At 61.6% G+C, this 42,195-nt stretch carries 37 protein-coding genes and 1 pseudogene; 19 read left to right on the top strand and 19 right to left on the bottom strand.

The features are described 5' to 3' along the window. Positions 1–205: 205 nt before the first annotated feature. The 3 genes from pflB to ycaO all read right to left on the bottom strand — a co-directional run bounded on the left by pflB (position 206) and on the right by ycaO (position 5,520). On the bottom strand, positions 206–2,488 hold the full coding sequence (gene pflB, locus BN1120_RS12190) for a formate C-acetyltransferase (protein WP_010674504.1): 2,283 nt from the start codon (positions 2,486–2,488) through the stop codon (positions 206–208). 41 nt (positions 2,489–2,529) lie between these two features. Beyond that, positions 2,530–3,378, bottom strand: a complete 849-nt coding sequence (focA, locus tag BN1120_RS12185; protein WP_010674505.1) for a formate transporter FocA — start codon at positions 3,376–3,378, stop codon at positions 2,530–2,532. A 381-nt stretch (positions 3,379–3,759) separates the two neighbouring features. Further along, the gene (ycaO, locus tag BN1120_RS12180; protein ID WP_042016285.1) at positions 3,760–5,520 is read right to left on the bottom strand and encodes a 30S ribosomal protein S12 methylthiotransferase accessory factor YcaO; all 1,761 of its coding nucleotides are present in this window, start codon (positions 5,518–5,520) and stop codon (positions 3,760–3,762) included. A 329-nt stretch (positions 5,521–5,849) separates the two neighbouring features. Between ycaO and BN1120_RS12175 the strand changes: the two genes are divergently transcribed. After that, positions 5,850–6,533, top strand: a complete 684-nt coding sequence (locus tag BN1120_RS12175; RefSeq protein ID WP_039039002.1) for a B3/B4 domain-containing protein — start codon at positions 5,850–5,852, stop codon at positions 6,531–6,533. 216 nt (positions 6,534–6,749) lie between these two features. Here the strand turns inward: BN1120_RS12175 and sugE are convergent, their stop codons facing one another. Further along, complete coding sequence (gene sugE, locus BN1120_RS12170; protein WP_042016284.1) at positions 6,750–7,064, bottom strand: quaternary ammonium compound efflux SMR transporter SugE; 315 nt, start codon at positions 7,062–7,064, stop codon at positions 6,750–6,752. Between the two features lie 339 nt (positions 7,065–7,403). On the opposite strand from sugE, the gene asd reads away from it, so the two are divergent. Beyond that, a complete protein-coding gene (gene asd / locus BN1120_RS12165; protein ID WP_042016283.1) occupies positions 7,404–8,516 on the top strand; it encodes an aspartate-semialdehyde dehydrogenase in 1,113 nt (370 codons plus the stop codon). A gap of 116 nt (positions 8,517–8,632) precedes the next feature. On the opposite strand, the gene cspD is transcribed toward asd, so the two are convergent. Beyond that, a complete protein-coding gene (cspD, locus tag BN1120_RS12160) occupies positions 8,633–8,851 on the bottom strand; it encodes a cold shock-like protein CspD (protein ID WP_010674510.1) in 219 nt (72 codons plus the stop codon). 228 nt (positions 8,852–9,079) lie between these two features. On the opposite strand from cspD, the gene clpS reads away from it, so the two are divergent. Together clpS and clpA are read left to right on the top strand one after the other, a co-directional pair. Next, entirely contained in the window at positions 9,080–9,397 is a 318-nt protein-coding gene (clpS, locus tag BN1120_RS12155; RefSeq protein WP_005325410.1) for an ATP-dependent Clp protease adapter ClpS, read from the top strand. Positions 9,398–9,457: 60 nt separating this feature from the next. Further along, on the top strand, positions 9,458–11,710 hold the full coding sequence (gene clpA, locus BN1120_RS12150; protein WP_041215291.1) for an ATP-dependent Clp protease ATP-binding subunit ClpA: 2,253 nt from the start codon (positions 9,458–9,460) through the stop codon (positions 11,708–11,710). Positions 11,711–11,779: 69 nt separating this feature from the next. On the opposite strand, the gene infA is transcribed toward clpA, so the two are convergent. The 3 genes from infA to aat all read right to left on the bottom strand — a co-directional run bounded on the left by infA (position 11,780) and on the right by aat (position 13,487). Further along, positions 11,780–11,998: a translation initiation factor IF-1 gene (gene infA, locus BN1120_RS12145; protein WP_005300033.1), complete on the bottom strand. Its 219-nt coding sequence runs from the start codon at positions 11,996–11,998 to the stop codon at positions 11,780–11,782. Between the two features lie 68 nt (positions 11,999–12,066). After that, positions 12,067–12,783, bottom strand: coding sequence for an arginyltransferase (locus BN1120_RS12140; RefSeq protein WP_042016282.1), 717 nt, complete (start codon positions 12,781–12,783; stop codon positions 12,067–12,069). Then, positions 12,780–13,487, bottom strand: coding sequence for a leucyl/phenylalanyl-tRNA--protein transferase (gene aat / locus BN1120_RS12135; protein ID WP_039039162.1), 708 nt, complete (start codon positions 13,485–13,487; stop codon positions 12,780–12,782). Before aat ends, BN1120_RS12140 begins: the two co-directional genes overlap by 4 nt. 17 nt (positions 13,488–13,504) lie before the next feature. Between aat and BN1120_RS12130 the strand changes: the two genes are divergently transcribed. Then, on the top strand, positions 13,505–13,975 hold the full coding sequence (locus BN1120_RS12130; RefSeq protein WP_041211363.1) for an outer membrane lipoprotein: 471 nt from the start codon (positions 13,505–13,507) through the stop codon (positions 13,973–13,975). Between the two features lie 83 nt (positions 13,976–14,058). Here the strand turns inward: BN1120_RS12130 and BN1120_RS12125 are convergent, their stop codons facing one another. The 3 genes from BN1120_RS12125 to ald all read right to left on the bottom strand — a co-directional run bounded on the left by BN1120_RS12125 (position 14,059) and on the right by ald (position 17,608). Beyond that, the gene (locus BN1120_RS12125; RefSeq protein ID WP_029314438.1) at positions 14,059–15,300 is read right to left on the bottom strand and encodes a diguanylate cyclase; all 1,242 of its coding nucleotides are present in this window, start codon (positions 15,298–15,300) and stop codon (positions 14,059–14,061) included. A gap of 58 nt (positions 15,301–15,358) precedes the next feature. Next, complete coding sequence (trxB, locus tag BN1120_RS12120) at positions 15,359–16,309, bottom strand: thioredoxin-disulfide reductase (protein WP_010674516.1); 951 nt, start codon at positions 16,307–16,309, stop codon at positions 15,359–15,361. Between the two features lie 183 nt (positions 16,310–16,492). After that, entirely contained in the window at positions 16,493–17,608 is a 1,116-nt protein-coding gene (ald, locus tag BN1120_RS12115; protein ID WP_010674517.1) for an alanine dehydrogenase, read from the bottom strand. 150 nt (positions 17,609–17,758) lie between these two features. On the opposite strand from ald, the gene lrp reads away from it, so the two are divergent. From lrp to purF, 7 genes are all read left to right on the top strand, one after another. Then, a complete protein-coding gene (gene lrp, locus BN1120_RS12110) occupies positions 17,759–18,250 on the top strand; it encodes a leucine-responsive transcriptional regulator Lrp (protein WP_005300047.1) in 492 nt (163 codons plus the stop codon). Between the two features lie 189 nt (positions 18,251–18,439). Continuing rightward, complete coding sequence (locus tag BN1120_RS12105) at positions 18,440–20,944, top strand: DNA translocase FtsK (protein WP_041211364.1); 2,505 nt, start codon at positions 18,440–18,442, stop codon at positions 20,942–20,944. 71 nt (positions 20,945–21,015) lie between these two features. Next, positions 21,016–21,624: an outer membrane lipoprotein periplasmic chaperone LolA gene (gene lolA, locus BN1120_RS12100; protein ID WP_041215917.1), complete on the top strand. Its 609-nt coding sequence runs from the start codon at positions 21,016–21,018 to the stop codon at positions 21,622–21,624. A 67-nt stretch (positions 21,625–21,691) separates the two neighbouring features. Beyond that, positions 21,692–23,029 (top strand): replication-associated recombination protein A, encoded by a 1,338-nt coding sequence (locus tag BN1120_RS12095; protein WP_042016281.1) that lies wholly within the window; start codon positions 21,692–21,694, stop codon positions 23,027–23,029. 282 nt (positions 23,030–23,311) lie between these two features. Further along, entirely contained in the window at positions 23,312–24,607 is a 1,296-nt protein-coding gene (gene serS, locus BN1120_RS12090; protein ID WP_039039009.1) for a serine--tRNA ligase, read from the top strand. 175 nt (positions 24,608–24,782) lie between these two features. Then, the gene (locus BN1120_RS12085; protein WP_010674522.1) at positions 24,783–25,274 is read left to right on the top strand and encodes a CvpA family protein; all 492 of its coding nucleotides are present in this window, start codon (positions 24,783–24,785) and stop codon (positions 25,272–25,274) included. Between the two features lie 18 nt (positions 25,275–25,292). Then, positions 25,293–26,813, top strand: coding sequence for an amidophosphoribosyltransferase (gene purF / locus BN1120_RS12080; RefSeq protein WP_010674523.1), 1,521 nt, complete (start codon positions 25,293–25,295; stop codon positions 26,811–26,813). A 90-nt stretch (positions 26,814–26,903) separates the two neighbouring features. Here the strand turns inward: purF and BN1120_RS12075 are convergent, their stop codons facing one another. Then, positions 26,904–28,334, bottom strand: coding sequence for a 6-phospho-beta-glucosidase (locus BN1120_RS12075; protein ID WP_042016280.1), 1,431 nt, complete (start codon positions 28,332–28,334; stop codon positions 26,904–26,906). A 31-nt stretch (positions 28,335–28,365) separates the two neighbouring features. Continuing rightward, positions 28,366–29,820 carry a PTS cellobiose/arbutin/salicin transporter subunit IIBC gene (gene ascF / locus BN1120_RS12070; protein ID WP_042016279.1) on the bottom strand — a complete coding sequence of 485 codons (1,455 nt, stop codon included), beginning with the start codon at positions 29,818–29,820 and terminating at the stop codon, positions 28,366–28,368. 253 nt (positions 29,821–30,073) lie between these two features. Here ascF and BN1120_RS12065 point away from each other — a divergent pair, with 253 nt between their 5' ends. After that, positions 30,074–31,084, top strand: coding sequence for a LacI family DNA-binding transcriptional regulator (locus BN1120_RS12065; protein WP_042016278.1), 1,011 nt, complete (start codon positions 30,074–30,076; stop codon positions 31,082–31,084). A 93-nt stretch (positions 31,085–31,177) separates the two neighbouring features. After that, positions 31,178–31,936: a tRNA isopentenyl-2-thiomethyl-A-37 hydroxylase MiaE gene (miaE, locus tag BN1120_RS12060; protein WP_042016277.1), complete on the top strand. Its 759-nt coding sequence runs from the start codon at positions 31,178–31,180 to the stop codon at positions 31,934–31,936. A 138-nt stretch (positions 31,937–32,074) separates the two neighbouring features. On the opposite strand, the gene BN1120_RS12055 is transcribed toward miaE, so the two are convergent. The 6 genes from BN1120_RS12055 to pspF form a co-directional block, all read right to left on the bottom strand. Continuing rightward, positions 32,075–32,860, bottom strand: a complete 786-nt coding sequence (locus tag BN1120_RS12055; protein ID WP_039039015.1) for a peptide ABC transporter ATP-binding protein — start codon at positions 32,858–32,860, stop codon at positions 32,075–32,077. Between the two features lie 82 nt (positions 32,861–32,942). After that, positions 32,943–33,941, bottom strand: coding sequence for a peptide ABC transporter ATP-binding protein (locus BN1120_RS12050; RefSeq protein WP_010674529.1), 999 nt, complete (start codon positions 33,939–33,941; stop codon positions 32,943–32,945). Positions 33,942–34,020: 79 nt separating this feature from the next. Next, positions 34,021–34,914: an ABC transporter permease subunit gene (locus BN1120_RS12045; protein WP_042016276.1), complete on the bottom strand. Its 894-nt coding sequence runs from the start codon at positions 34,912–34,914 to the stop codon at positions 34,021–34,023. 89 nt (positions 34,915–35,003) lie between these two features. Next, a complete protein-coding gene (locus tag BN1120_RS12040; RefSeq protein WP_010674531.1) occupies positions 35,004–35,963 on the bottom strand; it encodes an ABC transporter permease in 960 nt (319 codons plus the stop codon). Positions 35,964–36,024: 61 nt separating this feature from the next. Then, on the bottom strand, positions 36,025–37,620 hold the full coding sequence (sapA, locus tag BN1120_RS12035; protein ID WP_010674532.1) for an ABC transporter substrate-binding protein SapA: 1,596 nt from the start codon (positions 37,618–37,620) through the stop codon (positions 36,025–36,027). A gap of 136 nt (positions 37,621–37,756) precedes the next feature. Beyond that, positions 37,757–38,803 carry a phage shock protein operon transcriptional activator gene (gene pspF / locus BN1120_RS12030; protein WP_042016274.1) on the bottom strand — a complete coding sequence of 349 codons (1,047 nt, stop codon included), beginning with the start codon at positions 38,801–38,803 and terminating at the stop codon, positions 37,757–37,759. Between the two features lie 196 nt (positions 38,804–38,999). Here pspF and pspA point away from each other — a divergent pair, with 196 nt between their 5' ends. The 5 genes and pseudogenes from pspA to BN1120_RS12005 all read left to right on the top strand — a co-directional run. Beyond that, complete coding sequence (gene pspA / locus BN1120_RS12025; RefSeq protein ID WP_042016273.1) at positions 39,000–39,680, top strand: phage shock protein PspA; 681 nt, start codon at positions 39,000–39,002, stop codon at positions 39,678–39,680. Positions 39,681–39,683: 3 nt separating this feature from the next. Next, positions 39,684–39,920 carry an envelope stress response membrane protein PspB gene (gene pspB, locus BN1120_RS12020; protein WP_005300084.1) on the top strand — a complete coding sequence of 79 codons (237 nt, stop codon included), beginning with the start codon at positions 39,684–39,686 and terminating at the stop codon, positions 39,918–39,920. 106 nt (positions 39,921–40,026) lie between these two features. Beyond that, positions 40,027–40,431, top strand: a complete 405-nt coding sequence (pspC, locus tag BN1120_RS12015; RefSeq protein WP_039039018.1) for an envelope stress response membrane protein PspC — start codon at positions 40,027–40,029, stop codon at positions 40,429–40,431. A gap of 72 nt (positions 40,432–40,503) precedes the next feature. Next, positions 40,504–41,910: a YcjX family GTP-binding protein gene (locus tag BN1120_RS12010; RefSeq protein WP_042016272.1), complete on the top strand. Its 1,407-nt coding sequence runs from the start codon at positions 40,504–40,506 to the stop codon at positions 41,908–41,910. A gap of 49 nt (positions 41,911–41,959) precedes the next feature. Further along, positions 41,960–42,195, top strand: a pseudogene (locus BN1120_RS12005) (TIGR01620 family protein); the annotation flags it as partial.

Raw genomic sequence — 42,195 nt, 5'->3', positions numbered from 1 at the left:
GGGAACTGGGAGCGATTCAGGGAGTGGAGAAGGGGCATAGAGAGGGGCGTTAGGAGACCAATGTCTGCCCGAGCCTGCGGGTCAAAGCCAGTGAATCAGCGGGCCAACGCCAGTAGAAACTGTGAGGTAGGAACTGGTTGCACACCGGCTAACGGCCATAAAAAAACCGGCGCCTTGGCGCCGGTTTTTGGTCACCGAGACGCTATTACAGAGAAGCGGTGAAGGTACGGGTGATGACGTCTTGCTGTTGCTCCTTGGTCAAGGAGTTGAAGCGAACGGCATAACCGGATACGCGGATGGTCAACTGCGGGTATTTCTCCGGGTTTTCCATGGCGTCCAGCAGCATTTCACGGTTCATCACGTTGACGTTCAGGTGCTGACCACCTTCCAGGTTGGCTTCATGGTGGAAGTAACCATCCATCAGGCCGGCCAGGTTGGCTTTCTGGGCTTCCATGTCTTTGCCCAGCGCGTTCGGCACGATGGAGAAGGTATAGGAGATACCATCTTTGGCGTAGGCGAACGGCAGCTTGGCAACGGACGTCAGGGAAGCAACGGCACCCTTCTGATCACGACCGTGCATCGGGTTGGCACCCGGGCCGAACGGCGCACCGGCGCGACGACCATCCGGGGTGTTACCGGTCTTCTTGCCGTACACCACGTTGGAGGTGATGGTCAGCACGGACTGGGTAGCCACGGCACCACGGTAGGTGTTGAGCTTCTGAATCTTCTTCATGAAGCGCTCGACCAGGTCGCAGGCGATGTCATCGACGCGAGCGTCGTTGTTGCCGAACTGCGGGTACTCGCCTTCGATCTCGAAGTCGATGGAGACGCCATCGGCATCACGTACCGGCTTGACCTTGGCGTACTTGATGGCAGACAGGGAGTCAGCGGCGACGGACAGACCGGCGATACCACAGGCCATGGTGCGATAGACGTCACGGTCGTGCAGCGCCATCAGGGAGGCTTCGTAGCTGTACTTGTCGTGCATGTAGTGGATGATGTTCAGGGCGGCGACATACTGCTTTGCCAGCCAGTCCATGAAGTGATCCAGCCTGTCCATCACGTCGTTGTAGTCGAGGTACTCGGAGGTGACCATTTCGGTCTTCGGACCGACCTGGATCTTGAGCTTCTCGTCCATACCGCCGTTGATTGCATACAGCATGGTCTTGGCCAGGTTGGCACGGGCACCGAAGAACTGCATCTGTTTGCCGACGATCATCGGGGACACACAGCAAGCGATGGCGTAGTCATCGTTGTTGAAGTCCGGACGCATCAGGTCGTCGTTCTCGTACTGAACGGAAGAGGTCTCGATGGATACCTTGGCGCAGTACTTCTTGAAACCGACCGGCAGCTTCTCGGACCACAGGATGGTCAGGTTCGGCTCAGGGGACGGGCCCATGGTGTACAGGGTGTTCAGCATACGGAAGCTGTTCTTGGTGACCAGGGTACGGCCGTCAACGCCCATACCGGCCAGGGTCTCGGTGGCCCACATCGGGTCGCCGGAGAACAGTGAATCGTATTCCGGGGTACGCAGGAAGCGAACCATACGCAGCTTCATGACCATGTGGTCCATCAGCTCCTGGGCTTCTTGCTCGGTGATCAGGCCTTTTTGCAGGTCACGCTCGATGTAGATGTCCAGGAAGCTGGAGGTACGACCGAAGGACATGGCCGCGCCGTTCTGGGACTTGACTGCCGCCAGGTAGGCGAAGTAGGTCCACTGGACGGCTTCTTTGGCGGTCTTGGCCGGTACGGAGATGTCGCAGCCATATTTGGCAGCCATCACCTTCATCTGGGCCAGGGCACGGTGCTGCTCGGAGATCTCTTCGCGCAGACGGATGGTGGCTTCCAGGTTGACACCGTTTTCCAGGTCAGCCTGCAGGGACTTGAACTGAGCCAGTTTGTCGGCCATCAGGAAGTCGATACCGTACAGGGCAACACGGCGGTAGTCACCGATGATGCGGCCACGGCCGTAGGCATCCGGCAGACCGGTGATGACGCCGGACTTGCGGCAGTTCAGGATGTCTTTGGTGTAGACGTCGAACACGCCCTGGTTGTGAGTCTTGCGGTACTCGGTGAAGATCTTCTCGACCATGGGGTCCAGCTGGCGACCGTACACTTCGCAAGAGGTCTTGACCATCTTGATACCGCCGTTGGCGATGATGGCGCGCTTGAGCGGCTTGTCGGTCTGCAGACCAACGATTTGCTCCAGGCTCTGATCGATATAGCCGGCATCGTGAGCGGTAATGGTGGAGGGCAGGTCGGTATCAAAATCGACCGGCGCGTGAGTGCGGTTCTCGATCTTGATGCCTTCCATGACCTTGTCCCACAGCTTGGTGGTCGCTTCGGTCGCGCCAGCCAGGAAGGACTCGTCACCTTCATACGGGGTGTAGTTCTTCTGGATGAAGTCACGGGTGTTGACAGAGGTCTGCCATTCACCGGCTGCGAAGCCTTCCCATGCTTTTTGGAACTGTTCGTTAAGTTCTGCCATTTTCATTACCTCTCAAGGTATTTATGTGTCTGCCGCCATCCTTAATGATGGCGACGGAAGATAAACCAGTAAGTCAGCCCAACCATGACGCCACCACCAATGATATTACCGATGGTGACAGGGATGAGGTTGTGCAGGACGAAGTTGGACACGGTCAGGTCGGCAAAGGTCGCCGGATCCTGGCCGATGGCCTGCCAGAATTCCGGGCTCGCGACGCTGTGGATGGCGATACCGACCGGGATCATAAACATGTTTGCGATACTGTGCTCAAAACCGGAGGCCACGAACATGGCGACGGGGAGCAGCATCACCATCACCTTGTCGGTGGCGCTGCGGGCGCCGAAGGCCATCCACACGGCGAGACACACCATGAGGTTGCAGAGGATGCCAAGGGCCACGGCCTCGAAGAAGGTGTGATGGATCTTGTGCTGGGCCACTTTCATGGCGTTCAGCCCCCACTGACCATCCGCTGCCGTGTATTCCGCCGACATGATGATGAGGCCGACGATGATGAGACCGCCGATGAGGTTGCCGAAGTAGACCAGTCCCCAGTTCTTGAGCAGCTGGGCCCAGCTGATGCGATTCGCCGCCTTGGCTACCAGGGTGAGGGTAGTGGAGGTGAACAGCTCGGCGCCGAGCAGGACGCAGAGGATGAGACCGAGGGAGAAGCAGATGCCGCCCACCAGCTTGGACATGCCCCAGGCCATGCCGCTTGAGCCCGTGGTGACGGTGATATAGAAGACGAAGGCGATGGCGATGAAGGCGCCAGCGGTGATGGCCAGGGGAATGACCTTGTATGCGGGCTTGGTGGCCTTGGCATAGGTAATGTCTTCGGCCAGGGCGGCGATGGCTTCGGGCTTCAGACAATCAAAGGGAGATTCTGCTTTCAATTCTCAGTACCTGCATATTTTGCCTGTGGAAATCATAACAAAGGGGCTGATCCCCAAAATTGACTCCGATCAAGAATTACAGATTGTGAATGTAATTTTACTACAGGATTTTTCGCCATCCGGAAGCGTTTCTTTACACCAGGTTTCAGGTGAAACAGAAACGAGTCTGTTATTAATTTTATGATTTTTAAGAACTTATAAAGGGCGCCCTGAAAAACGTACCGGCAAGGCACCTGTGCAGCCGCACTGCACCATGAGTGCCAAATTAACAACCCCCTAAGAGGTATTTTTTGTCTTTTATTTCATCTTTGTGGCACGGCCAGCCAAAGCGTAGACCATAAAACAGAAGGGGCCATAAGGCCCCTTCGTCACGCTAGCATATCAGTTCCAGGTATGGATTCGTTTGGCTTTTTGCAATTTCTCGTAAGCGGCCAGCAGTTTCTGGTGCAGCGGGAACTGGGAGAGGGAGAGATCGGCGGCTTCCAGACCGTGGAAGCGCGCCTCGCCGCGGGCGTTGGCCCACGCCTGCGCCAGGGTCTCTTCCCCGAACATGCGGGCGAACACCGGGCGGTACTGCTCGGGGTCGCGATCCTCGTCGAGGAAAAGCTCGACGCAGGCGCGCAGGGCGCGGTAGTAAGCGGCGCGATCCGCCGGGAACACCGACTGGTTGAACTCCATGGTCCAGTCGATGAGGTCGAGGGCGCTCTCCAGGTCGCCTGCGGCCAGCGCCAGCATGGCTTTGAGCTCACCGACGCGCAGGGTGTGCAGGGCAGTGCCCTTGGCGGCGGCGATGCCGAGCAGCTCGCGCACCCGGGTCCGCTCGTCGTGACCCTCTTCATCCAGCTGGTCGAACAGGGCCATGTACTGCTCTGCGTCCCACTCGAGCGCCGGCAGCGCCAGGATGGTTTCCCGCAGGTGGGCCCCCATGGTGTTGTTGGCCAGCAGCAGATCTTCCACCGGATAGATGTCGGACATACCGGGCACCAGGATACGGCAGGCGTAGACACCCAGGTGCTCGTAGTCGGCGATGTAGACCGGCTGCTCCAGCTCGTGGAAGATGCCGATCAGGTGGTCGAACTCCTCTTGCGAGGTGCCACGGAAGTCCCAGTCGGCAAACTCGAAGTCGGACTCTTCCTTGAACAGATCCCAGCTGATGAGGCCGGAGGAGTCGATGAAGTGGGTCTCCAGGTTGTGGTGATCCGCCACCTGCTCGTTGTCGAACGACGGCGGCACGAAGACGTCCAGATCCTTGAGGCTGCGCCCTTGCAGCAGTTCGGTGACGGTACGCTCGAAGGCGACCTCGAAGCGCGGGTGGGCGCCGAAGGAGGCAAAGCAGGTGCCGTTGCTCGGGTTGAGCAGCACCACGCAGATGACCGGATAACGGCCGCCGAGGGAGGCATCGAAGCTGTAGATGGGGAAGCCTTCGGCCTCCAGTGCATCGATGGACGCCTTGATGCCGGGGTAACGGGCGATGACCTCGCCCGGGATCTGGGGCAGGCTGATGGCCTCGGCGATGATCTTGTTCTTCACGTGGCGCTCGAACACCTCCGACAGCCCCTGGGTGCGGGCTTCGGTGCGGGTGTTGCCGGCGCTCATGCCGTTGGAAACATACAGGTTGCCGACGATGTTCATCGGGATGTAGACGGTCTGGTGATCAGATTGGCGCTCGAAGGGCAGGGCGACGATGCCGCGTTCCTCGTTGCCGGATTGCAGGTCCACCAGCATGTCGGCGGTCACTTCACCGTCCGGGTTGTAGAACTTGCGGGTGAAGGGGTCGAGCAGACCAGTGGGAAGCTGATCCCCCTCGATGGGGAACCACTTCTCGTTCGGGTAGTGGACGAAGTCGCCATTGGCTACCTGCTCGCCCAGGTAGAAATCGGCGAAGAAGTAGTTGGTGGAGAGACGCTCGAAATACTCGCCAAGGGCGGAGGCGAGCGCCGCCTTCTTGCTGGCACCCTTGCCGTTGGTGAAGCAGAGGGCGCACTCCTTGTCCCGGATGTGCACGGACCAGACGTTGGGCACGGGGTTGAGCCAGGAGGCCTCTTCGATATCAAACCCCAGGGCTTGCAGCTTGGTCTGGAAGCGTTCGATGGAGTCTTCCAGCGCTGCGTCCTTGCCGGGAATAAAAGTGTGGTCGGTCATCACAATGTCCTGATTTTATGGGCTCATGTTTGGACGCAGATAATAGCATGAGTGACGGGGAAAGCGGCCAGGGCAATGGTGTGGGCTTGCCCAGGTCTGCATTGGAGGGGCGGGGTGTGGTAGTGGGGCCGGGCGGTGCGCTGCGGGGCGGTGATTTTTCATGGGAAAGAGGGTTGGGTCATCAGTTTTACTTAACATAATTAAGATAAAGTAAATTTTATTATGACCCTGTGCCCTTCATCATGGCGTCAACCGTTGGCGGGGGAAGGAAAAGAGGAGAACGCCCGTTCCGCCACCCCGTCTTGATGAGCCTTGACCAGGAGTGCTGAATGTTCCCGATGATCCCCCGTATAGACCCCGAGATAGCCAGGTTGGCGCCGGGCTTTTGTGCCCTCAGCATCGTGGTGGAAGCCGCCCCCGTGATTGACACTCTGGTGGGGGAGCGGGCCCTGGCTCGGGCATGTGCGGCCCTTGGCACCGACGAGGCCCCCTGGGCCCTTGAACATCTGGCCGCTTGGGATCAGGTGTTCAAGGGGTTTGGCGCCAAGCCTGCCCGCACGCCCTGCTCGGCCCAGGCACTGCGCAAGCGGGTGCTGCGCGATGGCGTCTTGCCCGCCATCGACCCCGTGGTCGATCTCTACAACGCCATCAGCATCGAGTATGCCATTCCCGTGGGCGGGGAGGATCTGGCGGCCTATGTGGGAGCGCCGCGCCTGGTGATTGCCGATGGCAGCGAATGCTTTGACACCCTCAAAGAAGGGCTGCCAACCCAGGAGGCACCGGCTCCCGGAGAGGTGGTGTGGCGGGACGATCTCGGCGTCACCTGTCGCCGCTGGAACTGGCGCCAGGGGATCCGCACTCGCCTGAGCCTCTCTTCCCCCCGGATGTGGTTCATTCTGGAGTGTCTGCCGCCGATGCCGCGCACGGCCTTGTGGGAGGCCGGTGACAGGCTGATTGCCGGTCTCACGCAGATGATGCCTGGGGCCCGCATCGAGCAGACGTTGGTGGAGTGATTGAAGGAGCAGACGAAAAGATAAAAGGAGGCGCCCCATGCTCGCCCGGGCGGTCATGGGGCGGATCTTGCTCGCTATGCCACGTCTGTGCCGCCCGCCTTTACCCACCGCCTGCGAACACATCAGCAAGCAGAGGAACACAGCAACACGCCGGGCTGACATCGCCCCCTGGAGCTTGCCACGTCGGGGCCGGTGTACCCGGCCCTTTCAGCGCGCCTAACCGATGAATTTCAGACCCAGAATGCCGACGATGATGAGCAGCAGGCAGAGCACCCGGGCCAGGGTGGCCGGTTCGTTGAACAGCCAGATCCCCATCAGCACGGTGCCGACCGCGCCGATACCGGTCCAGACCGCGTAGGCGGTGCCAAGGGGCAATTGCTTGACCGCCATGGCGAGCAGCAGCACGCTCACCCCCATGGCACTCAGGGTCAGCAGGGTGGGGAGGGGACGGCTGAAACCGTCGGTGTATTTGAGGCCGATGGCCCAGGCGACCTCGAACAGGCCGGCCAACAGCAGGAGCAACCACGACATAAGGCAGATTCCGCAGGAAGCAGGGTCGTCCCTGCGTATCAGGAGGCCTCGGGGCCGTCCCCGAGGGGCAGCGGGGCTGCCGGTCGGTCTCAATGATGCCCCAACTGGAGGCAGGATGCCAACCGGCTGCCCGCAGGTCGGCCAGGCCGACGGATATTGCAGCGAATGGCACAGAATATTGCGCAATTCGACTTGCGCCCGCCGTCACAATCCGTAATGTGGACAGACGCATTTTTTGCAACTCATATATTGTGAATCCCTTGTAAACGGCTGGCGCCAAGGCAGGGGTCACGGGTACCACACACGATTTCTATAAGCAGCTATCCAGGGTAGGACATTATGAAAAAAGTAGGTTTGGTCGGTTGGCGTGGCATGGTGGGTTCGGTCTTGATGAGCCGGATGCAGGAAGAGAAGGATTTTGCCCGCATTCAACCCACCTTCTTCACCACCTCCCAGGCCGGTGAGGCCGCCCCCAATTTTGGCGTCGATGCCGGCACCCTGCAGGACGCCTTCGATCTCGAGGCGCTGGCCGCGCAGGACGTCATCATCACCGCCCAGGGCGGCGACTACACCAAGGATGTCTATCCGCGCCTGAAAGCCGCCGGCTGGCAGGGCTACTGGATTGATGCCGCCTCCTCCCTGCGCATGGAGAAGGACGCCGTTATCATCCTGGATCCGGTCAACGGCGACGTCATTGAAGATGCCCTGAACAACGGCATCAAGACTTTCGTTGGCGGCAACTGCACCGTCAGCCTGATGCTGCTGGCCCTGGGTGGCCTGTTCAAGGCCGATCTGGTGGAGTGGGTGAGCGTGGCCACCTATCAGGCGGCCTCCGGTGGTGGTGCCCGCCACATGCGCGAGCTGGTCACCCAGATGGGCATGCTGCGGGATGAAGTGGCGGTGGAGCTGGCGGATCCCGCCTCCGCCATCCTCGACATCGAGCGCAAGATCACCGAGAAGACCCGCTCCGGCACCCTGCCGGTGGACAACTTCGGCGTACCGCTGGCCGGTGGCCTCATTCCCTGGATCGACACCAAGCTCGACAACGGCCAGAGCCGTGAAGAGTGGAAGGGCCAGGCCGAGACCAACAAGATCCTGGGTATCGAAAACGCCGCTATCCCGGTGGATGGTCTGTGCGTGCGGATCGGGGCCCTGCGCTGCCACAGCCAGGCCTTCACCATCAAGCTGAAAAAAGATGTGCCCTTGGCCGAGATCGAAGCCCTGCTGGCCGCCCACAACGACTGGGTCAAGGTTATCCCCAACGATCGCGACATCACCGCCCGCGAGCTGACCCCGGCTGCCGTCACCGGCACCCTCAGCATCCCGGTGGGTCGTCTGCGCAAGCTCAACATGGGTCCGGAGTACCTGGCCGCCTTTACCGTGGGTGACCAGCTGCTGTGGGGCGCCGCCGAGCCGCTGCGCCGCATGCTGAACATCCTGCTGGCCCGCTGAGGTAGCGGCAGCAGGGAACAAGGAAGGCCTGGCCTTTCTTGTTCCCCTCTTCGTGCCTGTCCATAAAAAAGCGGCATCCCTTGGGATGCCGCTTTTTAATTTATCCAGTTTGACTCTTAGATGTTCTGTGCTTCGTTTGGCACGATGACAGAGGCATGATTTCCTTTCGGCCCCTGCTGCAGTTCAAAGTTGACTGCCTGACCTGCTTTCAAGGTCTTGTAACCTTCCATTTGAATCGTGGAGTAGTGAGCGAAGATATCTTCACCACCGCCTTCCGGACAGATAAACCCAAATCCTTTTGCGTTGTTGAACCACTTGACTGTTCCGGTTGCCATACATCTACATCCTTTTATTGATTACCCTGAAGTCGTTGAGTAACCTGCGCCAGCCTTATATAACTAGGGCATGACCCCGTAGCAGACGGGCGCCGATTAGCAAGTAACCAATCTAGTCCAACTTTTAAGCGAGTCAAGAAGTTGTTAACAACCGATGTGATCTGGTTAACAAGTCTATTGACAATCTTGAGCGACACGGTAGTAATCTAGAGGTACCAAAGCGCAACTATGAGCAAGCAGAAAGAACTCTTTGCTAATGAAGAGATTGCAGAGGCAGAGAAAACGAAGCTGCAACCGCCACCCATGTACAAGGTCGTCCTGAACAACGACGACTACACACCGATGGAGTTCGTGGTGGAGGTGCTGCAAAGGTTCTTTGGTATGGATCTGGAGAAGGCCACTCAGGTGATGCTGAGCGTGCATTATAGTGGTAAGGGAGTCTGCGGCACATTTACCGCCGAGATTGCCGAGACCAAAGTGGTCCAGGTCAACACCTATTCACGTAACAACGAACATCCACTGCTATGTACCATGGAAAAGGCTTGAATCTGATGACTTGATGGCGATAACGACACCGCATTGTTGCTGTACTGAGGGGAGGTGCCTATGTTGAACAAAGATCTAGAAAAGACGCTGAACGAGGCTTTCAAGCTGGCCCGTGACGAGCGCCACGAATTCATGACCGTCGAGCACCTGTTGTTGGCCCTGCTGGATAACAGCTCAGCCCATGAGGCGCTGAGTTCATGTGGTGCGGATGTGGAACAGATGCGCAAAGAGATCCGCGCCTTCATCAATCAAACGACCCCGCTCATCCCCCGTGACGACGAAGACAGGGAAACCCAGCCGACGCTGGGCTTCCAGCGCGTGCTGCAACGTGCCGTCTTCCATGTCCAGTCGTCCGGCAATACCGAGGTGAGCGGTGCCAATGTCCTGGTCGCCATCTTCAGCGAACAAGAGTCCCAGGCCGCCTACTTCCTGAAAAAAGCCGAAATAAGCCGCCTGGATGTGGTGAACTTCCTGTCCCACGGGGTGCGCAAGGACAACAAGCCCGAGAGTGGTGGCAACAATGCGGAATCTGATGACGAGGTATCCTCTGCCCAGATAGAAAGCTTTGCCACCAACCTCAACCAGCTGGTGCTGGAGGGGCGTATCGATCCGCTCATCGGCCGTGATCAGGAGCTCAATCGCACCATTCAGGTATTGTGCCGCCGCCGCAAGAACAACCCCTTGCTGGTCGGGGAAGCCGGCGTGGGCAAGACCGCCATCGCCGAAGGGCTTGCCTACCGTATCGTCAAGGGGGATGTGCCCGAGGTGATTGCGGGTAGCACCATCTACTCCCTGGACATGGGCTCTCTGCTGGCGGGCACCAAGTATCGTGGTGACTTCGAGAAGCGCCTCAAGGTGCTGCTCAAGCAGATCGAACGTCAGGAGGGGGCCATCCTCTTCATCGACGAGATCCACACCATCATTGGGGCCGGTGCGGCTTCCGGTGGCCAGCTGGATGCGGCCAACCTCATCAAGCCGCTGCTCTCCAATGGTTTGCTGCGCTGCGTGGGCTCCACCACCTACCAGGAATATGCCCAGATCTTCGAGAAGGACAGGGCTCTGGCTCGTCGCTTCCAGAAGATCGACATCGTCGAACCCACAGTAGACGACACCACTCGCATTCTGATGGGACTCAAGAGCCGTTATGAGTCTCACCATGGCGTGCGTTACACCGTCAAGGCGATCCGGGCGGCGGTGGAGCTCTCCGCCAAGTACATCAATGATCGCCATCTGCCTGACAAGGCCATCGACGTCATCGACGAAGCGGGTGCAGGGCAACGCCTCTTGCCCGTCAGCAAGCGCAAGAAGGTGATCAATGTGCCGGAAATCGAGGCCATTGTTGCCAAGATTGCCCGTATACCAGAGAAATCTGTCTCCTCCTCCGACAAGGAGGTGCTGAAGAATCTGGAGCGCAATCTCAAGATGGTGGTGTTCGGGCAAGACAGGGCCATCGAGGTGCTGACCGATGCCATTCGGTTGTCACGTTCAGGGCTTGGCAACGAACGCCGACCTGTGGGCTGCTTCCTGTTTGCCGGCCCGACCGGGGTGGGCAAGACCGAAGTGACCCAGCAACTGGGCAAGGCGCTCGGGGTCGAGGTATTGCGATTTGACATGTCGGAATACATGGAACGCCATACCGTGTCCCGGTTGATCGGGGCTCCTCCCGGTTACGTGGGATTCGAGCAGGGAGGGCTGTTGACCGACTCCGTCCTCAAGCATCCGCACTCCGTCGTGCTGCTTGACGAGATCGAGAAGGCGCACCCGGATGTCTTCAACCTGCTGCTGCAGGTGATGGACAACGGTACCCTGACGGACAACAACGGGCGCAAGGCAGATTTTCGCAATGTGATCCTGGTGATGACCACCAACGCAGGGGTTCAGGAAACCCAGCGCAAGTCCATCGGCTTCCAGCAGCAGGACATGAGCCACGATGCCATGGCGGTGATCAACAAGACGTTCAGTCCGGAGTTCCGCAACCGGCTCGATCACACCATCTGGTTCAACCATCTCGACATGGGAGTGATCCATCAGGTGGTCGACAAGTTCATCGTCGAGCTGCAGGTTCAGCTGGATGCCAAGGGCGTTTCACTGGAGGTGTCTGAAGAGGCGCGCCACTGGTTGGCAGAGAAAGGGTATGACAGGGCAATGGGAGCAAGACCCATGGGCCGGGTCATTCAGGAGCACCTCAAGAAGCCCCTGGCCAACGAGATCCTGTTCGGTTCCCTGGTCGATGGCGGTATTGTGAAGGTTGAGCTGGTGAACAACAGCCTCAGCTTTGATTTTCAGGTCAACGTTGAAGCTGTCTCTCACTGACTGTGAGCAAGGCCGGAAATGACAAAAAACCCCAACCGAGAGGCTGGGGTTTTTTGCTGAATTCCTGGCTTAGCGAGAGCGGAAAACAATACGTCCCTTGGAGAGATCGTACGGAGTCAGAGCCACCGTTACTTTGTCCCCAGTCAGGATACGGATGTAGTTTTTGCGCATCTTGCCGGAAATATGAGCGATAACCACGTGACCATTTTCCAGTTCCACACGGAACATGGTATTGGGCAAGGTTTCGAGAATGGTACCCTGCATCTCAATACTGTCTTCTTTAGCCATTGAATCCTCTTGATAAGCCACAACAAAAAACCGCTGGATCATGCCGGATTTAAGGCTATGTGTAAAGTTTACTCGGGCTTGGTGTCGATTTTTTTCCATTCGCCCTGTACCAGCAGCTCATGGGGCAGGTATTGGCGCTTGTAATTCATCTTGCGGCACTCCTCCACCAGATACCCCAGATAGAGCCACTGGCGACCGGTACGTCTGGCCAGTTCCAACTGGCTCAGGATGGCGAAGGTGCCGAGCGACCGATCGGCATAGTCGGGGTCGAAGAAGGTGTACATGGCGCTCAGAGAGTGGGGAAGCAGGTCCGTGGTGGCCACGCCGATGAGGCGTCCCTCCTTGCGTATCTCCAGATAGAGGGGGGGCATCCAGTCGCAGTGCAGGAACCCCTTGTATTGGGTCCGGCTCGGTGGATACATGCTGCCATCCCGATGACGCTCACGGATATAGCGTTCATAGAGCTGGTAATACTCGGGCTTGTCGTCATAGCTCAGTACGAGTTCGAGATCCCGGTTCAACTGGCGGATGCGTTTCTGCCCACGGCTCGGGGTGAAGCGTTCACTGTGTATGCGCAAGGATTGACAGGCGCTGCAGGCGGGGCAGTGAGGACGATAGATGTCGTTGCCACTGCGCCGGAATCCTGCCGTCAGCAGCCGTTCGTACCCGGCGGCGTTGAGCAGTTCATGGTCCATCAGGACCAGCAACTGCTCCTGCTCGTGACCGAGGTAGCTGCACGGGTGCCTGGGGGTCAGCCCGACCTTGAGGATCACTTCTTCACTCATAGGCTGATTCTCCTCGGTTGCCAGCATCCCTCTTGCAACGGTTGCCGGGTCAGGGTGGCCAGGGTGGTCAGAAAGCGCTGCCTTGGCCACTCCTGGACGCCTAGCGTGGCCAGAAAGTCGTTTTGCATCTGGCAGTCGATGAGGGCACCGCCGTGCCCTGCAAAGTGGCGACAGAGGGCCACCATGGCCAGTTTGGCGCCATTGTCGATGCGGCTGAACATGGATTCACCACAAAAGAGTCGGCCCAGGGAGAGGCCATAGAGGCCTGCCTGCAGCTGATCATCCTGCCAGATTTCGATGGAGTGGGCATGACCGAGGCGATGAAGGCGCCGATAGGCGTCGATCATGGGGGCACTTATCCAGGTGCCGCTGGCGGTGCGACGAGGGGCGGCGCAGGCTGCAATGACGTCATCAAAGGCGCGATTGATGTAAATCTCGAAGGGGGTGCGGCGCAAACACTTCTGCAGGCTGCGGCCGATGTGGAGTTCCTCGGGCACGATGACTCCCCTGGGGTCCGGTGACCACCACAGCAGTGGCTGATGGGGTTCATTCCACGGAAAGATCCCGCTGTGGTAAGCTGCCAGCAATCGAGCGGGGGAGAGATCTCCCCCAATCGCGAGCAGCCCGTTGGGCTCTTCCAGCGCATGGCTGGGGGAGGGAAACCAGCACAGCTCATCATCCAGTTCGGTAAGATAGCGAGACATAAGGCAGAGGTTCATAGATGAAGGCCATTATCCTGATAGTATCCAGCTTGCTTGGCTTTGTCACGGCGCCGGCCTGGAGTGCTGTGTATGAACGCAACACGGCGCGTCCGGTGGAGCAGGTGGTCTTCGGCCAGGTGGATGCGGTGCGCAACATCACCCAGCGCCAGATGGTGGAATCAGAGCATTCCGGCTGGAAAACCCTGGGAGGGGCCGTGCTTGGCGGGCTGCTCGGGAACCAGTTTGGCGGTGGGCACGGGCGGGAGATTGCTACTGCGGTCGGGGCGCTGGCGGGAGCGGCGGCAGTGCAGCAGTTTCAGTCAGGGGGCAGCGTGGTGGAGAACAAGCTGGTGGAGCTGCTGATCCGCAACGAGCAGAACGGGCTCATCAACGTGATCCAGGATTACGATCCGGCCATGGTCTTTGCGCAGGGCGACAAGGTGCGCATCCTCTATTTCAGCGATGGGGTGCGGGTCGACAAGACCTATTGAACGGTGAAGAAGGGATTGACCCGGCGGCCACCACACAAGGGGCGCCGGGCGGTACTACACGGAGTGCCTCTGCTGATGCTTGCTCAGACGTCCTGACAGACTATCTTGTCTCGCCCGGTATTCTTTGCCTGATACAACTGGCGATCTGCCTCGCTCAGCGCCTCGTCCATGGAGAGCCGCCCGACATTGATGACGCCGAAACTGGCGCGTACAAAGAGCGATATCTCCCGCGACAGCGGTTGCTGGCGCATTTGCAGACGAAGCCCTTCCAGCCGCTTGAGCAGCACGGGAACGGGGCAGTGGGGCACCATCAGGGCAAATTCTTCACCACCGAATCGGGCTATCATGGCATCCGGGAAGAACTGGGTGAGCAGCCTGGCCAGATGACAGAGCAGCTGATCGCCGATGGCGTGCCCCCAGTGATCATTGACCTGCTTGAAGTGATCCACGTCGAGCACGCACAGGGAGAGCTGCGCCTGATGGCGCTGATGCTCCTCGAACCACTTTTGACCCTCGTTGAACCAGTAGCGTCTGTTGTAAAGCCCGGTCAGGTAGTCTCGGTTGGCCGATTCCTGGATGTTGTTAAACTGCTCAAGGGCCTCCAGGTTGTGGCTGACCCGGCACTGCAGCTCCTCGGGTTCAAAGGGCTGATTGAGAAAATCATTCGCCCCTTGCTTGAGGTAGCGTGCCGAGAGGCCGTGCTTGTCCGACACCGAGATGCCGATGATGGCGAGCTGCTGCTTGCTGTAGCGCTCGCGCAGCATTCGCACCAGGCTGATGCCGTCGATCTCCGGCATGTAGTAGTCCACCAGCATCAGGCGAATGGCGGGGTGCTGCTCGAGCTGCGCCAGCGCATCGCGGGCAGAATTGGCCTCGTGCACCTGCAACAACTGCTTGCGCAACTGGGCCGCGGTGCGGTGACGGGAGGTGCGTGAATCGTCGACCACCAAGACTTCGATGGCCTGGTTGAGGTAGAGGCGGTGCACCAGACCGACGGCATATTGCAGGGAGTGACGTGAATCCTTCATCACGTAGTCCAGCACCCCGGCCTCCAGCCAGGCTTCCCGCTTCTCTTCGCTGATGTCGGCCGTCAGGATCACCACCGGCAACCCACGCTCCCTCAGCACATTGACAGCCTCTCCGCCGGGGGCGTCCGGCAGGGTGAGATCCACCAGGGCGACCACATAATCTTCCCCATGGCAATCGCGAGCCCCTTCAAGGGTGTCGAAGGCGTCGATTTCCAGCCCGGTCTGCTGCGCAATGGCCTGGGTCAGCATGCGGCGTACCGTCAGGCTGTCTTCCACTATCATTATTTTTCGTTTCATCCTGCTCCTTGCAATAAAAAAGGGCATGCCAACTGGCATGCCCTTTATATCCTTCCGATTATTGTGCGTCCAGATATCGCTCAGCATCGAGGGCGGCCATGCAGCCGGTCCCTGCGGAGGTGATCGCCTGGCGGTAGACGTGGTCGGCTACGTCGCCGGCGGCGAACACGCCCGGGATACTGGTCTGGGTTGCGAACCCTTCCAGTCCGCCACGCACCTTCAGATAGCCGTTTTCCATCGCCAGCTGCCCTTCGAAGATCTGGGTGTTGGGCTGGTGACCGATGGCGATGAAGACCCCCATCAGCGGCAGCTCGGAGGTGGTGTCATCCCGGGTGCTGCGCAGGCGCACACCGGTGACGCCCATGTCGTCACCCAGTACTTCGTCCAGGGTCTGATGGGTGTGCAGGACGATATTGCCACTCTCGACCTTGTCGTTGAGGCGTTTGATCAGGATCTTCTCGGCGCGGAACTCGTCGCGGCGATGAATGAGGTGCACCTTCTTGGCGATGTTGGCCAGATAGAGTGCCTCTTCCACGGCGGTGTTGCCGCCGCCGACCACGGCCACTTCCTGGTTGCGGTAGAAGAAGCCGTCACAGGTGGCGCAGGCGGAGACGCCGCGGCCCTTGAAAGCCTCTTCGGAGGGCAGACCCAGGTATTTGGCGGAGGCGCCGGTGGCGAGGATCAGCGCATCGCAGGTGTATTCACCGTTGTCGCCCTTGAGGCGGAAGGGACGCTCGGTCAGCGTCACTTCATTGATGTGATCAAAGAGGATGCGGGTATCGAACTTCTCTGCATGCTCTTTCATGCGCTCCATCAGGGCCGGGCCGGTCAGCCCTTCCGCGTCCCCTGGCCAGTTTTCCACTTCGGTGGTGGTGGTCAGCTGACCACCTTGCTGCATACCGGTGATAAGCAGGGGATTGAGGTTGGCGCGAGCGGCATAGACGGCCGCAGTGTAACCTGCCGGACCGGATCCCAGGATCAGCAGTTTGCTGTGAGTGACTTGGCTCATGATGTGATTTCCGAGACGTGATGAGTTTGCGCGATTGTAGGTAATTCGTGATCCGGGGTCAAAGGCCAGCGCATCGATTGGGGCAATCGCCAACAACAGGGGTGAGCCGGGGATGGCAGGCATAAAAAAACCGCCCATCGCGGGCGGATTTTCACTCATCTACCTCCCTTTGCAGGGACGCGATCAGTTCAGCAGGGTCAGGGGATCCGTGTAAGCCAGGTTGTGGGCCACGGCAACCTCCTTGCAGGTGATTTTGCCCGCCATCACGTTCAGGCCGTGCAACAGGTGGGGATCGGCGAGCAGTGCGTTGCGATAGCCCTGTTCGGCCAGCTTGATGATGAAGGGGAGGGTGGCGTTGTTCAGGGCCACGGTGGAGGTCCGCGCCACGGCACCCGGCATGTTGGCCACGCAGTAGTGCACCACCTCGTCGACGATGAAGGTGGGATCTTCATGGGTGGTGGCATGGGAGGTCTCGACACAGCCGCCCTGGTCGATGGCCACGTCCACGATGGCTGCACCGGGTTTCATGCGAGCAATGTGGTCACGGCTGACAAGTTTTGGCGCAGTGGCGCCAGGCACCAGCACGCCGCCGATGACCAGGTCCGCCGCCAGCAGATGGCGCTCCAGGGTCTCGCGGTTGGAGTAGACCACCTTGGCAGCCCCTTGGAACTCGCTGTCGAGACGGCGCAGGGTATCGACGTTGTTGTCGAGGATGGTGACGTCGGCACGCAGGCCGACGGCCATGCGGGCTGCGTTGGAGCCCACCACACCACCACCGATGATCACCACCTTGGCCGGTTCCACACCGGGCACACCGCCGAGCAGCACGCCGCTGCCGCCACGGGATTTCTCCAGTGCCTGGGCACCGGCCTGAATAGACATGCGTCCGGCCACTTCCGACATGGGGGCCAGCAGGGGCAGACCGCCACGACCGTCCGTGACGGTTTCATAGGCGATGCAGACGGCACCACTGTCGATGAGATCCTGGGTCTGGGCCAGGTCCGGCGCCAGATGCAGATAGGTAAAGAGGGTCTGGCCGGGACGCAGCATGGCCCGTTCCACTGCCTGGGGTTCCTTGACCTTGACGATCATCTCCGCCTTGGCGAAAACTTCGGCAGCGGAGGCCAGGATCTCGGCTCCGGCAGCCAGATAATCTGCGTCACTGAACCCAATGCCATTTCCTGCGCCGCTTTGGACGAAAACAGTATGGTTTCGTGCTGTCAGTTCACGTACACTGGCCGGAACCATGCCTACGCGATATTCATGGTTTTTTATTTCCTTAGGTACACCGATAATCATGCTATCCCTCGTCTATCGATTGGTGGTTTATGTTGCCTAGATGTTAAGCGACATTTGCGCCTAGTATATTCAGGTATTGACAGGATTTGTGACCATTATTATAAAATGACTGGTGATTCTTTCCAAAAAATAGCCAAAGGATGGAATTAAATGATGGAAGCTAAGAGTCGGCTAAAGGATTTGGACAGGATTGACCGCAACATTCTGAATGAACTGCAAAAGGATGGCAGGATTTCGAACGTTGAGTTGTCCAAACGAGTTGGCCTGAGTCCCACACCGTGTCTGGAACGGGTTCGTCGCCTGGAGCGACAAGGGTATATCGAAGGATATGCCGCCATTCTGAACCCTCATTATCTGGACGCGTCTCTGCTGGTGTTCGTGGAAATTACCCTCAATCGTGGCGCCCCCGATGTGTTCGAGCAGTTCAACAAGGCTGTTCAGGTGCTCGAAGAGATCCAGGAGTGCCATCTGGTGTCCGGTGATTTCGACTATCTGCTCAAGACCCGCGTCAGCGACATGTCCGCTTACCGCCGCCTGCTGGGTGAAACCCTGCTGCGTCTGCCGGGCGTCAACGACACCCGCACCTACGTGGTGATGGAAGAGGTCAAACAGAGCAGTCGTCTGGTGATCAGCACCCGATAAGCGGGGTTGTGCTGTGACTTGCAAGTTCCATGACGAGTCACGATAGTCAGAAACGAGCGGCCGGTCCGCTCGTTTCTTCTTATAGAGAGTTTCAGGCCCGCCATCAGGCACTGGCTGACAATCGGTGGGCTTTTCAGGGATACTAGGCCCCCTATCCCCGCATTCATGTTTTCACAAAGGAGCCGGAGTTTGGCCGATAAAAAGCTGTTTACTCCTTTATCAGGTACACAACGGATCTTCGAGGCCGTCTTGATCGCCATCACCCTGATGGCTGCCTATCTTTTGCTTGCCCTGTTGACCTACCATCCCGCCGATCCCGGCTGGTCGCAAACCTCCTGGCAAGGGGAGGTGAAAAACCTCGCGGGCAGCGCCGGTGCCTGGCTCGCCGACATCACCATGTTTACCTTCGGGGCCTTCTCCTATCTGGTGCCCCCCCTGGTAGTGCTGCTTGGCTGGAGCCTGTTCTGGCGCCCGAGCAAGCTGCTGGAAGTGGATTACCTCACCCTGTCGGTACGGATCATCGGCTTCGTGCTGACGGTGCTTGGCATGTCCGCCATCGCCAGCATGAACTTCAACGACTTGCAGAACTTTTCCGCCGGCGGCCTGGTGGGGGATGTGATCGCCTCCGCCGTGGTGCCGCTGTTTGGCGGCGTGGGGGCCAACCTGATGCTGCTCTGCTTCGTGGCGACCGGCATCACCCTCTTTACCGGCTGGTCCTGGCTCACCATTGTCGAGCGCATCGGTGCCGCCTGCACCGGCTCAGTCAGCGCCATCTACCATTTCCCCACCACCCTGGGCCGCTGGCTCACCGGTGGCTGGCGCCAGCCCCGTTATGAGGGGCCGGATCCCCTGCTGGAAGGGGGCGTGGGCAGCTTCGATCAGGAAGAGGATGACGAAGACCCCCACGGCAGCTGGACACGCAACCCCAAGGCGAAGAATCGCGCTCAAAAGACAAAAGCTGACGAATGGCTGCCGGAGCTTGACGAAGACACCTTCCAGTTCGATCCGCAGTTTGACGACGAAGAGGACGAGGCTCCGGCGCCTGCCGCCAAGGGCAAGCGCGTGGCCAATGGCCGTCCGCGTCCCGCCGTGCGCCAGGAAGAAGATGACCTCGACTTGCCCTGGGCGGAGGGGGATGACGAACCCGATGCTCCCGTTGCCGCGGCGCCGGTGAAAGCCAAGCGCCGTCCCCAGCCCGGTCTGGCACCTTTGCCGAGCATCGATCTGCTGGACAGGCCGCCCGCCAAGACCCAGATGATGAGCAAGGACGAGCTGGAGCGCATGGGCCGGCTGGTGGAGGCGAAGCTCGCCGATTACAACGTGCAGGCCAAGGTGGTGGGCGTCTATCCCGGTCCCGTCATTACCCGCTTCGAGCTGGACCTGGCGCCGGGCATGAAGGCGAGCAAGATCACCAATCTTTCCCGGGATCTCGCCCGTTCTCTCTCTGCCAGCAGCGTGCGGGTGGTGGAAGTGATCCCGGGCAAGACGTTCGTCGGGATCGAGCTGCCCAACCGGGTACGCCAGACCGTCTACCTGCGGGAAACCCTCGACTGCGAGGCGTTCGCGGCCAGCCGCAATCCGCTCACCATGGGGCTGGGTCAGGACATCGCGGGGGAACCCGTGGTGGTGAACCTCGCCAAGATGCCCCACCTGCTGGTGGCGGGTACCACGGGCTCGGGCAAGTCGGTGGGGGTGAACACCATGATCATCTCCATGCTCTACAAATCCTCCCCCGAGGATCTGCGCTTCATCATGATCGACCCCAAGATGCTGGAGCTCTCGGTCTATGAAGGCATTCCGCATCTGCTGACCGAGGTGGTCACCGACATGAAGGATGCCGCCAACGCCCTGCGCTGGTGCGTAGGCGAGATGGAGCGTCGCTACAAGCTGATGTCCGCGGTCGGGGTGCGCAACCTCAAGGGGTACAACGACAAGGTGCTGGCCGCCATCGAGGCGGGGGATCCCCTGGTCGACCCCCTGTGGCGTCCGGGCGACTCCATGGATCAGATGCCGCCGGAGCTGGAAAAACTGCCCCACATCGTGGTGGTGGTGGACGAGTTCGCCGACATGATGATGATCGTCGGCAAGAAGGTGGAGGAGCTTATCGCCCGTATCGCCCAGAAGGCGCGGGCGGCTGGTATTCACCTTATCCTCGCGACCCAGCGTCCGTCGGTGGATGTCATTACCGGCCTCATCAAGGCCAACATCCCGACCCGTATTTCCTTCCAGGTGTCGAGCAAGATCGATTCCCGCACCATCCTGGACCAGGGGGGCGCCGAATCCCTGCTCGGCATGGGTGACATGCTCTACATGCCTGCGGGCACCTCCAACCCCACCCGTGTCCACGGTGCCTTCGTCGATGACCACGAGGTACACAAGGTGGTGGCGGACTGGAAACTGCGTGGTGAGCCGGATTACATCGACGAGATCCTCTCCGGCGAGTCGGACGGCGAGGGCGGCGGTGGCGACTTCGGCGGGGGCGGCGATGAAGAGCTCGATCCCCTGTTCGACGAGGCGGTGGCCTTCGTGGTGGAATCCCGCCGTGGCTCCACCTCCAGCGTCCAGCGCAAGTTCAAGATCGGTTACAACCGGGCGGCCCGTCTCATCGAGCAGATGGAAAACCAGGGCATCGTCAGCGCCCCGGGCGGCAACGGCCAGCGCGACGTGCTGGCACCGCCGCCGGTCCGTGACTAAGCCTCACATCATCCTGGCCATGCCCTCTGCGGGCGTGGCCTTTTATCGAGAACCTCCCTATGAAGAGCCTGATGAAAAAACAACTGTTGATGGGTTCCATTCTGCTGGTCGCCAGCAGCCAGGTATGGGCCGATGCGGCCAGCGATCTCAAGGAGAAGCTCTCCTCCGTCAATGTCTTCTCCGCGACGTTTGCCCAGACCGTCTATGACAGCAAGGGCAAGGAGCTGCAAAAGGCGAGCGGCTCCCTGCTGGTGCAGCGGCCCAACCGCTTCAATTGGCACACTACCTCCCCGGACGAGAGCCTGATCGTGGCCGATGGCAAGGATGTGTGGGTGTACGACCCCTTCGTCGAGCAGGTCACCGCCCTCAAGATGAAGGATGCGGTGCTCAACACCCCCTTCGTGCTCATCGCGGGCAACGACAACAGCCTCTGGAAGAACTATGACGTGACCCAAGAAGGGGATGTCTACACCGTCACCAGCCGCAACAAGGACGAGCTGATCGCCTCCTTTCGCATCACCTTCGACCGTCAGAACAACATCAGCCGCTTCGACGTGAAAGAGGCGCAGGGGCAGTGGAGCGAGTTCGTCTTAAGTGGTTTTGATCGCAAGCCGGTGCTCAAGGGCAACGAATTTGTCTTCAAGATCCCGAAGGGGGTCGAGCTGGACGACCAGCGTTGATGAGCCAGCCGTTACCGGCGTTATCGTCTGACCGGTCGTCATGGACGACCGGTCAGCTGCAAGGTCAATGCAGATGAGCAATTTATCCCTGGATTTCTCCTCGGACTTTCGTCCGCTGGCGGCCCGGATGCGGCCGCAAACCCTCGAGCAGTACATCGGCCAGCAGCATATCCTGGGGCCGGACAAGCCCCTGCGAAAAGCGATCCTGGCGGGGCACTGCCACTCCATGATCCTCTGGGGGCCCCCCGGCACCGGCAAGACCACGCTGGCAGAACTGGTTGCCCACTACTGCCAGGCGGAGGTGGAGCGGCTCTCGGCGGTCACCTCCGGCATCAAGGAGATCCGCGCCGCCCTCGACAAGGCGAAGGAGAACGGCTGGCGCGGGGTGCGCACCATCCTGTTCGTGGATGAAGTCCACCGCTTCAACAAGAGCCAGCAGGATGTCTTCCTGCCCCACATCGAAGACGGCACCATCACCTTCATCGGCGCCACCACCGAGAACCCCTCGTTCGAGCTCAACAATGCGCTGCTCTCCCGGGCCCGGGTCTATCTGCTCAAGAGGCTGGAGGAGCAGGACATCCTCGCCATGATCGATCAGGCGATGCAGGACCCGCGCGGGCTCAATGATCCGGCGCTGACCTTCGCCCCCGGGGTGAAGGAGGCGCTGGCCAAGGCGGTGGACGGGGACGGGCGCAAGTCTCTGAACTATCTGGAGCTCCTGGCCGACATGGCCGAGGCCGACAGCTCAGGGGCGCGGGTGATCGACAGTACCCTGCTCGCCGCCGTGGTGGGGGAGCACGTGGCCCGTTTCGACAAGGGCGGCGATCACTTCTACGACCTCATCTCGGCGGTGCACAAGTCCATTCGCGGCTCGGCGCCGGATGCGGCCCTCTACTGGTATGCCCGCATGGTGAGCGCCGGCTGCGATCCCCTCTACATCGCCCGTCGCTTGCTGGCCATTGCCTCGGAAGATGTGGGCAACGCCGATCCCCGTGCCATGCAGGTGGCGCTCTCGGCCTGGGACTGCTTCCATCGCATCGGCCCGGCGGAAGGGGAGCGGGCCATCGCCCAGGCCATCGTCTACCTCGCCTGCGCCCCCAAGAGCAATGCGGTCTACACCGCCTGGAAGGCGGCGCTTCACGACGCCAAGAACCTGCCGGACTTCGAGGTGCCGCCGCACCTTCGCAATGCCCCGACCAAGCTCATGAGCGAGCTGGGCTACGGCGCCGAGTATCGCTACGCCCACGACGAGCCGGGGGCCTATGCGGCCGGCGAGCAGTACTTCCCCCCGGAGCTTGCCGGCAAGCAGTACTATCAACCCACCGAGCGGGGGCTTGAGAAGCAGATAGCCCAGAAGCTCGACTATCTGCATGAGCTGGACAAGCAGAGTCCGCGCAAGCGATAGGAAAGACCTTCAGGTTCCTTGCCCGGAAAAGGGCACGGCCAGGGCATCAGGGGAGGAGGCTCCCGGCAAAAACGGGCGCAATAGTCCCTGTTCGGGCGGGGGGGCGGTCTGCTACACTGCCCGTCTGACCCCGGTTGTCTTGGCCTTGCACCATCTTCTTGATTTCGAAGGCCCGATTCCGAAGGCAAAGGGGTGCGCCAACCGATGTTAACTTCCGGATCTGTTTCCCAACCCGGTCACGATGACCCGGGCCCAGATCCCATTAAAAAAAGTAGGTAAACCATGCTGGATCCCAAATATCTGCGCAGCGACATCACCGAAGCTGCCGCTCGTCTGGCGACACGTGGCTACGTTCTGGACGTAGCGGCGGTCAATGTTCTGGAAGAGAAACGCAAGGATCTGCAGTCCCGCACCCAGGAGCTGCAGGCCGAGCGCAACGCCCGCTCCAAGTCCATCGGTGAGGCTGCCCGTCGTGGTGAAGATGTTGCCCCCCTCAAGGCCGAGGTGACCAAGATCAACGACGAGCTCGAGACCAGCAAGGTCGAGCTGGAGGCCCTGCTGGCCCAGCTCAAGGGGATCGCCGACGCCATCCCCAACCTGCCGAGCGAGACCACCCCGGTGGGCCGTGACGAGAACGACAACGTGGAGGTCCGCCGCTGGGGCACTCCCCGTGAGTTCGATTTCCCGGTACGCGATCACATCGATCTGGGTGAGGCGGCCAAGGGGGTCGACTTCAAGAACGGCGTCAAGCTCTCCGGCGCCCGTTTCGTGGTAATGAAGGGCCAGATTGCCCGTCTGCACCGCGCCCTGGCCCAGTTCATGCTGGACCTGCACACCCTGCAGCACGGCTACACCGAGTGCTACGTGCCCTATCTGGTCAACCCGGACAGCCTGTACGGCACCGGCCAGCTGCCCAAGTTCTCCCAGGATCTCTTCAATACCGGCATCGAAGGGGAAGGGGAAGACGAAGGCAAGGTGCGCAAGTTCTCCCTCATCCCGACCTCCGAAGTGCCGCTCACCAACATGGCCCGTGACGAGATCTTCGACGAGCAGGAGCTGCCCATCAAGATGACCGCCCACAGCCCCTGCTTCCGCTCCGAAGCGGGCTCCTACGGTCGTGATACCCGTGGCCTCATCCGTATGCACCAGTTCGACAAGGTCGAGATGGTGCAACTGGTGCACCCGGAAAAATCCTGGGATGCCCTGGAAGAGATGGTGGGTCACGCCGAGAAGGTGCTGCAACTGCTGGAGCTGCCGTATCGCGTGATGGCGCTTTCCACCGGTGACATGGGCTTCTGCGCCGCCAAGACCTACGATCTGGAAGTGTGGCTGCCGGCCCAGAACACCTATCGCGAGATCTCCTCCGTCTCCAACTGCACCGACTTCCAGGCGCGCCGCATGCAGGCTCGCGTGCGCATCGACGGCAAGCCGCAGCTCATTCACACCCTGAATGGTTCCGGTCTGGCGGTGGGTCGTACCCTGGTGGCCGTGCTCGAGAACTACCAGCAGGCAGATGGCCGCATCGCCATCCCGGCTGCGCTGCAATCCTACATGGGCGGCCTGACCCACATCGGGTAAGCGCTCGTTGCTGACGACAACGCCATGGCATGCCATGGCGTTGTGCATTCTGGGCCCGGGAAACCCGCCGCAAGGGGAAGGGATAGCTCCCTTCGGGCCTGTAACACAATTTTATCAAGCATTGCGCAATCGTTTTTGTTAGACTGCGCCGCAATTTCGCAGGACATCTTTTTCTATGGTCTGGATTGATTACGCCATCATCGGCATCGTCGGTTTCTCCGCCCTCATCAGCCTGGTGCGCGGCTTTCTCAAGGAGGCCATGTCTCTGGTCACCTGGTTCGTCGCCTTTTTCATTGCCAGCCATTTCTATCCCGATCTCGCCGTCTATTTCACCTCTTTCTCCGATGCCATGGTTCGCAACGGTCTGGCCATCGCCGCCCTGTTCGTGGCGACCCTGATCCTGGGGAGCGTGGTGAACTACGTGGTGGGCCTGCTGGTGGAAAAGACCGGGCTTTCCGGCACAGACAGGGTGCTCGGGGTCTGTTTTGGCGCCATTCGCGGGGTGCTGATCGTCAGCGCCCTGCTGTTTTTCATGGATACCTTCACCAGCCTCTCCCAGAGCGACTGGTGGGTGGCGTCCAGGCTGGTGCCGGAGTTCAAGCCGGTGATCCAGTGGTTTTTCGGGTTCATGATGAACTCGTCCAGTTTTCTTCAACAGGTACAGTGACTTCGAGGTAGCAAAGACATGTGCGGTATTGTCGGTATAGTTGGCACCACCCCCGTCAATCAGGCCCTCTACGACGCCTTGACGGTGTTGCAGCACAGGGGACAGGATGCCGCCGGGATCGTGACCATTGACAGTGGAAACTTCCGGCAACGCAAGGCCAACGGTCTGGTGAAGGATGTGTTTGAAGTGCGCCACATGCAGCGCCTGAAAGGGAATATCGGCATCGGACACGTCCGTTATCCCACCGCAGGCAGCTCCAGTGCGGCAGAGGCGCAGCCGTTTTACGTGAACTCCCCCTACGGCATGGTGCTGGCCCACAACGGCAACCTCACCAACGCCAAGGAGCTCAAGGAGCAGCAGTTCAAGGTGGCCCGCCGCCACATCAACACCACCTCGGACTCCGAAGTGCTGTTGAACGTGCTGGCCCACGAGCTGGACTTGTGCGACAAGATGGCGCTGCGCCCGGAAGATATCTTCTCGGCGGTGCGCAAGGTACACCAGCAGATCCGCGGCGCCTATGCCGTGGTCTCTCTGGTGATCGGCCACGGCCTCATCGGGTTCCGTGACCCGAACGGCATTCGCCCGCTGATCCTGGGTCGCCGGGTCGACGAGCAGGGGCAGGTGGAGTACATGCTCGCCTCCGAGAGCGTGGCCCTCGACGCCATCGGCTTCGAGACGGTGCGTGACGTCGCCCCGGGCGAGGCCATCTACATTACCGAGCAGGGCCAGCTCTTCTCCGAGCAGTGTGCGGAGAACCCGCAGATGAACCCCTGCATCTTCGAATACGTCTACTTCGCCCGTCCCGACTCCTTCATCGACAAGGTCTCCGTCTATGCCGCCCGCCTCAACATGGGTCGCAAGCTGGGCCAGAAGATCGCACGGGAGTGGGACGATCTCGACGTGGACGTGGTCATCCCCATCCCCGAGACCTCCTGCGACGTGGCGCTGGAAATCGCCCACACCCTGGGCCTGCCGTACCGTCAGGGCTTCGTGAAGAACCGCTACATCGGCCGTACCTTCATCATGCCGGGCCAGACCCAGCGCAAGAAGTCGGTGCGCCGCAAGCTCAACGCCATCAGCTCCGAATTCAAGGGCAAGAAGGTGTTGCTGGTGGACGACTCCATCGTGCGGGGCACCACCTCCGAGCAGATCATCCAGATGGCCCGTGAAGCAGGGGCCGCCAAGGTCTACTTCGCCTCGGCCGCGCCGGAAATTCGCTTCCCCAACGTCTACGGCATCGACATGCCCACCGCCAACGAGCTCATTGCCCATGGCCGTGAAGTGGAAGAGGTGTGCAAGCTTATCGGTGCCGACGGCCTCATCTTCCAGGATCTGGAAGATCTGGAAGAGGCGGTGCGGGAGATCAACCCCGAGCTGCGCCACTTCGAGACCTCGGTCTTCAACGGTCACTATGTGACCTCCGACGTGGATCAGGGTTATCTGGACCACCTCAATGCCCTGCGCAGCGACGACAACAAGGCCGTGCGCGAGTGGCAGGAAGGGACCAGCAACCTCGAGATCTTCAACGAAGGCAGTTAAACGTTTTCAGATTGCCAGCGTGATGAACAACAGGGGGGCCTCGGCCCCCCTGTTGCATGGATGCGCCTTGCGGCGAAACTGAGGGGGGCCTCAGGCCAGATCCTCCCCGTTGCTCGCGATCACCTTCTTGTACCACCAGAACGACTTCTTGCGCCGGCGGGCCAGGGTGCCATGGCCAGCGTCGTCCCTGTCCACGTGGACGAAGCCATAGCGCTTGCTCATCTCGCCGGTGGAGGCGGAGACGAGATCGATGCAGCCCCAGCTGGTGTACCCCATCAGGGGCACGCCGTCCTCGATGGCATCCCCCATGGCCTCGATGTGGGCGCGCAGGTAGGCGATGCGGTAGTCGTCCTCTATCTCCCCTTGCTCGTTCACTTCGTCCACTGCACCCAAGCCGTTTTCCACCAGGAAGAGGGGCTTCTGGTAGCGATCGTGCAAGGTGTTGAGGGTGATGCGAAGGCCCAGGGGATCGATGCCCCAGCCCCACTCGCTCACCTCGATGTGGGGATTGCGCAGGGACTTGACCACGTTGGCCTCGCTGGTGTTGCCCGCATTCATGTCGGCGGCGGCGCAGCGGGAGGCGTAGTAGCTGAAGGAGACGAAATCCACGGTGTGCCTGAGGATCTCGTCATCTTCCGGCCCCTTCACCAGGGTGACCCCCTTGTCACGAAACACCCTCTGCGCATAGGCCGGATAGGCGCCCCTGGCCTGCACGTCGATGAAGAGGAGGTTCTCCCGATCTTTCTGGAGGGCGGTCCAGACGTCGGCGGGCTTGCAGGAGTAGGGGTAGAAGTTGCCCCCCGCCAGCATGCAGCCCACCTGGTTGGCCGGGTTCACCTCGTGGGCGATCCGGGTCGCCAGGGCGCTGGCCACCAGCTCGTGGTGGGCGGCCTGATACTTCACCTGATCCTGGTGCTCCCCTTCCTCGAACACCAGCCCCGCCCCGGAGAAGGGGCTGTGCAGCAGGATGTTGATCTCGTTGAAGGTGAGCCAGTACTTCACCAGGCCGTCGAACTGCTCGAAGCAGGTGCGGGCGTAGCGGGTGAAAAACTCCACCATCTGGCGGTTGCGCCAGGAGCCGTACTCGGTCACCAGGTGCATGGGCACATCGAAGTGGCACAGGGTCACCAGGGGCTCGATGTTGTACTTTCTGCACTCCTCGAACACCGCGCGGTAGAAGGCGATGCCCTCGGCATTGGGCTCGCGCTCGTCCCCCCTGGGGTAGAGACGGGCCCAGGCGATGGAGGTGCGAAACACGGTGAAGCCCATCTCGGCCATCAGGGCGATGTCCTCCCGATAGCGGTGATAGAAGTCGATGGCCCCGTGGCTTGGGTAGAACTCGTCATCTTGCAGCGCGATGCGCTTCTCCTGGCCGAGTTTGACCGCCATGCGGCGCGGGCCATGGGGGATCATGTCTACCGTGGTCAGCCCCTTGCCCCCCTCGAGATAGCCGCCCTCCGCCTGATTGGCGGCCAGGGCACCGCCCCAGAGAAAGCCCTCGGGAAATCTTGTTAACGACATTGGTTACCTCTTGTCATGTCTGAATGGGGTGTCACAGCCCGGCCTGCGCCTGGCTGGTGGCGACGGGTTGCACGGGCGCGGCGCGGGGGGCCGGGCTCTCGACCGGGATGTCCTCGAACCCCATCACCAGAGTCAGCACGAAGGAGAGCACCACCGAGAGGGCCATCACGCCGAACACCCAGGCGATGGTCATGGGGTTGGCCGGATCGAAGAACTGCACGCTGGTAAAGAGCCCGGGGGCGGCCATGGAGTGGCTGGCGAGCCCCGCCATGCCGGCGACGGCACCGCAGACAAAGCCGCTGATGAGGCTCGCGATGAGCGGACGCTTGAGGCGCAGGGCCACACCGTAGAGTGCGGGTTCGGAGATCCCCGCCATGATGGCGGAGGCGGCCGCCGCGAGCGCCGTCTGGCGCAGTTCCGGGTTACGGGTGCGCCAGGCCACCGCCAGGGACGAGCCGCCAAGAGAGAGATTGGCGCCGATTTCGGAGGGCATGACCATGCCTTCCTTGCCGGTCTCGGCGATGGTCTGGATGATGGTCGGGGTGAAGACGCGGTGCATGCCGGTCATCACCAGCAGGGGCCAGAGCGCCCCCATGATGGCCACCGACAGCCAGCCCAGGTAGTCGTGGACCGTGTAGACCAGGCCGGAGATGGCGGTGCCAATCCAGATGCCGACGGGGCCGATGAAGAGGATGGCGAGCGGTGCCGCGATCAGCACGATCAGCATGGGTTTGAGGAAGTTCTTGGTGACCGCCGGGGTGATGCGGTCGACCCAGCCCTCGATGTAGGAGAGGCACCAGGTCATCACCAGCGCCGGAATGACGGTGTAGGTGTATTTGACCGCGGTCACCGGGACCAGGGCGAAAGTCACCTGCTCCCCTTCGGCGGCTCTGGCCATCAGCTCGATGAAGCTGGGGTGCACCAGCACGCCTGCGATGGCGATGGCCAGGGACATGTTGGTCTTGAACTTGACGGCGGCGGAGGCGGCCACCATCAGGGGCAGGAAGAAGAAGGCCCCATCCCCGGCCACCGTGAGGATGGTGAGGGTCGAGGAGCCTTTCTCCAGCACGCCGGTCATCTCCAGCACCATGGCCAGCAGCTTGAGCATGGAGCCGCCGATGATGGCCGGGATGAGGGGGGACATGGTGCCGATCAGGGCGTCGAGGATGGCGGCGCCCATGCGGCGCAGGCTCCAGCCAGCGGAAGCCTCCGGAAGCGGAGTCTGCCCGCCACCCTGGGGCAGCAGGGCCAGCACTTCGCGATAGGCGTGGGAGACGGTGTTGCCGATGATCACCTGACACTGGTTGTCCGCCTGCACCACCCCGAGCACGCCCGTGATCGCCTTGAGGGCAGGGCCATTGACCCGGGCGGGATCGCCGAGCACAAAGCGCAGCCGCGTCATGCAGTGGGTCACGGCGACGACATTGTCGGCGCCGCCGAGTGCGGTGATGACGGTACCGGCCAGAGCCGCATAGTTTTTTGACATCGAGGTAGATCCTTTTAACCAAGTGGGCCTGCTCGCCCCCGCCGCCGCGAAGGGCGGGAACGCGCATGAAACTGAATGTGGAACCGGTTCCACATAGAGTGCGCGGCCTGAGCGTGGGAGACAAGCATCTTGTGCAGCGAGCGTCCGGATCCGTGAATGAGATCACTGAACCCGGGCCTGCACGCCATTCGTGCGACGACAAGCCGGGGGCGGTGCAGTACACTGCGCCCCGTTACGAGCAAGGGAGAACACAATGACGACGATGCTGGAGGTGGCAAGGCGGGCAGGGGTGTCGAAGGCGACGGTCTCCCGGGTGTTGTCGGGCAATGGTTACACCAGCCAGGAGACCCGGGACCGGGTGCAGCAGGCCATCGAGGAGTGCGGCTATCGCCCCAACCTGGTGGCGAGGCAGCTGGCGACCAGGCACACCCGGACCCTGGGACTGGTGGTCACCAACACCCTCTACCACGGCGTCTACTTCGGCGAGCTGCTCTCCCAGGTGGCGCGGATGACCGAGGATCGGGGGCGCCAGCTCATACTGGCGGACGGCAAGCACAGCGCCGACGAGGAGCGCCAGGCCATCCAGTATCTGCTCGATTCCCGTTGCGATGGCGTCATCATCTATCCACGTTTTCTTGGGGTGGAGGAGATGGACGAGATCATCGAGCAGCATGAGCAGCCCATCATGGTGCTCAACCGGCGTCTGAGCCGCCATCCGGCCCACTGCGTCTATGCGGATCAGCAGGCGGCGGCGGAGGCGGTGGTGGACAAGCTGGTGGCCATGGGGCACAGGGAGATCGCCTTCATTGCAGGCTCTGCGGATTCCCCCACCGGCGCCGAGCGCCTGGCCGGTTACCGGCAGGCGCTGATCCGGCACGGCATCCCGGTGCAGGAGACCTTGATCGCCCCCGGCAAATGGACCCCCGCCTGTGGCGCGGCCGCCGTCTCGGCCTTGCTGGCGCGAGGCGCTCGCTTCAGCGCCCTGGTGGCCAGCAACGATGACATGGCGATCGGGGCCATCAAACGGCTGCACGAAGCCGGTGTGATGGTGCCTGACGAGGTCTCGGTGGTGGGGTTTGACGACATCCCCCTGGCCCCTTACGTCATTCCCGCGCTGTCGAGCGTCAAGATGCCGGTGAACGGGATGATCCAGGAGACCATCAATCGCCTGATCACCATGGTGGAGGAGGGGAGCCAGGACGCACTGCCCGCCTTCAGCGGCACCCTGATCCGCCGCGACTCCCTCAGGCGTCTGACGGGCTGAGCCATGATGGCGGTGGGCAGGCCGGGCGGGATCCGTTAGCATAGGCCCCCCGGCGCCAGGCGCCGCGTGTCGTATCAACAGATGAGAGTTCAGATGGATGACCTGTTAGCCCCCGTTCGCCAGTTCCTGCATTGCGAGACCCCGGATGAGTGGGTGGAAATGGCGCGGGATCCCGCCCAGTTGCCGACCCTGCTTATCGATCACGCAAACTGCGAGAACAAGGCGGCACTCACCGCCCACAGCCTGGTGCGCCGCTACTGCCTGCCCAAGGAGAAGCGTCACCTGCTGCCCAAGCTGACCTTCTACCGGGAGCTCGATGCCTTGCCGGAGAAGGCGGAGATCCTCGGCAAGCGCACCATGGGCGAATCAGACAGGAGCGTGTTTGCCGAGCTGGAGCGCAATCCCCTGCTGTTCCCCATGGTGCGCCTCATCCAGGAGGAGTTGCACCACTTCGAGCAGGTGCTGGAGATCATGGCCGCACGGGGCATCCCCTATGGTCCCGTCACCGCCTCCCGCTATGCCCGCAGCCTGCTGACCCATGTGCGCACCTACGAGCCGGCGGCCGTGGTGGACAAGATGATCATCGGTGCCTATATCGAAGCGCGATCCTGCGAGCGTTTTGCCAGGCTGGCCCCTCATCTGGACGAGGAGCTTGGCCGCTTCTATGTCTCCCTGCTGCGCTCGGAGGCGCGTCACTATCAGGACTACCTGGCCCTGGCACAGACGTTCGCAGACGAAGACATCAGCGAGCGGGTGGCCTTCTTCGGTCGCCTGGAGGCCGAGCTCATCTGTTCGCCGGATCCGCAATTCCGGTTCCATAGCGGACTGCCTGTCAGATCTGACAGTTGTTGAGGTGACGGGGGCTGCCTACCATTCCCCTGTTCCTACTACGAGCGACGCAATCACTTTTTGAGCGCAATCCCCCGGCGACTGATGAGACATCAGGCCGGGTTTTTTTATGTCTGGCGCAAGGGGAAACGCGCCGCGGGATCAGCGGCGGTATTCGTTGTTGTAGTTCTGAATGAGGCGGCGGGTGACGTCGTGCTGGGGGTCGGCGAAGACCCGCAAGGTCTTGCCGCGCTCCACCACACGCCCTTCGTGCATCACCAGCACCTCGTCGCTGATGTGGCTGACGATCCCCAGATCGTTGGCCACCAGCACATAGCTCAGCCCCATGGTCTCCTGCATCTCCAGCAGCAGGTTGATGATCTGGGAGCGTACCGAAATATCCAAGGTCGAGAGTGCCTCGTCCGCCACCACTATCTTGGGATTGAGGATGAGCGCCCGTGCCAGCCCCACCCGCTGCTGCTGGCCGGCGGAGAGCATCTGGGGATAGAAGAGGGCGTGGTCGGGCAGCATGCCCACCATGCGCAGGGTCTGGATCACCTTCTCCCGGCGCTCCTCCTCGCTCAGGGCCGTGTTGAGGCGAAGGGGGGTCTCCAGGATCTGGCCGACCCGGATTTTCCGGTTAAGGGAGGTGTTGGGGTCCTGGAAGATCATCCGCAGCAGCTTGCAGCGTGTCTGGTAATCGCCGTGGACCATGGGTTGCCCCTCGATGGCGATCTCCCCGCCGCTCGGTTCAATCATGCCAGCCAGAATGCGGGCCAGGGTGCTCTTGCCCGAGCCCGCCTCCCCGACGATGGCCAGGGTCTGGCCCACTTCGAGATCGAACGAGAGGGGCTTTATCGCCTCCACCGCGCGGCGCCTGAACAGGCCGGTGCGGTTCTGGTAGGTCTTGCACAGGCCCCTGACCTGCAACAGGGAAGGTTCGGTCACGACGTGGTCTCCTTGGGTGTGCTCGCCGGATAGAGGGGCTGACGGGGCGGGCAGGTGCCCCGGATCAGGGTCTGGTGCCGGTTCATTTCTTCGGTTCTTCCATGTTGAGCGGGAAGTGGCAACTGAACTGATGCCCCTTGACCTTGCTCATCAGCGGCGTCTGCACGCACTGCTTCTGGGCGTAGGGGCAGCGTGGGCCGAGGCGGCAGCCGATGGGCAGATGCTGCAGCGGCGGTATCACCCCGGGCAGGGTCTCGAGCCGGGACTTGTGGCGCACCAGCTTGTCAAAGTCCGGGATGGACTTGAGAAGGGCATCCGTATAGGGGTGGTGAGGGGATTCCAGGATCTGGTCCCGGGTCCCCACTTCCACCATCTGGCCGCAATACATGATGTTGAGGGTGTCGGTCAGGTTCGCGATGGCGGCGATGTCGTTGCTGATGATGAGGATGGTGGTATTGCCCAGCTTGTTCATCTTGTCCAGCAACCGCAGGATCTGGGAGTGGGTGGTGGACTCCATGGCGCTGGTGGGTTCGTCCGCCACCAGCAGGCGCGGCTGGTTGGCGATGGCCATGGCGATCATCACCTTCTGGCACATGCCGTCCGACAGCTCGTGGGGATAGGCCCGCATGACCTTGCGGTGATCCTTGACCCCGACCCGGTGCAGCAGGGCGATGGCCCGCTTCTTGCGCCACTGGAAGCGCTGCCAGAACTTGCCGGTGAAGGCGCTGGTGGGGATGGCCTCTTCGAGCTGGGTGCCTATCTCCTCCGAGGGGTCGAGGCAGCTGATGGGGTCCTGGAAGATCATCGCTATCTCCCGCCCCATGATGCGGCGCCGCTCCTTGGGCGCCATGGTCAGCAGATCCATGTCGTTGAAGCGCATCCGGTCGGCGCGCACCGTCCAGTTGTCCTTCTGGATGCCGACGATCACCTTGGCCACCAGGCTCTTGCCCGAGCCGGATTCCCCCACCAGCCCGCGGATCTCCCCCTCGTTCAGGGTCAGGCTGACTCTGTCCACCGCCTTGACCTTGCCCTGGGGGGTGTCGATTTCGATGGTGAGGTTGCGTATGTCGAGCAGGGGCATCAGCAATGTCTCCCGTTCAGGGCGCAGCCGGGTCGCTCAGGGCGTCCGGGGGCGGGGATAGATAACAAGGCTGGCAACATCAGTCGTTCCCCTCTTTGAGTGCTTCGCGAATGCCTTCGCCCACTAGGTTGGTCACCAGCACGCTGAACAGGATGGCCATCCCGGGCAGGGTCACCGTCCAGGGGGCCAGATAGATAAGATCGCTCGAATCGGCCAGCATGGCACCCCACTCCGGCTGGGGAGACTGGGCCCCGAGACCGAGGAAGCCCACCGCCGAGATGTCCAGGATGGCGGCGGAGAGGGTGCGGGTGGTCTGGGTCACCAGGGTCTCGACGATGTTCGGCAAGATGGCCAGACGCATGATCCGCAGGGGTGGAGAGCCGTCGAGGCGGCTTGCGATGATGTACTCCTTCTGCATCTCGGCGTGGACCGCGTTGTAGGTCGCCCGGATGAAAGGCGGTATCAACGCGAGCGTGATGGCGATCAGGGTGTTGAACAGACCCGGCCCCAGGATGGCCACGACGATGATGGCCAGCAGCAGGGACGGGATGGAGAGCAGGGTATCGAGCAGGTGATGGAGCACGCTCGACTTCACCCCCTTGCTCATGCCGCCGAGGATGCCGATGGCCGAGCCGATGACCAGGGCGATGAGCACCACTAGCAGGGCGTTGCCGAAGGTGAGCCTGGCCCCGGCCACCAGACGGGAGAGGATGTCGCGCCCCAGATCGTCGGTCCCCAGGAAGTAATCGATGTTGCCGCTGTTGGCCCAGGAGGGGGCGAGCAGCAGGTGGCTGCTGTGCTGATCGTCGATGCCGTAGGGGATCACCAGGGGGCCGATGAGGGTCACCAGCAGCAGCAGCCCGAAGCACCAGAGCCCCGCCATGGCCAGCGGGTTGCGTCGGTAGGAGGCCCAGGTCTGCTCCAGGGGGGAGAGGATCTTGAGCTCCGGATAGATGTTCGATTTATCGTGCATGATGCAGGCTCCCGTGCTGGTCGCAAGGGGATGGGCACGTCTGTGCACCGGTGGCCCATGGGCCGCCGTGGTTCATCCACAGACCGCAATCAATCTTGTCTTGCATAGAGTTCTTTACGCCGTGCCGGATACATGATGGTGGTCAGCAGATCGGTGCTGACGCTGATGAAGATGACGAAGCTCGCCACCACCAGGAAGGCGCCGCGGATGGCGGCGTAGTCCTGCAGCGCGATGCTGCTCACCAGCCAGCGGCCGATGCCGGGCCAGTCGAACACCACCTCGGTGATCATGGCGGAGGTGAGCACGCTGCCAAGTTGCAGCCCCAGCAGCGGCAACACGGGGGGCAGGGCGTTCTTGAGCCCGTGACGCCAGACGATCTGGCGGCGGGAGAGTCCGCGGCTGGCGGCGGCCTTGATGTAGTTCTGTTTCATCACGTCGATGAGGGAGCTGCGCACGTGGCGGATCACCTCGGTGGTGGGCACCACGGCCAGCACCAGGGAAGGCAGTACCAGATGGCGCAGGGCGTCGTGCAGGGCCGCCTCCCGCCAGGGCTCCTGGCTCATCAGCACATCGACGATGGCAATCCCGGTGATGGAGGGCACGTCGTAGAGCAGGCTGATCTGGCCAGAAGAGGGGAGCCAGCCAAGATCCAGGGAGAAGAACATCACCATCAGCAGCCCCAGCCAGAAGACCGGGATGGCATAGCCGACGAGGCCGGCGGCCATGATGGAGAGGTCCGGGCTGCGCCCCTGATAGAGGGCCGCGAGGGTGCCCAGGGGGATGCCCACCAGCAGCGAGATGGCGAAGGCGGCGAGGCAGAGGGTCAGGGTCGCCGGGAAGTAGTGACGGATCTCGTCGAGGACCGGCTGGCCGGAGACGCTGGAGAGCCCGAAATCCCCGGCGGCGATGCGCTGGAGGAAGTCAGGATAGCCGTGCCAGAAATCCAGCACCTGGGTGATGAGGCGAAACTCCAGGAGGTAGGCCCCCAGAGTCAGCACCAGGAGGGTGATCACCAGCAGGGTGATGCGGCGCAGGATATAGAAAAACATGTTTATGCCTCCTGGGGGCGGTGCGCCGATGGCCCGACGATGGAGTGGTTATCTGTCATGGTCACTCCCGATGGGCCTGGTTGAAGGTGGTGCCGCCAAAGGGCATCAGGGTCAGCCCCTGAATGTCGCTGCGACTCACCTGGGTTCTCAGGGCATGGGCCAGGGGAATGAGCGGCAACTGCTCGTTGAGCAGGGACTGGGCATAGTAATAGTTGCGCAGGCGGAAGGCGAGCTGCGGGGTGGTCACCGCATCGTCCAGCAGCTGATCAAACGCCGGGCTGCACCAGCGGCTGTAGTTGTTGCCCCGCTCGACGGCGGCGCAGCTCAGCAACTGGCGGAAGAAGTTGTCCGGATCCGCGTTGTCGGCGATCCAGCCCGAGAGCAGGCTGTCATATTGTCCATGGGCGAGCCGGGTCTCGATGACCGGCCAGGCCTGCTGCACTATCTTGAGGCTCACCCCAATCTTGGCGAAATCGCTGCGCATCAGTTGCGCCGTCTTGAGGCCGTCCGGGTTGTAGGGACGGGCGCCGGGTTGCACCAGCACCTGCATCTCGAAGCCGTTGGGGTAGCCCGCGTCCTTGAGCAACTGGCGAGCGAGCTTGAGATCCGGCTTGCGCTGGGGCAGGGAGGGATTGTAGCCCCATGAGAGGGGCGGCAGCAGGCTGGCGGCGCTCTGGCCGGTCTCGAAATAGACCGCCTGCAGCAGATTCTGCACATTGATGGCGCTGGCGAGGGCCTGGCGCACCTGCACCTTGTTGAAAGGGGCCTTGCGGGTATTGAGGGCGAGGAAGGCGACGTTCATCCCCGACTGCACCGACAGATCCAGGTGGGAGTCCTTGTCTATCACTGACAGCTGGCTGGCAGAGGGGGTGCTCATCACGTCGCACTCGCCGGTCAACAGCTTGGCAAGGCGTTTGGAGGACTTGGGGGTGATGTCGTAGATGAGCTGCTCCATTCTGGCCTCGCCGCCCCAGTAGCCGGGGTGGCGCAGGTAGCGCACGAACTCGTTGTGGCGATACTCCTTGAAGCTGAAGGGGCCGGTGCCGATGGGGCGGCTGTCCAGCAGCGCCGGGGTGCCGGCCTTTAGCATCTGCTCCCCGTACTCGGCGGAGAGCACGATGGCGTAGTCGCTGGCCAGGGTGGCGAGGAAGGAGGCATCGGGGCGGTTCAGCTCGAACACCACCTCATAGGGCCCCTTCTTGTAGACCCGCTTGATGAGGTTGCCGAGCCCCAGGCTGTAAAAATAGGGGTACTCGCCGCCGGAGACGGCGTGGAAGGGGTGGTGTTCGTCCAGCAGGCGCTGCCAGGTGAACAGGACGTCGTCGGCATTGAAGTGACGGGTCGGGCTGAACCAGGGGGTACGGTGGAAGGTCACTCCCTTGCGCAGAGTCAGGGTATAGGAGAGGCCGTCCTCGCTGCTTTGCCAGCGGGTGGCGAGCCCCCCTTCGATGCCGAGGGTGTTGGCATTGACCTCGAGCAGGCGATCGTAGATGGGACGGGCACTGGCATCCAGGGTCGCATCCGAATTGGCAAGCTGCGGGTTGAAGGTTCGGGGTGCCCCTTCGGCACAATAGATGAGCCCGGTTTTGGAGGCTTCATCGCGTTTCTGACAGCCGCTGACTAGGACCAGGAGACCAAGCAGCAGGGGGGTGAGCATTCTCATGTTGGAACCATGTTTTCAGACAAAGTTGCCCGCCAGGGGGCGGGCGCGTTGCGGGGGGCGGCCGGGCAGGCGCTCCCGTCAGGGGTGACGTGCGCCGCGTTATCCGCGCGCACAGACCCGGTGCCAGGCATCAGCCCGCCTCCTGGTTGCCACTGTTGTCATCCCCGTCCAGCAATTGATATTTGCGCAGCATCCCCCGGAACTGGTGATAGCTCAGGGCCAGCAACTGGGCTGCTTTGCGCTGATTATACTGGGATTGCTGAATCGCTTGCTTGAGTAAATTAATCTCGTACTCCGCCACCGCCCCTTTGAGATCCAGCGGCAGGGTCGGGGTCGGGGCCGTTTCTGCCGAGGTCGGCGCGTCGGTGGAAGGGGCGGCGTCACCTCGGGCACGGGGGCGCCAGGGGGAGTCAAAGGGATTGAGCACCAGATCCGCCAGCGGCAACTGGGGGTTGCCCTGGCGATAGAGACTGCGCTCCACCACGTTCTTGAGCTCCCGCACGTTGCCCGGCCAGGGGTAATCTTGCAGCAGCTGGGTCGCCTTGCGCGAGAAGCCGGCAAAGAGCGGATACCCCAGCTCCCGGGTCATGCCGTGGGCGAAGTGTTCCGCCAGCATCAGGATGTCCTCGCGCCGCTCCCGCAGGGGGGGCAGGGTGATGACGTCGAAGGCGAGCCGGTCCAGCAGGTCGTGACGAAACAGTCCTTTCTCTGCCAGTGCAGGCAGATCCTCGTTGGTGGCGCACACCAGCCGCACATCCACCTTGAGGGGCTTGGCACCGCCCACCCGCTCGAACTCCCCGTACTCGATGACCCGCAGCAGTTTTTCCTGCACCCGGGCGCTGGTGGTGGCCAGTTCGTCGAGGAACAGGGTGCCGCCGTCGGCCCGCTCGAAGCGCCCCTGATGACGCTTGGCGGCGCCAGTGAAAGAGCCCGCCTCGTGGCCAAACAGCTCGGTCTCCAGCAGGCTCTCGCTCAAGGTGGCACAGTTGATGGTGACAAAGCTTTGATCCCAGCGATCCGAGAGATAATGTAGGCGGTGGGCGATGAGCTCCTTGCCGGTCCCCCGCTCGCCGATGATGAGTACGGGCTTGCGCAGCGGCGCGAGGCGCGATGCCTGCTCGATGATTTCTAGAAATGCGTTGGATTCACCCAACAGACTTTCCGTGGCCGTGGTCATCCCTGCCCCTGTGAGTTGAAAAATCTGGTTAATCTTACCAAAAGTTGGTTATTTTAATCATCACTTGTTTCCCCGGGACTTGAACTGCATTCTGAGTGCCCATATAAATCAACAAGTTAAATATTGTTCCAGATTGGCACACAAGTTGCCATTGTCAATGGAGACACAACCCGATGCCTATCACAGGAGTACAATCATGAGCATTTTTTCTCGCCTGGCCGACATCATCAATTCCAATCTGACGGCCCTGCTCGACAAGGCGGAAGATCCCCAGAAGATGGTGCGTCTGATCATCCAGGAGATGGAAGATGAACTGGTGAAGGAGCGCTCCAACCTGGCCCGCTTCCTCGCGAATCAAAAAGAGATCGGCCGTCAGGTGAGCCGCCATCAGGAGCGGGTCGCCGAGTGGCAGGGCAAGGCCGAGCTGGCCCTGACCAAGGGGCGCGAAGATCTGGCCCGGGCCGCCCTCATCGAGAAGAGCAAGCAGGCGGAGCTTGCCGACGCCCTGTCTCGGGAACAGCAGGCGGTGGACAGCGGCATCGAGAAGCTGGGGGAGGAGATCCGCCAGCTGGAAGCCAAGCTGGAAGACGCCCGTGCCCGCCAGAAGGCGATGGCCATTCGCAGCGAAGCCGCCAGCAGCCGCCTCAACGTGCAAAGCCAGGTGGCCCGTGGCGACAGTCAGGTCGTGGTGAGCAAGTTCGAGCGCATGGAGCGCCGCATCGACGAGATGGAAGCCCGCGCCGATCTGGGGCAGTCCGACAAGGCGCTCGCCCAGCAGTTTGCCGAGCTGGAGGCGGACGACCAGATTAGCCGCGAGCTGGAAGCCATGCGCCAGAAGCTGGGCCAGCACAATCCGGCACCGAAACAGGGAGAGTAACAGATGGAAGATCTGCTGGGTGTATTGATGGTTCCCATGGTGGTCTTCATGGTGGTGGTGGCCCCCATCTGGCTGGTGCTGCACTACCGCGCCAAGGGACGCATTGGCGCCGGTCTTGCCGATGGTGAGCGTGAACAGCTGCAGGGCTTGCTGGTGCGTGCCGAGAAGATGCAGGAACGGGTCGGCGCCCTGGAGTCGATTCTGGATGCCGAGGTTCCTGGTTGGAGAAACAAGGTATGACGGTTTTCAATGAGAGGTGTCATGACCGTGGCAAAAAGCCGGAGCGGACCGGAACCGTATTGGCGTCGATTCTGGATGCGGAAGTCCCCGGTTGGAGGAACAAGGTATGAACAGTGTCAGTCGTGAAGGGCGCAACCTGTACCGGGATCCCCAGCGAGGCAAGATTGCCGGGGTCTGTGCCGGTCTGGCAGAGTACTTCGGGGTGGAGACCTGGATCGTGCGGCTGCTGGCCATCAGTGGTCTCATCTTCGCCGGTTTCATCACCTTCACCGCCTATATTGCCGCTTGGTTCTTGCTCGACAAGAAGCCGGTCACCCTCTACTCCCAGGAAGATGTCGAGTTCGCCGAGGTGCGGATGAAGGCGCGCAGCTGGCAGGCAGGCGTCACACCTCATCAGGCCCTTGCCCGCATCGGCCAGGAGCTGGATGCACTGGAGCCCAGGGTGCAGCGCATCGAGAAGCTGGTGACCTCCAAGGAGTTCACCCTGCAACGGGAGTTCAGCAAGCTCTAATCGTGCCGGGCCGCGAGGATACTGCCTCGCGGCCGTCTCTCTGATGTGATCACAAGGAGAAGAAGACCCGCCTTGATACGCAACAAACTCGAACACTCCTGGTCGGTGCTCCAGCACAAGGCCGTTGACGCGGTGAACCGGGCCCGGGATCGCCACATCCGGCTGGCGGTCACCGGCCTCTCTCGCAGTGGCAAGACCGCGTTTATCACGGCGCTGGTCAATCAACTGGAGCACGCGGCCATCGACGGTCGTCTGCCGCTCTGGGACGCCCAGCGCCAGGGACGCATCCTCGGTGCTCGCCGGGTGCCCCAGCAAAACGTCCACATTCCCACCTTTCCCTACGAACGGGGCCTCGATGCCCTGTTTGGCGATCCGCCCGCCTGGCCCGCGCCGACCCGGGGGGTGGCCGAGGTACGCCTCGAGATCCGTTATCGCACCCGCCATCCGCTGCGTCGGCACCTGGGTGAGATCTCCACCCTCTATGTGGATCTGGTGGATTATCCCGGGGAGTGGCTGCTGGATTTGCCGCTGCTGGATCTGAACTACGAGCAGTGGAGCGAGCAGGTGCGGGAGCAACTGTGCCGCCCCGAGCTGCAAGCCCTGGCGGCAGGCTGGTTGACGCCGCACTGGCAGGCGGATCAAGCCTTCGAGGAGCGGGCCGCCAGCGAACTGGCCGCCCGCTACACCGATTATCTGCACGCCTGCAAGCAGGCGCTCGGGCTTCACCTCATCCAGCCCGGGCGTTTCGTGTTGCCCGGCGAGTATGCCGGTGCGCCGCTGCTGCAATTCGTGCCCTGGGTGTGGGAGATGCCCACACACTCCCCCGAAGACGGCACCCTCTACGCCACCTTCAAGCAGCGCTTCGAGCAGTACAAGCAGCATCTGGTACAGGGCTTCTATGAGCAGCACTTTGCAGGCTTTGATCGCCAGATCGTGCTGGTGGACTGCCTGGCGCCCCTCAATGCCGGTGCCGCGAGCTTTGGTGACATGCAGCAGGCCATCGCCCGCATCATGGAGAGCTTCGCCTACGGCAAGAGCAACTGGTGGCGCCGCCTCTTCTCCCCGCGCATCGACAAGCTGCTGTTTGTGGCGAGCAAGGCCGATCACGTCACGCCGGAGCAGCACGGACCTCTGGTGTCGCTCCTGCAGCACCTGGTGAGCCGTGGCCGGGGTCAGGCCCGCTTCGAGGGGATAGAGACAGAATGCCTGGCGCTCGCCGCCATCAAGGCCACTGAGGTGGGCAAGGGGGTGGCAGACGGACGGGAATTTCCCGCCATTCGTGGCACTACCCTCTCGGGCGAGCCCTTGCTGCTCTTCCCGGGGGAGGTGCCTGCCCAGATCCCGCCTGCGCAGTGGTGGAAAACTCAAGGGTTTGATTTTCAGGCCTTTCGCCCGCTGCCTATGAGCGCCCATCAGGCGCTCCCCCATATCCGGCTCGATGCGGCGCTGGAATTCCTGCTCGGGGATCACCTCGAATAACGGGTGGGTGGCCCGCTGTGCTCGAGGGGCGCCCACAGGAGAGAATGCGATGAACGATCAGACAAGATGGCGCACCGATGACGCCGCTCCCCTGCAAGGCAAGGTGACGCTGGAGCCCGCGCCCTCGGTGGCAAGCGAAGTGCAGCCACCGGCCCCAGCCCGGCGGCTGGAAGAGGAGAGCTTCGAGCCTCTGGACGCGCTGGACGAGCTCACCGAGGTGGAACCCGCGCTTACCGTCAGGCCTCGGCGCCGTCATCGTCTGCTGGCCTGGGGGCTGGGTGGGGT

It is taken from the genome of Aeromonas caviae, assembly GCF_000819785.1.
In the GTDB taxonomy this organism is placed as follows: domain Bacteria; phylum Pseudomonadota; class Gammaproteobacteria; order Enterobacterales; family Aeromonadaceae; genus Aeromonas; species Aeromonas caviae.
The sequence above is the reverse complement of the archived record's forward strand: the minus strand, read 5'-3'. Positions and strand labels throughout refer to the sequence as shown.

Excerpts from the sequence above, each read along its gene's own strand:
- infA (WP_005300033.1), bottom strand. The coding sequence starts at position 11,998 with ATGGCTAAAGAAGACAGTATTGAGATGCAGGGTACCATTCTCGAAACC.
- BN1120_RS12065 (WP_042016278.1), top strand. The coding sequence starts at position 30,074 with ATGACGACGATGCTGGAGGTGGCAAGGCGGGCAGGGGTGTCGAAGGCG.
- BN1120_RS12075 (WP_042016280.1), bottom strand. The coding sequence starts at position 28,334 with ATGTCGTTAACAAGATTTCCCGAGGGCTTTCTCTGGGGCGGTGCCCTG.
- aat (WP_039039162.1), bottom strand. The coding sequence starts at position 13,487 with ATGTCTCGCTATCTTACCGAACTGGATGATGAGCTGTGCTGGTTTCCC.
- BN1120_RS12140 (WP_042016282.1), bottom strand. The coding sequence starts at position 12,783 with ATGAGTGAAGAAGTGATCCTCAAGGTCGGGCTGACCCCCAGGCACCCG.
- pspF (WP_042016274.1), bottom strand. The coding sequence starts at position 38,803 with ATGACCACGGCCACGGAAAGTCTGTTGGGTGAATCCAACGCATTTCTA.
- BN1120_RS12130 (WP_041211363.1), top strand. The coding sequence starts at position 13,505 with ATGAAGGCCATTATCCTGATAGTATCCAGCTTGCTTGGCTTTGTCACG.
- clpS (WP_005325410.1), top strand. The coding sequence starts at position 9,080 with ATGAGCAAGCAGAAAGAACTCTTTGCTAATGAAGAGATTGCAGAGGCA.
- BN1120_RS12050 (WP_010674529.1), bottom strand. The coding sequence starts at position 33,941 with ATGCCCCTGCTCGACATACGCAACCTCACCATCGAAATCGACACCCCC.
- BN1120_RS12125 (WP_029314438.1), bottom strand. The coding sequence starts at position 15,300 with ATGAAACGAAAAATAATGATAGTGGAAGACAGCCTGACGGTACGCCGC.
- BN1120_RS12040 (WP_010674531.1), bottom strand. The coding sequence starts at position 35,963 with ATGTTTTTCTATATCCTGCGCCGCATCACCCTGCTGGTGATCACCCTC.
- pspB (WP_005300084.1), top strand. The coding sequence starts at position 39,684 with ATGGAAGATCTGCTGGGTGTATTGATGGTTCCCATGGTGGTCTTCATG.
- lrp (WP_005300047.1), top strand. The coding sequence starts at position 17,759 with ATGATGGAAGCTAAGAGTCGGCTAAAGGATTTGGACAGGATTGACCGC.
- asd (WP_042016283.1), top strand. The coding sequence starts at position 7,404 with ATGAAAAAAGTAGGTTTGGTCGGTTGGCGTGGCATGGTGGGTTCGGTC.
- ascF (WP_042016279.1), bottom strand. The coding sequence starts at position 29,820 with ATGTCAAAAAACTATGCGGCTCTGGCCGGTACCGTCATCACCGCACTC.
- sapA (WP_010674532.1), bottom strand. The coding sequence starts at position 37,620 with ATGCTCACCCCCCTGCTGCTTGGTCTCCTGGTCCTAGTCAGCGGCTGT.
- sugE (WP_042016284.1), bottom strand. The coding sequence starts at position 7,064 with ATGTCGTGGTTGCTCCTGCTGTTGGCCGGCCTGTTCGAGGTCGCCTGG.
- BN1120_RS12175 (WP_039039002.1), top strand. The coding sequence starts at position 5,850 with ATGTTCCCGATGATCCCCCGTATAGACCCCGAGATAGCCAGGTTGGCG.
- pflB (WP_010674504.1), bottom strand. The coding sequence starts at position 2,488 with ATGGCAGAACTTAACGAACAGTTCCAAAAAGCATGGGAAGGCTTCGCA.
- miaE (WP_042016277.1), top strand. The coding sequence starts at position 31,178 with ATGGATGACCTGTTAGCCCCCGTTCGCCAGTTCCTGCATTGCGAGACC.
- ald (WP_010674517.1), bottom strand. The coding sequence starts at position 17,608 with ATGATTATCGGTGTACCTAAGGAAATAAAAAACCATGAATATCGCGTA.
- clpA (WP_041215291.1), top strand. The coding sequence starts at position 9,458 with ATGTTGAACAAAGATCTAGAAAAGACGCTGAACGAGGCTTTCAAGCTG.
- serS (WP_039039009.1), top strand. The coding sequence starts at position 23,312 with ATGCTGGATCCCAAATATCTGCGCAGCGACATCACCGAAGCTGCCGCT.
- ycaO (WP_042016285.1), bottom strand. The coding sequence starts at position 5,520 with ATGACCGACCACACTTTTATTCCCGGCAAGGACGCAGCGCTGGAAGAC.
- purF (WP_010674523.1), top strand. The coding sequence starts at position 25,293 with ATGTGCGGTATTGTCGGTATAGTTGGCACCACCCCCGTCAATCAGGCC.
- BN1120_RS12095 (WP_042016281.1), top strand. The coding sequence starts at position 21,692 with ATGCAGATGAGCAATTTATCCCTGGATTTCTCCTCGGACTTTCGTCCG.
- trxB (WP_010674516.1), bottom strand. The coding sequence starts at position 16,309 with ATGAGCCAAGTCACTCACAGCAAACTGCTGATCCTGGGATCCGGTCCG.
- lolA (WP_041215917.1), top strand. The coding sequence starts at position 21,016 with ATGAAAAAACAACTGTTGATGGGTTCCATTCTGCTGGTCGCCAGCAGC.
- pspC (WP_039039018.1), top strand. The coding sequence starts at position 40,027 with ATGAACAGTGTCAGTCGTGAAGGGCGCAACCTGTACCGGGATCCCCAG.
- cspD (WP_010674510.1), bottom strand. The coding sequence starts at position 8,851 with ATGGCAACCGGAACAGTCAAGTGGTTCAACAACGCAAAAGGATTTGGG.
- BN1120_RS12045 (WP_042016276.1), bottom strand. The coding sequence starts at position 34,914 with ATGCACGATAAATCGAACATCTATCCGGAGCTCAAGATCCTCTCCCCC.
- BN1120_RS12085 (WP_010674522.1), top strand. The coding sequence starts at position 24,783 with ATGGTCTGGATTGATTACGCCATCATCGGCATCGTCGGTTTCTCCGCC.
- pspA (WP_042016273.1), top strand. The coding sequence starts at position 39,000 with ATGAGCATTTTTTCTCGCCTGGCCGACATCATCAATTCCAATCTGACG.